Annotated in this window: 57 protein-coding genes (2 of these 57 running past the window's edge); 29 read left to right on the forward strand and 28 right to left on the reverse strand. The window is 66.6% G+C overall.

Annotated features, from left to right (window positions below):
• The 9 genes from A5681_RS19365 to A5681_RS19405 form a co-directional block, all read left to right on the forward strand.
• Nucleotides 1-653 carry the 3' portion of an ABC transporter permease gene (locus A5681_RS19365; RefSeq protein WP_067278674.1) on the forward strand. Its footprint begins 217 nt before the window's first position, so only the last 653 of its 870 coding nucleotides appear in the window; its start codon lies beyond the left edge, outside the window; its stop codon occupies nt 651-653.
• A 6-nt stretch (nt 654-659) separates the two neighbouring features.
• The gene (locus A5681_RS19370) at nt 660-1,967 is read left to right on the forward strand and encodes an MCE family protein (protein WP_067278678.1); all 1,308 of its coding nucleotides are present in this window, start codon (nt 660-662) and stop codon (nt 1,965-1,967) included.
• Nucleotides 1,964-3,004 (forward strand): virulence factor Mce family protein, encoded by a 1,041-nt coding sequence (locus A5681_RS19375; RefSeq protein ID WP_067278681.1) that lies wholly within the window; start codon nt 1,964-1,966, stop codon nt 3,002-3,004. The genes A5681_RS19370 and A5681_RS19375 overlap by 4 nt, the downstream gene beginning before the upstream one ends.
• Nucleotides 3,001-4,560 carry a virulence factor Mce family protein gene (locus A5681_RS19380; protein WP_067278685.1) on the forward strand — a complete coding sequence of 520 codons (1,560 nt, stop codon included), beginning with the start codon at nt 3,001-3,003 and terminating at the stop codon, nt 4,558-4,560. Before A5681_RS19375 ends, A5681_RS19380 begins: the two co-directional genes overlap by 4 nt.
• The gene (locus A5681_RS19385; RefSeq protein WP_067278688.1) at nt 4,557-6,110 is read left to right on the forward strand and encodes a virulence factor Mce family protein; all 1,554 of its coding nucleotides are present in this window, start codon (nt 4,557-4,559) and stop codon (nt 6,108-6,110) included. The genes A5681_RS19380 and A5681_RS19385 overlap by 4 nt, the downstream gene beginning before the upstream one ends.
• Complete coding sequence (locus tag A5681_RS19390; protein ID WP_067278691.1) at nt 6,107-7,276, forward strand: virulence factor Mce family protein; 1,170 nt, start codon at nt 6,107-6,109, stop codon at nt 7,274-7,276. Before A5681_RS19385 ends, A5681_RS19390 begins: the two co-directional genes overlap by 4 nt.
• Entirely contained in the window at nt 7,270-8,826 is a 1,557-nt protein-coding gene (locus A5681_RS19395; protein WP_067278694.1) for an MlaD family protein, read from the forward strand. The genes A5681_RS19390 and A5681_RS19395 overlap by 7 nt, the downstream gene beginning before the upstream one ends.
• Before the next feature lie 13 nt (nt 8,827-8,839).
• A complete protein-coding gene (locus tag A5681_RS19400) occupies nt 8,840-9,313 on the forward strand; it encodes a type II toxin-antitoxin system Phd/YefM family antitoxin (RefSeq protein ID WP_067278698.1) in 474 nt (157 codons plus the stop codon).
• A gap of 192 nt (nt 9,314-9,505) precedes the next feature.
• Nucleotides 9,506-10,363 (forward strand): pyridoxamine 5'-phosphate oxidase family protein, encoded by an 858-nt coding sequence (locus A5681_RS19405; protein WP_067278701.1) that lies wholly within the window; start codon nt 9,506-9,508, stop codon nt 10,361-10,363.
• Here A5681_RS19405 and A5681_RS19410 read toward each other — a convergent pair.
• Nucleotides 10,360-10,998, reverse strand: a complete 639-nt coding sequence (locus A5681_RS19410; RefSeq protein WP_067278705.1) for a TetR/AcrR family transcriptional regulator — start codon at nt 10,996-10,998, stop codon at nt 10,360-10,362. The genes A5681_RS19405 and A5681_RS19410 overlap by 4 nt on opposite strands.
• A gap of 103 nt (nt 10,999-11,101) precedes the next feature.
• On the opposite strand from A5681_RS19410, the gene A5681_RS19415 reads away from it, so the two are divergent.
• The 3 genes from A5681_RS19415 to A5681_RS19425 are packed head-to-tail and all read left to right on the forward strand — an operon-like array spanning nt 11,102 to nt 14,813.
• The gene (locus A5681_RS19415) at nt 11,102-12,232 is read left to right on the forward strand and encodes a VOC family protein (protein ID WP_082968444.1); all 1,131 of its coding nucleotides are present in this window, start codon (nt 11,102-11,104) and stop codon (nt 12,230-12,232) included.
• Nucleotides 12,229-13,179, forward strand: coding sequence for a fumarylacetoacetate hydrolase family protein (locus A5681_RS19420; RefSeq protein ID WP_067278711.1), 951 nt, complete (start codon nt 12,229-12,231; stop codon nt 13,177-13,179). The genes A5681_RS19415 and A5681_RS19420 overlap by 4 nt, the downstream gene beginning before the upstream one ends.
• Entirely contained in the window at nt 13,176-14,813 is a 1,638-nt protein-coding gene (locus tag A5681_RS19425; protein WP_231996364.1) for a bifunctional 3-(3-hydroxy-phenyl)propionate/3-hydroxycinnamic acid hydroxylase, read from the forward strand. Before A5681_RS19420 ends, A5681_RS19425 begins: the two co-directional genes overlap by 4 nt.
• Here the strand turns inward: A5681_RS19425 and A5681_RS19430 are convergent.
• From A5681_RS19430 to A5681_RS19475, 10 genes are all read right to left on the reverse strand, one after another.
• Nucleotides 14,705-15,595 (reverse strand): universal stress protein, encoded by an 891-nt coding sequence (locus A5681_RS19430; RefSeq protein WP_067278717.1) that lies wholly within the window; start codon nt 15,593-15,595, stop codon nt 14,705-14,707. The genes A5681_RS19425 and A5681_RS19430 overlap by 109 nt on opposite strands.
• Before the next feature lie 137 nt (nt 15,596-15,732).
• The gene (locus tag A5681_RS19435) at nt 15,733-16,644 is read right to left on the reverse strand and encodes a formate/nitrite transporter family protein (RefSeq protein ID WP_067278721.1); all 912 of its coding nucleotides are present in this window, start codon (nt 16,642-16,644) and stop codon (nt 15,733-15,735) included.
• The gene (locus A5681_RS19440) at nt 16,641-16,910 is read right to left on the reverse strand and encodes a hypothetical protein (protein WP_067278724.1); all 270 of its coding nucleotides are present in this window, start codon (nt 16,908-16,910) and stop codon (nt 16,641-16,643) included. The genes A5681_RS19435 and A5681_RS19440 overlap by 4 nt, the downstream gene beginning before the upstream one ends.
• The gene (locus A5681_RS19445) at nt 16,907-17,527 is read right to left on the reverse strand and encodes an RNA polymerase sigma factor (RefSeq protein WP_067278727.1); all 621 of its coding nucleotides are present in this window, start codon (nt 17,525-17,527) and stop codon (nt 16,907-16,909) included. Before A5681_RS19445 ends, A5681_RS19440 begins: the two co-directional genes overlap by 4 nt.
• 10 nt (nt 17,528-17,537) lie before the next feature.
• Nucleotides 17,538-18,605 (reverse strand): acyl-CoA dehydrogenase family protein, encoded by a 1,068-nt coding sequence (locus tag A5681_RS19450; RefSeq protein WP_067278731.1) that lies wholly within the window; start codon nt 18,603-18,605, stop codon nt 17,538-17,540.
• Nucleotides 18,602-19,075, reverse strand: coding sequence for a cyanase (gene cynS, locus A5681_RS19455; protein WP_067278735.1), 474 nt, complete (start codon nt 19,073-19,075; stop codon nt 18,602-18,604). The genes A5681_RS19450 and cynS overlap by 4 nt, the downstream gene beginning before the upstream one ends.
• 21 nt (nt 19,076-19,096) lie before the next feature.
• On the reverse strand, nt 19,097-19,621 hold the full coding sequence (locus tag A5681_RS19460; protein ID WP_067278739.1) for an OsmC family protein: 525 nt from the start codon (nt 19,619-19,621) through the stop codon (nt 19,097-19,099).
• Between the two features lie 161 nt (nt 19,622-19,782).
• Nucleotides 19,783-21,069 carry an iron uptake transporter deferrochelatase/peroxidase subunit gene (gene efeB, locus A5681_RS19465; protein WP_067278743.1) on the reverse strand — a complete coding sequence of 429 codons (1,287 nt, stop codon included), beginning with the start codon at nt 21,067-21,069 and terminating at the stop codon, nt 19,783-19,785.
• A gap of 2 nt (nt 21,070-21,071) precedes the next feature.
• On the reverse strand, nt 21,072-22,208 hold the full coding sequence (gene efeO / locus A5681_RS19470; RefSeq protein WP_231996365.1) for an iron uptake system protein EfeO: 1,137 nt from the start codon (nt 22,206-22,208) through the stop codon (nt 21,072-21,074).
• Nucleotides 22,209-22,312: 104 nt separating this feature from the next.
• Complete coding sequence (locus tag A5681_RS19475; RefSeq protein WP_067278934.1) at nt 22,313-23,146, reverse strand: DUF3097 domain-containing protein; 834 nt, start codon at nt 23,144-23,146, stop codon at nt 22,313-22,315.
• A 216-nt stretch (nt 23,147-23,362) separates the two neighbouring features.
• Between A5681_RS19475 and A5681_RS19480 the strand changes: the two genes are divergently transcribed.
• Nucleotides 23,363-23,650, forward strand: coding sequence for a DUF3349 domain-containing protein (locus A5681_RS19480; protein WP_067278938.1), 288 nt, complete (start codon nt 23,363-23,365; stop codon nt 23,648-23,650).
• 3 nt (nt 23,651-23,653) lie between these two features.
• Here A5681_RS19480 and A5681_RS19485 read toward each other — a convergent pair whose 3' ends face one another.
• Genes A5681_RS19485 through A5681_RS19510 form a run of 6 tightly spaced genes read right to left on the reverse strand, consistent with a single transcriptional unit; the run spans nt 23,654 to nt 29,816 of the window.
• Complete coding sequence (locus tag A5681_RS19485; protein WP_067278746.1) at nt 23,654-24,649, reverse strand: patatin-like phospholipase family protein; 996 nt, start codon at nt 24,647-24,649, stop codon at nt 23,654-23,656.
• A 12-nt stretch (nt 24,650-24,661) separates the two neighbouring features.
• Nucleotides 24,662-25,732, reverse strand: a complete 1,071-nt coding sequence (locus A5681_RS19490; protein ID WP_067278749.1) for an ABC transporter ATP-binding protein — start codon at nt 25,730-25,732, stop codon at nt 24,662-24,664.
• A gap of 3 nt (nt 25,733-25,735) precedes the next feature.
• Nucleotides 25,736-26,578 carry a carbohydrate ABC transporter permease gene (locus A5681_RS19495; RefSeq protein ID WP_067278753.1) on the reverse strand — a complete coding sequence of 281 codons (843 nt, stop codon included), beginning with the start codon at nt 26,576-26,578 and terminating at the stop codon, nt 25,736-25,738.
• The gene (locus A5681_RS19500) at nt 26,565-27,512 is read right to left on the reverse strand and encodes a carbohydrate ABC transporter permease (RefSeq protein ID WP_067278757.1); all 948 of its coding nucleotides are present in this window, start codon (nt 27,510-27,512) and stop codon (nt 26,565-26,567) included. The genes A5681_RS19495 and A5681_RS19500 overlap by 14 nt, the downstream gene beginning before the upstream one ends.
• Nucleotides 27,509-28,831 (reverse strand): ABC transporter substrate-binding protein, encoded by a 1,323-nt coding sequence (locus tag A5681_RS19505; protein ID WP_067278760.1) that lies wholly within the window; start codon nt 28,829-28,831, stop codon nt 27,509-27,511. Before A5681_RS19505 ends, A5681_RS19500 begins: the two co-directional genes overlap by 4 nt.
• Nucleotides 28,821-29,816, reverse strand: a complete 996-nt coding sequence (locus tag A5681_RS19510) for a sigma-70 family RNA polymerase sigma factor (protein ID WP_067278763.1) — start codon at nt 29,814-29,816, stop codon at nt 28,821-28,823. Before A5681_RS19510 ends, A5681_RS19505 begins: the two co-directional genes overlap by 11 nt.
• A gap of 165 nt (nt 29,817-29,981) precedes the next feature.
• On the opposite strand from A5681_RS19510, the gene A5681_RS19515 reads away from it, so the two are divergent.
• A complete protein-coding gene (locus A5681_RS19515) occupies nt 29,982-30,332 on the forward strand; it encodes a DoxX family protein (protein WP_067278766.1) in 351 nt (116 codons plus the stop codon).
• A gap of 11 nt (nt 30,333-30,343) precedes the next feature.
• On the opposite strand, the gene A5681_RS19520 is transcribed toward A5681_RS19515, so the two are convergent.
• A complete protein-coding gene (locus A5681_RS19520; protein ID WP_067278768.1) occupies nt 30,344-31,138 on the reverse strand; it encodes a nuclear transport factor 2 family protein in 795 nt (264 codons plus the stop codon).
• Nucleotides 31,138-31,698, reverse strand: coding sequence for a pyrazinamidase PncA (gene pncA, locus A5681_RS19525; RefSeq protein ID WP_156738063.1), 561 nt, complete (start codon nt 31,696-31,698; stop codon nt 31,138-31,140). The genes A5681_RS19520 and pncA overlap by 1 nt, the downstream gene beginning before the upstream one ends.
• 95 nt (nt 31,699-31,793) lie before the next feature.
• Here pncA and A5681_RS19530 point away from each other — a divergent pair, with 95 nt between their 5' ends.
• On the forward strand, nt 31,794-32,756 hold the full coding sequence (locus tag A5681_RS19530) for a DoxX family protein (protein WP_067278775.1): 963 nt from the start codon (nt 31,794-31,796) through the stop codon (nt 32,754-32,756).
• 6 nt (nt 32,757-32,762) lie between these two features.
• On the opposite strand, the gene A5681_RS19535 is transcribed toward A5681_RS19530, so the two are convergent.
• The 3 genes from A5681_RS19535 to A5681_RS19545 are packed head-to-tail and all read right to left on the reverse strand — an operon-like array spanning nt 32,763 to nt 36,790.
• A complete protein-coding gene (locus tag A5681_RS19535; RefSeq protein ID WP_067278777.1) occupies nt 32,763-33,257 on the reverse strand; it encodes a gluconokinase in 495 nt (164 codons plus the stop codon).
• Nucleotides 33,254-35,266 (reverse strand): phosphotransferase, encoded by a 2,013-nt coding sequence (locus A5681_RS19540; RefSeq protein WP_067278780.1) that lies wholly within the window; start codon nt 35,264-35,266, stop codon nt 33,254-33,256. The genes A5681_RS19535 and A5681_RS19540 overlap by 4 nt, the downstream gene beginning before the upstream one ends.
• Before the next feature lie 18 nt (nt 35,267-35,284).
• The gene (locus A5681_RS19545; protein WP_067278784.1) at nt 35,285-36,790 is read right to left on the reverse strand and encodes a carboxylesterase/lipase family protein; all 1,506 of its coding nucleotides are present in this window, start codon (nt 36,788-36,790) and stop codon (nt 35,285-35,287) included.
• Nucleotides 36,791-36,869: 79 nt separating this feature from the next.
• On the opposite strand from A5681_RS19545, the gene A5681_RS19550 reads away from it, so the two are divergent.
• Nucleotides 36,870-37,538 carry a hypothetical protein gene (locus A5681_RS19550; RefSeq protein ID WP_067278787.1) on the forward strand — a complete coding sequence of 223 codons (669 nt, stop codon included), beginning with the start codon at nt 36,870-36,872 and terminating at the stop codon, nt 37,536-37,538.
• A 51-nt stretch (nt 37,539-37,589) separates the two neighbouring features.
• Here A5681_RS19550 and A5681_RS19555 read toward each other — a convergent pair whose 3' ends face one another.
• The 3 genes from A5681_RS19555 to A5681_RS19565 all read right to left on the reverse strand — a co-directional run bounded on the left by A5681_RS19555 (nt 37,590) and on the right by A5681_RS19565 (nt 40,865).
• Nucleotides 37,590-38,813, reverse strand: coding sequence for a cytochrome P450 (locus tag A5681_RS19555; RefSeq protein WP_067278789.1), 1,224 nt, complete (start codon nt 38,811-38,813; stop codon nt 37,590-37,592).
• A 118-nt stretch (nt 38,814-38,931) separates the two neighbouring features.
• Nucleotides 38,932-40,014 carry a dihydrodipicolinate reductase gene (locus A5681_RS19560; RefSeq protein ID WP_067278792.1) on the reverse strand — a complete coding sequence of 361 codons (1,083 nt, stop codon included), beginning with the start codon at nt 40,012-40,014 and terminating at the stop codon, nt 38,932-38,934.
• Between the two features lie 62 nt (nt 40,015-40,076).
• Nucleotides 40,077-40,865 (reverse strand): SDR family NAD(P)-dependent oxidoreductase, encoded by a 789-nt coding sequence (locus A5681_RS19565; protein WP_067278794.1) that lies wholly within the window; start codon nt 40,863-40,865, stop codon nt 40,077-40,079.
• 212 nt (nt 40,866-41,077) lie between these two features.
• On the opposite strand from A5681_RS19565, the gene A5681_RS19570 reads away from it, so the two are divergent.
• Nucleotides 41,078-41,677, forward strand: coding sequence for a TetR/AcrR family transcriptional regulator (locus A5681_RS19570; protein ID WP_067278800.1), 600 nt, complete (start codon nt 41,078-41,080; stop codon nt 41,675-41,677).
• Between the two features lie 4 nt (nt 41,678-41,681).
• On the opposite strand, the gene A5681_RS19575 is transcribed toward A5681_RS19570, so the two are convergent.
• Nucleotides 41,682-42,809 (reverse strand): dihydrodipicolinate reductase, encoded by a 1,128-nt coding sequence (locus tag A5681_RS19575; protein WP_067278804.1) that lies wholly within the window; start codon nt 42,807-42,809, stop codon nt 41,682-41,684.
• A gap of 417 nt (nt 42,810-43,226) precedes the next feature.
• On the opposite strand from A5681_RS19575, the gene A5681_RS19580 reads away from it, so the two are divergent.
• The 9 genes from A5681_RS19580 to A5681_RS19615 all read left to right on the forward strand — a co-directional run bounded on the left by A5681_RS19580 (nt 43,227) and on the right by A5681_RS19615 (nt 50,400).
• The gene (locus A5681_RS19580) at nt 43,227-43,874 is read left to right on the forward strand and encodes a hypothetical protein (protein ID WP_067311754.1); all 648 of its coding nucleotides are present in this window, start codon (nt 43,227-43,229) and stop codon (nt 43,872-43,874) included.
• A gap of 188 nt (nt 43,875-44,062) precedes the next feature.
• Nucleotides 44,063-45,586, forward strand: coding sequence for a nitric oxide reductase activation protein NorD (locus tag A5681_RS19585; RefSeq protein ID WP_067278808.1), 1,524 nt, complete (start codon nt 44,063-44,065; stop codon nt 45,584-45,586).
• The gene (locus A5681_RS19590; RefSeq protein WP_067278810.1) at nt 45,583-46,386 is read left to right on the forward strand and encodes a CbbQ/NirQ/NorQ/GpvN family protein; all 804 of its coding nucleotides are present in this window, start codon (nt 45,583-45,585) and stop codon (nt 46,384-46,386) included. Before A5681_RS19585 ends, A5681_RS19590 begins: the two co-directional genes overlap by 4 nt.
• A gap of 16 nt (nt 46,387-46,402) precedes the next feature.
• On the forward strand, nt 46,403-46,531 hold the full coding sequence (locus tag A5681_RS27990) for a hypothetical protein (RefSeq protein WP_269454968.1): 129 nt from the start codon (nt 46,403-46,405) through the stop codon (nt 46,529-46,531).
• Between the two features lie 89 nt (nt 46,532-46,620).
• Nucleotides 46,621-47,226, forward strand: coding sequence for a hypothetical protein (locus A5681_RS19595; RefSeq protein WP_231996371.1), 606 nt, complete (start codon nt 46,621-46,623; stop codon nt 47,224-47,226).
• Nucleotides 47,227-47,316: 90 nt separating this feature from the next.
• Complete coding sequence (locus A5681_RS19600) at nt 47,317-47,670, forward strand: hypothetical protein (RefSeq protein WP_231996372.1); 354 nt, start codon at nt 47,317-47,319, stop codon at nt 47,668-47,670.
• Nucleotides 47,667-48,719: a dihydrodipicolinate reductase gene (locus A5681_RS19605; RefSeq protein ID WP_067278816.1), complete on the forward strand. Its 1,053-nt coding sequence runs from the start codon at nt 47,667-47,669 to the stop codon at nt 48,717-48,719. The genes A5681_RS19600 and A5681_RS19605 overlap by 4 nt, the downstream gene beginning before the upstream one ends.
• A 15-nt stretch (nt 48,720-48,734) precedes the next feature.
• Nucleotides 48,735-49,157, forward strand: a complete 423-nt coding sequence (locus A5681_RS19610) for a hypothetical protein (RefSeq protein WP_067278818.1) — start codon at nt 48,735-48,737, stop codon at nt 49,155-49,157.
• Between the two features lie 13 nt (nt 49,158-49,170).
• The gene (locus tag A5681_RS19615) at nt 49,171-50,400 is read left to right on the forward strand and encodes a cytochrome P450 (protein ID WP_067278820.1); all 1,230 of its coding nucleotides are present in this window, start codon (nt 49,171-49,173) and stop codon (nt 50,398-50,400) included.
• A 28-nt stretch (nt 50,401-50,428) separates the two neighbouring features.
• Here A5681_RS19615 and A5681_RS19620 read toward each other — a convergent pair whose 3' ends face one another.
• Nucleotides 50,429-51,025 carry a TetR/AcrR family transcriptional regulator gene (locus A5681_RS19620; protein WP_067278822.1) on the reverse strand — a complete coding sequence of 199 codons (597 nt, stop codon included), beginning with the start codon at nt 51,023-51,025 and terminating at the stop codon, nt 50,429-50,431.
• A 136-nt stretch (nt 51,026-51,161) separates the two neighbouring features.
• On the opposite strand from A5681_RS19620, the gene A5681_RS19625 reads away from it, so the two are divergent.
• The 3 genes from A5681_RS19625 to A5681_RS19635 all read left to right on the forward strand — a co-directional run bounded on the left by A5681_RS19625 (nt 51,162) and on the right by A5681_RS19635 (nt 53,666).
• On the forward strand, nt 51,162-52,007 hold the full coding sequence (locus A5681_RS19625) for an SDR family oxidoreductase (RefSeq protein WP_067278824.1): 846 nt from the start codon (nt 51,162-51,164) through the stop codon (nt 52,005-52,007).
• A gap of 31 nt (nt 52,008-52,038) precedes the next feature.
• Nucleotides 52,039-52,359, forward strand: coding sequence for a hypothetical protein (locus A5681_RS19630; RefSeq protein ID WP_067278826.1), 321 nt, complete (start codon nt 52,039-52,041; stop codon nt 52,357-52,359).
• Between the two features lie 74 nt (nt 52,360-52,433).
• A complete protein-coding gene (locus tag A5681_RS19635; RefSeq protein WP_082968447.1) occupies nt 52,434-53,666 on the forward strand; it encodes a cytochrome P450 in 1,233 nt (410 codons plus the stop codon).
• Between the two features lie 38 nt (nt 53,667-53,704).
• Here the strand turns inward: A5681_RS19635 and A5681_RS19640 are convergent, their stop codons facing one another.
• Nucleotides 53,705-56,295, reverse strand: the 3' portion of a protein-coding gene (locus tag A5681_RS19640) for a sugar epimerase family protein (RefSeq protein WP_067278832.1). The gene runs 1 nt beyond the window's last position; 2,591 of the gene's 2,592 nt are visible here — the last part of the coding sequence; its start codon straddles the right edge of the window (only 2 of its three bases are visible, at nt 56,294-56,295); its stop codon occupies nt 53,705-53,707.

Genomic DNA, 56,295 nt, shown 5'->3' on the forward strand with positions numbered 1-56,295 from the left:
TGGTCGGTGGCACCGCCGCCATCGTCGGTTTCATCACCCTGTCCGCGGGCTCGCTGGTCGCCATTCAGGGGTACGCGACGCTGGGCAACATCGGTGTCGAGGCATTCACCGGCTTCCTGGCCGCACTGGTGAATGTGCGGTTCGTGGCGCCGGTGGCCGCGGGTCAGGCGCTCGCCGCCACGGTCGGCGCGGGCGCCACGGCCGAATTGGGCGCCATGCGCATCAGCGAGGAAATCGACGCGCTCGAGGTGATGAGCATTCGATCGGTCCCCTTCCTGGCGTCCACCCGGGTGGTGGCCGGACTGATCGTCATCGTCCCGCTCTACGGGTTGGCGATGACCATGGCGTTCTTGTCCCAGCAGGTCACCACCGTCTTGTTGTACGGGCAGTCCATCGGCACGTACAACCACTACTTCCACACGTTCCTGCGCCTCAACGACGTCGGCTGGTCGTTCGCCGAGGTGATCCTGGTCGCGGTGGTCGTGATGACCACCCACTGTTACTACGGCTACACCGCCACCGGCGGGCCGGTCGGCGTCGGCGAAGCGGTCGGCCGGTCGATGCGCCTGTCGTTGATCACGATCGTCGTGGTGGTCGTACTGACCGCGATGGCGGTCTACGGCAAGACCCCGAACTTCAACCTCACCGTGTAGCCGCCCATGACGACCCCGGTGAAAGAGAACCCGCAACGCATTCCGCCGTACCGGACGACGGCGCTGATCTTTTTGATCGTGTCGGCGGTGGTGTTGGGATTCGTGTGGTTGCAGTTTCGGGGCCAGCTCACGCCGACGACACGGTTGACGATGTTGGCGCCCCGGGCCGGCTTGGTGATGGATCCGGGTTCGAAGGTCACCTATAACGGCGTGGAAATCGGCCGGGTGGCCAGCATTTCGGAGATCGAGCGTGACGGCATACCGGCCGCCCAGTTCGTCTTGAACGTGAATCCGAAGTGGATCGACCTGATCCCGGCCAATGTGGACGCCAATATCAAGGCGACCACCGTCTTCGGTAACAAGTACGTGTCGCTGACCTCGCCGAAAAAGCCTACGCCGCAACGCATCACCCCACAGCATGTGATCGATGCGAGGTCGGTGACAACGGAGTTCAATACCCTGTTCGAAACGCTCACCTCGATCACCGAGAAGCTTGATCCGGTCAAGGTCAACCTGACACTGGCCGCGGCCGCGCAGGCGTTGACCGGGCTGGGCGACAAATTCGGGCAATCGATCGTCAACGCCAACGCCATCCTCGACGACATCAATCCGCAAATGCCGCAGATCCGGCATGACATCCAACAGCTCGCGGCGCTGGGCGACGTCTATGCAAACGCCGCGCCGGATCTGCTCAACGCGCTGAACAACTCCGTGGTTACGGCGCGCACCCTGCACCGGCAGGAAGCCGACCTGGATTCCGCGTTGTTGTCGGCGGCGGGGTTGGGCAACACCGGCGAAGACATTTTCAAGCGTGGTGGGCCCTACCTGCAGCGCGGCGCCGCCGATCTGGTGCCCACCGCCCAGTTGTTCGACACCTACAGCCCCGAGATCTTCTGCACCATCCGTAATTACTACGACGAAGAACCGGCGGCCTATGCGACCACCGGCGGCGGCAACGGTTATGCGTTGAGGACCATGACCGAGCTGACGTCGGGGTTGGGCGGCATGCTGACGCTTCCCGGGCTGGCCGGCACCGCGGCCACCATGGGCCTCCTGACCCTAGCCGGGCTGGTCGGCGGGGCGCCGAATCCCTTTGTGTACCCGGACAATCTGCCGCGTGTCAACGCGCGCGGCGGGCCCGGCGGCGCGCCCGGTTGCTGGCAGGCGATCACCCATGACCTGTGGCCGGCGCCGAGTCTGGTGGTCGACACCGGGGCCAGCCTCGCGCCCTACAACCATCTGGAAACCGGCTCACCGTACGCCATCGAGTACGTCTGGGGCCGCCAAGTCGGGGACAACACGATCAACCCATGAAAATCACCGGCTCCGCTATCAAGCTCGGCATCGTTTCGCTGGTGCTGCTACTGATCACCGTGTCGATCGTCGTGGTGTTCGCCCAGATGCGCTTCAACAGCACCAACAGCTATTCCGCGGAGTTCAAGAACGCCACCGGGCTCAAGAACGGCCAGTTCGTGCGCGCCGCCGGAGTGGAGATCGGCAAGGTCAAAGCGGTGCGGCTGATCGACGGCGGCCAGCGCGTAATGGTGGACTTCAATGTCGACCGCTCGATACCGCTCTACCAGTCGACGACCGCGCAGATCCGCTACCTCAATCTGTTCGCCGACCGCTACCTGGAGCTCAAGCGCGGCGAGGGCGACGGCAGCGACAAGGTGCTGCCGCCGGGCGGATTCATCCCGCTGTCCCGAACGGCGCCCGCGCTCGATCTCGACGCCCTGATCGGTGGATTCAAGCCACTGTTTCGGGCGCTCGATCCGGAAAAGGTCAACACCATCGCGTCGGCCATCATCACCGTCTTTCAGGGCCAGGGCGGCACCATCAACGACATCCTGGATCAGACCGCCCAGCTGACCTCACACATCGCCGAGCGCGACCAGGCGATCGGCGAGGTGATCAAGAACCTGAATGTTGTGCTCGACACCACGGTCAGGCATCGCAAGGAATTCGACCAGACCGTCGACAACTTCGAGAGACTGATCACCGGCCTGCAAAACCACGCGGACCCGCTGGCGGCCGGGACCGCGAACATCAGCAACGCCGCCGGAACGGTGGCCGACCTCCTCGCGGACAACCGCGCGCTGCTGCACAAGGCCATCAATTACCTACAGGCTCTGCAACAGCCGCTCGTCGACCAACGCGATCAACTCGGCGATCTGATCCACAAGACGCCGACCGCCCTCAACCTGATCGGGCGCAGCATCGGCCTCTACGGAGACTGGGTCAACTTCTACCTGTGCGACCTCAGCATCAGGTGGAACGGGTTGCAGCCCGGCGGCCCGGTCCGCACGGTCCGGATCTGGCAGCAGCCCACCGGTAGGTGCACGCCGCAATGAGAACGCTGACGGAGTTCAACCGCAACCGGGTCGGGCTGATGGGGATCACCGTGCTGGTGCTCGTCGTCGCCGTCGGCCAAAGCTTCACCAGCATCCCGATGATGTTCGCCAGCCCCAGCTATTACGGGCAGTTCACCGACACCGGTCAACTCAACAAGGGCGACAAGGTGCGTATCTCCGGCGTGAATGTCGGCAAGGTGGAGGCGTTCGAGATCGACGGAGACCACGTCCGGATCAAATTCAACATCGGCGCCAACACCATTGGCAGCGACAGCCGGCTCGCGATCAAGACCGACACCATCCTCGGCAAGAAGGTGCTCGAGATCGAGCCGCGGGGAACGCAGACGTTGCGACCGGGTGCCGTGCTACCGCTGGGCCAAAGCACTACCCCCTATCAGCTCTACGACGCCGCCTTCGATGTCACCAAGGCCGCCACCGGTTGGGACATCGACACGGTCAAGCAGTCGCTGAATGTTCTGTCGCAGACGATCGATCAGACCTATCCGCACCTGAGTGCCACGCTCGACGGTCTAACCAGGTTCTCCGACACCATCGGTAAACGCGACGAGCAGATCAAGCACCTGCTCGCCCAGGCTCATCAAGTGGCCAGCGTGCTCGGGGACCGCAGTGAACAGATCAACCGGCTGCTGGTCAACGCGAAGACGCTGCTGGTCGCGTTCAACGAACGTAGCCACGCGATCGGCACGCTACTGCAGAACATCTCCGCCTTCTCGGCCCAGGTGCAGGGATTCATCAACGACAACCCGAACCTCAATCCGGTTTTGGAGCAGTTACGCGCCATCAGCGACGTACTGGTGGCGCGCAAGGACGATCTGGCTCAAACCCTCACGTACGTCAGCCAATTCGCGGCGTCGTTAGGCGAATCGGTCGCGTCGGGGCCGTACTTCAAGATTGTCCTGTCCAATCTGCTGCCGTACTGGATCTTGCAACCGTTCGTCGACGCGGCCTTCAAGAAGCGCGGTATCGATCCGGAGGACTTCTGGCGCAGCGCGGGGCTCCCCGAATTCCGCTGGCCCGATCCCAACGGCACCCGGTTCCCCAACGGAGCACCGCCGCCCGCGCCCCCGGTGCTGGAAGGAACCCCTGATCATCCGGGGCCGGCGGTGCCGCCGGGAACGGCGTGCTCGTACACGCCACCGGCTGACGCGCTGCCGCGACCGTGGAACCCGTTGCCCTGCGCGGGCGTCGACGTCGGCGCCTTCGGCGGCAGTTTCTCGGCCCCGATCGACGTCGCGACGTCACCACCGAACCCGAACGGCCTGCCGCCGACGCCGGGCATCCCGATCGCCGCGCGGCCGGGCGAGTCGCCTCCCGACGTCCCGGGCGTACCGGTGCCACTGCCCATCCAGGCACCGCCGGGGGCGCGCACCGAGAACCTGCAACCCGCGGGCCCCACCCCACCGCCGTCGGCGTTCGCTCCCGTACTCCCGCCCGGGCCGCAGGCGCCGCCGGGACCCGGACAGCAGTTGCCGGCGCCGCTCATCAACCCCGGCGGCACGGGGGGCAGCGGTATCACGGGAGGTAACCAGAATTGAGCAGCGTCTTGCAGATCCGCAAACCGCAGCGCCGGACCGTCGTCGGGGCGCTGGTGGTGCTGCTGGCCCTCGTCGCCGGAATCGTCGGCTGGCGGCTCTACCAGAAATTGACCACCAACACCGTAATCGCTTACCTCCCAACGGCGAACGCGCTGTATTCCGGAGACAAGGTCCAGATCATGGGCGTGCGCGTGGGTTCGGTCGACAAGATCGAGCCGGCCGGCGACAAGATGAAGGTGACGTTTCACTACGACAACAAGTACAAGGTGCCCGCCAACGCGTCCGCGGTGGTCGTCAACCCAACCCTGGTGGCGTCGCGGAGCATTCAGCTGGAGCCGCCCTACAAGGGCGGGCCGGTGATGGGCAACAACGCGGTGATTCCGATTGAGCGTACGCAGATGCCGACGGAGTGGGACGAACTGCGCGAAAGCGTCGCCAACATCATCTCCAAACTCGGCCCGACGCCCGAGCAACCCAAGGGCCCGTTCGGTGAGGCCATCGAGTCGTTCGCGGACGGATTGTCCGGCAAGGGCCAGCAAATCAACACCACACTGAACAGCCTGTCGCGGTCGCTCACCGCGCTGAACGAGGGCCGCGGCGACTTCTTCGCGGTGGTGCGCAGCCTGGCGCAGTTCGTCAACGCCCTGCACAAAGACGACCAGCAATTCGTCGCGCTGAACAAAAACCTGGCCCAGTTCACCGACAAGTTGACCGGGTCCGACCGCGACCTCTCCAATGCGATCCAGCAGTTCGACAGCCTGCTCTCCACGCTGCGCCCGTTCTTGGACAAGAACCGCGAGGTGCTCGCCCACGACATCGACAACCTCGCCAACCTGACCACCACGCTGGTCCAGCCCGACCCGCTGAACGGCTTGGAGACCGCCCTGCACGTCCTGCCGACGCTCGAGACGAATCTCAGCCAGATCTACCACCCGTCACACGGCGCCGTCATGTCCATCCCGGCGATCCCCAACTTCGCCAACCCAATGCAGTTCATGTGCAGCATGATTCAGGCCGGCAGCCGGCTGGGCTACCAGGAATCCGCCGAATTGTGCGCGCAATACCTGGCGCCGATCCTCGATGCGATCAAGTTCAACTACTTGCCGTTCGGGCTGAACCTGTTCAGCACCGCCGAGGCATTGCCCAAGGAAATCGCCTACTCCGAACCCCGGCTGCAACCGCCCAACGGGTACAAAGACACGACGGTGCCCGGGATCTGGGTGCCCGACACCCCGTTCTCGCACCGCAACACCCAGCCCGGCTGGGTCGCCGCCCCGGGCATGCAAGGCACCCAGGTGGGGCCGGTGACGGGGGGCCTGATGACCCCCGAATCTCTGGCCGAACTGATGGGCGGCCCTGACGCCGCGCCCCCGCCCCCGGGCCTGCAAACCCCGCCGGGGCCGCCGAACGCCTACGACGAGAACCCGGTGGTGCCGCCGATCGGCCTGCGGGCGCCGCAGGTGCCGATCCCGCCGCCGCCGCCGGGGCCGGGAGTGGTGCCGGGCCCGGTCGCGCCGACGCCGGCCGCCGCTGCGGGGGCGGGATCATGATGCGCGCCTTGGCTATTCGTGTCCGGCACCTGACCTGGAAGGGGCTCGCCGTGTTGAGCGCCGCGGCGGTGCTGACGTCGTGCGCGAAGTGGCATGGGATCGCGAATGTGCCGATGCCCGGCGGTCCGGGCTCTGGACCGGGCTCCTACACCGTCTACGTCCAGATGCCCGACACGCTGGCCCTCAACGACAACAGCCGGGTGCGAGTGGCCGACGTCTTCGTCGGCACGGTCCGCGCGATCGAGCTCAAGAACTGGGTCGCGACGCTGACGCTGCGGCTGGGCAAGAACGTCAAGCTACCCAGGAACGCCACCGCCAAGATCGGTCAGACCAGCCTCCTGGGTTCCCAGCACGTTGAGCTGGCGGCGCCGCCCAACCCCTCCCCGGAGCCGCTGCGGGACGGCGACACCATTCCCCTGAAGAATGCGTCCACCTACCCCACCACCGAGCAGACGCTGGCGAGTCTTGCCATCGTGCTGCACGGGGGCGGCATCCCCAACCTCGAAGTGCTGCAGAACGAGGTCTACAACATCGTCAACGGCCGGGCAGACCAGATCCGCGCCTTCCTCGGCAAGTTGGACACCTTCACCGCCCGGCTCGACGAGCAGCGCGCCGACATCACCCGGGCCATCGATTCGACCAACCGGCTGCTCGCGTACGTGGGCCCCCGCTCGGACGTCTTGGATCGCGTCCTCACCGAATTCCCGCCCCTGCTCAAGCATTTCGCCGACAAACAGAATCTTCTGATCAACGCGGTCGACGCGACGGGGCGGCTCGGTGGGGTTGCCGACCAATACCTGTCGGCCGCCCGGGGCGACATCCACCAGGACCTGCAGTCGCTGCAGTGCCCGCTGCGGGAACTCGGCCGGGCCGCGCCCTACCTGATTCGCGCCCTCAAGCTGATCCTCGTCCGGCCGTTCGACATCGACGCCGTGCCCAAGGCATTCCGCGGCGACTACTTCAACCTGTCGCTGACGCTCGACCTGACCATGAGCGCCGTCGACAACGCGGTCCTCACCGGGACCGGGTTCTCCGGAGCGCTGCGCGCGCTCGAACAATCGTGGGGCCGCGACCCCGAAACGATGATCCCCGATGTCCGGTACACGCCGAACCCCAATGACGTTCCGGGCGGCCCGCTGGTCGAAAGGGCCGACAGGCAATGCTGACCCGCTTCATCAAACGCCAGCTGGTCGCGTTCGCCATCCTGACCGCGATCACGGCGGTCGCGCTGGGCTGGTACTACTTACAGATCCCCAGCGCGGTTGGCATCGGGCAGTACACGCTGAAGGCGGACCTACCCGCCTCGGGCGGGCTGTACAAGACCTCCAACGTGACCTATCGCGGTGAGACCATCGGCACGGTCACCGCGGTGGACCCGACCGCGACGGGCGCGCGGGTGACCATGAGCATCGGCGACCGCTACCGGATCCCGATCGACGCGTCGGCGAACGTGCATTCGGTGTCGGCGGTCGGTGAGCAGTATCTGGACCTGGTGTCGGTCGGTAACCCGGGCCAATACTTCTCGCCCGGTCAGACCATCACGAAGGGGACCATACCCACCGAGATCGGGCCGGCGCTGGACGCGGCCAACCGTGGGCTGGCCGTGCTGCCGAAGGACAAGATCGCCTCGCTGCTCGACGAAACAGCCCAAGCCGTCGGCGGATTGGGCCCCGCGCTGCAACGCCTGGTCGACGCGACGCAGGCCATCGCAGGCGACTTCAAGACCAACCTCTCCGATATCAACGACATCGTCCAAAATTCCGGGCCGGTCATCGACAGCCAGGTCAACTCCGGTGACTCGATCGAGCGCTGGTCACACAACTTGGACACCCTGGCCGCCCAGAGCGCCGAAAACGATCAGCACGTGCAGAGCATCCTGACCCAGGCGGCGCCGACCGCCGATCAGGTCAACGAGGTGTTCGGCGACATCCGCGAGTCGCTGCCGCAGACGCTGGCGAATCTCGAGATCGTGCTGGACATGCTCAAGCGGTACCACAAGGGCGTCGAGCAACTCCTGGTCGCCTACCCGCAGGGCGCCTCCGAGGGCCAGACCGTCACGTCCGCCTTCCCGGGCTACGCATCACTGGGCACCTCGCTGACGATCAACCAGCCCCCGCCGTGTTTGACCGGGTTTCTCCCGGCAGCCGAGTGGCGGTCTCCCGCGGACACCAGCCTCGCGCCGATGCCGTCCGGAACCTATTGCAAGATCCCGCAGGACACTCCCTCCAACGCCGTGCGCGGCGCGCGCAACCTGCCATGCGTCGACGTCCCGGGTAAACGCGCCGCGACGCCACGGGAGTGCCGGGACCCCAAACCGTACGTCCCGTTGGGAACCAACCCGTGGTACGGCGACCCCAACCAGATTGTGACCTGCCCGGCGCCGGCGGCGCGCTGCGACCAGCCCGTGAAACCGGGGCTGGTGATGCCCGCGCCATCGGTGAACAACGGCCTCAATCCAGCGCCCGCCGACAGGGTCGCGGGGACGCCCCCGCCGACCAGCGATCCGCTGAAACGGCCGGGATCGGGCACCGTCGAATGCAATGGGCAGCAACCGAATCCGTGCGTCTACACGCCCGGCGGCCCTCCCCCGGCGGTTTACCTCCCGCAGAGCGGCGAACTGGTGGGGCCCGACGGGGTCAAGTACGCGGTGGAGAACTCGAGCAAGACCGGAGACGACGGCTGGAAGGACATGCTGGCGCCGTCGACCGGCCGGTAGAGATGGGAGCGACATGCCGGAATCCATTGGCCTTGGCCAACTTCGAAGTGACGCCTGCACGTATCTCGAGCGGGTCGCCGGCGGCGAGACGATCGGCGTCGTCCGTCGGGGCAAGCTGGTGGCGCGGATCCTGCCCGTCGGTGACTGGCGGGTGGCCCCGATCCCGGCGCGTTCGGTGAAGCTCGCTGCGCCGGACAGGGGTGGCTGGGTGAGTCTCGACGAACTGCGCACCCGCGCCGGCCGGTGCTTCGACCGGGTGGCGGCCGGGGAAACGCTGAGCGTCGTGCGGGGTGGCAGGTTGTTGGCGCAGATCGTCTCCGCCGGTGACGCGACGAGCAGCCCCGCTCCGGCGGCCACCCAAGGCGGGATCGAGCTCGACGAGCTACGTAAGCGCGCGGGGCGCTACTTCGATGAGGTCGCGGCGGGGCAGACGATCGAGGTCATCCGCGGCGGCAAGCTGGTAGCCCGGATCGTGTCGGTCGCCTAGGCAACCACCCCTGCCGCGGATTCCCGCGCGACGCGCTGCCGTGGCGGGTCGAGTGTGCTGCCAGTCGCACACTCCGCGCCCGCTGTGCGGCTGGGCGCGCACTCGGCGGAAGACGCCCCGCGGCTAGAGCAGCTCGGGCAAGCGCCCACGGATTTCCGGAAGCTTTCCGCTGGTCACGTTGTTATCCCACGCATGACCCTGACGGGCTTCCACGAAGGCGAGACCGCAACACAGCGCCGCGCGGGTGTCGAGGCCGAGGCCAGGCGGCTCGCGGGCATGCTCGACCCGTCGGGCCTGTCCGGCGGCGCAGCGACCTTTCTCGCGTCGCAGCGATTCGCCGCCCTGACCGGACGCGACCATGAGGGCGTCCTGTGGGTCTCGCCGCTGACCGCTCCGCCGGGGTTCCTGCGCGGCCAGGATGACGTCTTGCACGTGTCGGCCTCGCCCCGCGACGGTGACCCGCTGCACCGGCTCCCGGCCGGCCAAGAAATCGGCCTGATCGCCATCGACTTCCTCACCCGCCGCCGGCTACGGGTGAACGGCGAGCTCGTCGGCTCGGACCACGCGGGCTTGACCGTGCGCGTCGACCAGGCATACGGCAACTGCCCCAAGTACATTCACCGCCATGCCATCGACACCGCCACCCTCGCCGCGCCCGCTTCACTGTGCGCGAGGCGCGCGACGCTGGACCCGTCCGCTCACGCGATGATCGCGCGGTCCGACACGTTCTTTCTGGGCACGAGCCATCCGACCCGGGGTAGCGACGCGTCACACCGGGGCGGGCCACCGGGATTCGTCAGAGTCGACTCCCCCGACCGGCTGTGGTGGCCGGACTTCCCGGGCAACAACATGTTCAACAGCTATGGCAATCTGGCCGTCGACGACGAGGCCGCCTTGTTGTTCCTGGATTTCGGTACGGGCGCCAGCTTGCACGTCACCGGGACCGCGCACGTGCGGTGGACGACGCCCGGCGCCCCCGGCGATGACGGCGGTGTGGGCAGGAACGTCGCGTTCTCGGTCGGCTCCGTGATCACGTTGCGGAACCGCTAATCGTCGAGGAGTGCGACGTCGGGAAGCGGGCGTTGGCAGATCGCGTGCGCCTCGTCGGCGGCAAGACCGAATAGCCGCAACACGTTCTCGGTGACGATGTCGGCGGCGCGCGCGTCGTCTCGATCGGGGTTGCCTCGCAACAGGTTTCCGAGCCCCAGCAGCGCGCCGCCGGCCATGGCGAGGGCCAACTCGGGATCCTCCACGTCGAATCGGCCGGCCGCGACGCCGGCTTGAATGTCACGCAGGGCGCGCGGCGCTAATCCGCGTTCCGACGACAACAACTCCAGCCCGTTGGCCAACAGGATCCGGCTCTCCTGGGGGCGGCGACGGAACAGCCGGCCGGTCAGCCGAAAGCTGGTGGCGAAGATCTCGGCCGGGTCATCGAGGGACTCGGTGAGCTGGTCAAGCATCGCCCCATAGGTGTCGAGCACGTCGGCGACCGCGGCTTCGAACAGCTGCTCCTTGCTGTCGAAGTGGTTGTAGAAGGACCCCATGCCGACGTCGGCCGCCTGGGTGATCTCCAAGACCGGCACGTTCACCTTGCCCTCGGCGATCAGTCCCTGCGCGGCCTTCACCAAAGCCGCACGGGTGCGCCGCTTGCGCCGCTCCAGCCGGTTGGCCGGCTCCACCGTCATGCTCACCCTCGCAGTATGCATCAGTCATGAAGATTTCGTCAGCCTCTTGACTGAACGTTCTCTCGTATGTGACGATTTCGTCAGTTAGTTTGGGGAGATGGCGATGGATTTGACCGAAAACGCACGTCCGGACGTGCACAGCGAGCAGGGCGCGCTGCGCGGGGAGCACCCCGGCCGGTCCCGCAACCCCGTCATCAAGGTCGCCGACATCGCGTGGCTGGAGTTCGAGCGGCCCGACCTCACGCGCGCCGAGGCGTTTGCGCAGGCATTCGGCTTCCACACCGCCCAGCACGGCCCCGACGAAGTGCACTTGCGCGGCACCCGGGCGGGTTCGCCCTGCGTGATTTTGCGTCGCGGCCGGCGCAGCCGGTTCACCGGCGCGGCGTTTCGGGCCTGCGACGAAGCGGACGTCCTCCGGCTGGCGGGTAACTGCGGCGCACCGATGCGACGGCTGCCGGAGGCCATCGGCGGGGTGTCGGTCGACTTGACCGACCCGAGCGGCATGTTGGTCCGGGTCGTCGCCGGCACGCACGAGCTCCCGGACCTGCCCGGCCAACAGGTCCACGTCTTCAACTTCGGCCCCGAGGTGCGGCGCACCAACGCCGGCCAGCGCCCCCCGCGCGTGCCCGCCCGGGTGGAGCGCCTGGGCCACCTGGTGGTGCAGTCGACCAAGTACCTCGAGACCCTGAACTGGTACCTCGACAACCTGGGCCTGATCGTCAGTGACTTTCTGTACTTCCCCGGCCAGCGCCACCGCGGTCCGGCCATGAGTTTCATCCGCTGCGACCGCGGGTCGATACCGGCCGACCATCACACCCTGGCGATGGCGTTGGGACCGGCCAACCGGTACGTCCACTCGGCGTATCAGGTCAGCGACCTCGACGCCCTGGCCGCCGGCGGCGAATACCTCGGCGCGCACGGCTATACCCGGTCATGGGGAATCGGCAGGCACATCCAGGGCAGTCAGATCTTCGACTACTGGCGCGACCCCGACGGCGACTTGTTCGAACACTTCACCGATGGCGACCTGTTCGACAACACGCTGGACCCGGGCTGGGCGCCCTTCACGGCATCCGGGTTGGCCCAGTGGGGGCCGCCGGCAAGCAGAGATTTCCTCGGAACCCACCCCAAATCGGCTCGCCGCGAGGTGGTTTCGATGATCAGCGCCCTCCGCGCGCACAACGAATTCGATTTCAACCGCCTGGTTGGCCTACTGAAAGTTCCCACCTCATGACCCTTTCCGTCCTGCACACCGTTTCCGAAACCGGCCACGCCTGGTGGCTCAAAACCGCCGACGGGGCCGCCAAGATCGACACCACCGCGACCAGCACCGCCGCGCTGCTGGCCGACCGCCCCGCCATCGAAGGCGCGGCCGCCAAGACCGAAGCCGTCCCCCTCGACACGCTCGCCTTGGTCTCACCGGTGACCCGGCCGTGCCGAGTGATAGCTCAGATGACCAACTACGAGTCGCACGTCAAAGACGCGGGCATGGATCCGGCGTCCATCCCCCTCACCTTCTTCCGCAAGGCGTCCGCCTCCATCACCGGGCCTTTCGACGAAATCGTCAAGCCCGCCCACGTGAGGCTGCTCGACTACGAGGTCGAGATCGGCCTGGTGATTGGCCGTGCCGTGCCGATCGGCACCACCATCACCGACGCCAACCTGGGTGATTTCGTCGCCGGGCTGGTCGTCACCAACGACGTCTCCGCGCGCGACATCCAACTCCCGCAAACCCAGTTCTACGAGGCCAAGTCGTACCCGACGTTCACACCGGTCGGCCCCGAACTGGTGCTACTCACCGCCGACGAGCTCAAGCGCTTCGGCGACCTGCGACTGCGGCTGAGCGTCAATGGCCAGGAACGCCAGAACGCCCTCGTCGAGGGCGACATGCTCTACCGGCCTCTGCAGGCGCTGCAGTCGCTCACCCAGTTCCAAGAACTCGCCCCCGGTGACCTGGTGCTCACCGGCACCCCGGCCGGCACCGCGCTGAGCGCCCCGCCGAAGCCGGTGCAATTCGTCGGAAACCTGTTGCCGCCGGCCCTCAAATGGAAGATGTTCTTCTCGCGGCAGGCCGCCAACCGCAACTACCTGCACGACGGCGACGTCGTGGAAGCCTCGGTGGCCACCGACGACGGGGCCATCGACCTCGGAATGCAGCGCAACACCGTGCGATTCACGTGACGACCCCAGCTACGCGCCGGGTGCCCGTCGTCATCGTCGGCGCCGGACCGACCGGCGTCACCGCGGCCACGCGGCTGGCGCAGTACGGCGTGGATTGCCTGGTGCTCGACCGCTGGACCGACGTCTACCCGCAGCCTCGAGCCGTGCACCTGGATGACGAGATCTATCGCATCATCGCCCGCCTCGGGCTGGCCGACGAGTTCGCCGCCATCTCGCGTCCGACGCTGGGTTTGCGGTTGGTGGACAGCCGATTACGCACCCTGGCGGAGTTCAACCGCGACCCCGAGCACAGTGCGCACGGGTTCCCGCAGGCCAACATGTTCGACCAGCCGGAGCTGGAAACTCTGCTGCGGGCCAACCTCGTGCGCCATCCCCACGCCCAACTACGGGGGAACGCCGAAGTCACCGATGTCGTGGCCGACGGAACGCGCATCCGCGTCACGTTCACCGACCGCTCCGACGGTGGGATTGACCAGGTCGACGCCGACTACCTGCTGGGCTGCGACGGCGCCAACAGCCTGGTGCGTGCGCGGATCGGTTCGACCATGCGGGACTTGCACTTTCAGCAACGCTGGCTGGTCGTCGACATCGCCAGCGACGCGAATCTTGGCCAGTGGGACGGCGTCCACCAGGTGTGCGACCCGGTACGCGCCGGGACCTACATGCGAATCGGGCCGGCCCGCTACCGGTGGGAGTTCCAGTTGCTCGCCGGTGAGACGGCGAACGACTTCGACACCCTGGACAAATTGCGTCCGTTGATCAGCCCGTGGACCAGCACCGTGCCCGTCGGCGAGCTGACACTGGTGCGCGTCGCCGAGTACACGTTCCGCGCGCAGGTCGCCGACCGCTGGCGCCGTGGGAACGTCTTCATCCTCGGCGACGCGGCGCACCTCACTCCCCCGTTCATCGGCCAGGGCATGGGGGCGGGGCTGCGCGACGCGGACAATCTCGCGTGGAAGATCGCCGCGGTACACCACGGCACCCTGGCGCCGGACGTTCTGGAAAGCTATGAGCGGGAACGCAAACCGCATACGCGATCCATGATCCGGCTCGCGCTGGGCGTCGGTTGGGCGATGACCGGCGGCGGCCGGCTGGGCAATGTGGCGCGCCGGGCGGTGCTGCCGAGACTGCGGCTCATCCCCGGCCTGCGCGACAAGGTGGTCGACTCCAGGACGCCGGCGCTGCGCCGTTCGGCGTTGGTTTGCACATCCCTGCTTTCGCGCGGGCTCGGCGGCACGCTCTGCCCGAATGCGCCGCTGGGCCAAGGCCGCCGGGTGGACGACGTCCTGGGCGCCGGTTTCGCGTTGATCGCCGCCACTCGCCCCAGTGCGGCCGACGAGGCCGCACTGCGGCGGCGCGGCGTCGCCGTGCTGGTCGCCGAACCCGGCGGGGCACTAGGGGCGTGGCTGCGAGGCGGGCGCGTCACCGCCGCGCTGGTGCGCCCCGACCGGACGGTGGCGCGCGCGGGACGCGACGTCGCCGCCCTTTGCGCGTGGACTGCTGCCGTCCTGTCGGCGGGTCGAAGTCAGGCGGAGGCGGACGGCCGGGCGACGATGACGGGGATCCGCACCGAGTGCAGCACCGCGTTGCTGACCGATCCCAAGAGGATGCCCGAGAGGCCGCCTCGGCCGTGACTGCCCACGACGAGAAGCTGGGCGAATTGCGACTTCTCGGTGAGCTGCCGGGCCGGCCCGTCACGTTCGACCAGCCGCTGCACCGTCACATCGGGGTAGCGCTCCTGCCAACCCGCCAGGTTCTCGGCGAGGCTGCGCTGCGCCTCCTGTTCCAAGGACGACCAATCCGCTTCGGGGAGTTCGCTGATAGCGATGTCGCTCCAGGCGTGCAAAGCCATCAGGTCGACGCCGCGGCGGGAAGCCTCGTCGAACGCGACAGCGGTCGCCAGCTCGGAGGCGCGCGAGCCGTCGATGCCCACCAGGACGGGAGCGTCGTGCTTGTCGGGCAGATCGTCGCCATGGATGACGGCGACGGGACAGTTCGCGTGCCGCACCACCGTCGCGCTGACCGAGCCCAGCACGCCGCGGGCCAGCAATCCCCGCCCGGCCGTGCCCACCACAACCATCTCCGCGTCGTCCGACATCTTGATCAGGGCCGGCGCGGGGCTGGAATACAGGAGCTTCCTGTTGATGCTCACCTCACGCCCCGCCGGGAGCGCCTCCTCGGCGAGCTTGATCGCGTGCATGATCGCCTTCTTGCCCTCGTCTTCCAGCCGCACCGCCAGGGAGTCGGGGTAGGGCACCGGCGGCCAGGTGGCGGTCGGCGTCGTCACCGCATGGACGACGGTCAGTGGAACTTTTCGCATGGCCGCCTCGTGGGCGGCCCAACTTGCCGCGGCATTCGATGCCGGCGAGCCGTCCACCGCGACGACGATGCCGCGCTGCTGATCAGGTGCTGACATTTCGTTCTCCCTCCATCACGAACGACGCTATAAACAGGCGGCGCCATCGGTCGTGAGGCTTAAGTCCCTAACCAACGGGACGGAGGGCTATTACCCGCGCGCGTTAAGGCGCCGGTAACGCTGTCTTCACTCGCCGGCTAGACGCGGCGGCGCTGCAACTGCGCGATGACCCAAAACGGCAACGCCACAAACAATGTGCCGCCGATCAGATTGCCCACGGTGGTGACGCCGAGGTTGGTGAGCAAGCCGTGGTTGCCGAATCCCCAACCGATCGCGCCGCGGGGCGCGCTCGGGTGAAACAGGTTGAGCAGCAAGGGAAGACCCAGGAAGCCAACGTTGGCGATCACGTGCTGGGTGCCGCCGATGACAAACGCGAACGGGCCGTAGAACGCGAATGTCATTCTGGCGACATCGCTGCGCGCCTTGAAGAACATGCACATCGAGGTCTGCAGGAACCAGGTGCAGACGACCGCGAGGAGGAGTGCGGTCCAGAACGGCTGGCCGGCCTTCTGGCTACCTACGGTCGCCGCCCGCTCGGCGAAGGCGCCCAGATACGGGCCGCCCGCGGCGCCGCAGACGGTGACGAACAGCAGCGCGCCCAGCACGTTGCCGATGAGTCCGACGACAACCAGGAAGCCATAGCTACCGATGCTCATGCGGCGATTGAGGACGGCGAGAAATCCCGCCGCCATGTCGGCGGTGATCAAGGACATGCCGGACACCAGGATCAGGACGAACGACATGCCGAACGCCAGGCCCATCAACAAACTCGCGACACCCGGTGTCTTCACCCCGGTGCTCACCATCAGTGCCAGCAGCGCTCCGAACGCAACCATCACGCCGCCGACCAGGGAACGCATCAGGAACGCCCACGGGTGCGTCGCCTTTTCGACCGCCATGGCGGCCACCCGGTCAACCATGGCGCCCACGCTGAGTGGCTCGAACGGGTCGTCAGGGACCTTCGGCGTGGTGCCAGAGGGGAAGCCGTCGAACAACTTCGGTGGTGACGCTTCGCCATCCAGTTGCGGCGCGGGTGCGTTGATCGTCATCGGTGTTCGCCTTTCCGTAGCGCACTGATCGCGTTGATGACCCCGGAGATGTGCTCCTCGCTGAGCCGCTCCCCCTCGAAGACATGGCTGAGCAGAATCTTCAGATCGAGCATCTGTTGGAGGTAAACCAGGCATGGGGGGCACTCGTCGAGGTGCTTGGCGACGACGGGGCCCCACTGTTGGGGATCGGAATCGACAAGTTCATCGACCAATCGGACGAAGTCGACGCAGTCGATGGCGGGAACTGTGCTGTCGTGGACGGTCATCGGCGATACCGCTTTTCCAATTCGTTGCGAAGATTTCCCCGGGCGCGGTAAAGCAGCGCGCGCTGCCCCTCGGCGGTCAATTCGAGAAGTTCGGCCGCCTCTTCGGCCGAAGTACCGACGATGTCCCGCAGGATGACCAGTTGGCGTTGCCGCTCCGGCAGCGCGTCCAGCGCCGTACGGACGTAACCGACGAGCTCGTTCTCCACGGTGCGGTCCTCCGGCAGGAAGCGCCCGGACGGTGGAAGGCTCCAGTGTCCGGCGTCGGGATGGCCGGCCGGGTGCATGCGGTCCGCCAAGGGGTCGACATCGTCCGCGGACAGCACCTCGTGGTCGCGGATGCGGGATTCCCGGCGCCGATGCCGCGAGGCGGTGTTCTTGACGATCCCGAACAGCCACGTCCCGACCGACGAGCGGCCCTCGAAGGAATCCGCGGACTGCAGGACCTGCACCCACGCCTCTTGCACGGCCTCTTCCGCGACCGTCGGCGAATCCACCATGGTGCGAGCGAAATTGACCATCGGCCGGTGAAAGTCACGCACCAGACTGGCCAGCGGAATGCCGCCGACCACCCGTTCGGCTTCGGTGCCCCCCGGCGGCACCGCCACCGGGGTCACCATCGACTCGCACTCAGCCGCATGCGGCCAGCTCCCAGCGCAGCTGCCCTTCGGACGGCGACTGGACGGGGATGAACGCGGCCTCCCGGTAGCGGCGACTGGCCGACGTCCTGCTCGCATACCCCTTGCCTCCGGCGGTGCGGATCTCGAGATCCGCACTGGCGCTCGACAGTTCGGCCGCGGCGAGACGCAGGGACAACAGTTCCCTCTTGGCGGGCGACTCATCCCCGCCCACCGCCGCGGCCAGATCCGCCAGCCTGGCCTCCGCGGTGGCGAGCTTTTCGGCGACGTGGTCGACTTGGGCGCTGAACACCGAGTTGACGCCGCTGAGGCCGGCTTTGGCCTGCTCCACCGCGGTCCTGGTGAGACCCAGGCACATGGCCGACTGCAGGACGAGGAACGTTGGCCGGACCGCCTCTAGGAAACCGCCGAAATCGCTCGACAACACCTGGGCCGAGGGGACGTAAGCGTCGGTCAGGTTGAGGTATGACGACGCGGTGCTACCCATTGCCAGCAGCTCGAAGTGGTCGCCCAGCACCACGCCTGGCGTGTTCAGCGGCAGGGCCACGATAAGTCGCTCACCCGCATCGGTGCGCACCGCGGTCACCATGGTCGAGTCGGGGTACAGGTTGCTCGCCCACCTGATCGGACCGGACACCCGGTAGCCGCCGTCGACCGCCGTGGCCGTCAGCTCGATGTTGCCGCAACCGGCCGCTTCCTTGAACGCCGACGCCATCCCGGTCACCCCCAGCGTGGCGCCGGCGAGGAGCGGCTCGGCGGCGCCGGTGCTGAAAGACGTTGCCGCGGTGAGTAAGTATTCCACCGCCATCCGGTGGGCCCATAACGAGAACCCGGTGCTCATGCATTCCGCGGAGATCAGCCGGATGACATCGGCCATCTCGGGAAGCCTGCCGTCGGTGTTGGCGGGTGCGCCCACCCCGAGCAAACCGGCCGCGCCCAGCGCGGTGAAGCAACGGCGGGACTGATGCTCGCCGCGGTCCAGCGCCCCCGCATGGGCCCGGATATCCTCTAGCAGTCCGACATTCAACTGGCCGGCGGCCGGGTTCATCGTCGCAGTCATGAGACCTCCTGGGGCGAGTGCTTCCACGCGTAGTCGAGGAACTTGCCGTCGAACGTGACGACCACTCTGTCGCCTTCGGGGTGCGGGCGCCGCCGCACGCTCAGCTGAAAATTGATCGCGCTCATGATGCCGTCACCGAATTCCTCATGGATGAGTTCCTTGATCGCGGGGCCGTAGACGGCCAGCGCCTCATGGAATCGGTAGATCGTCGGGTCTGTCACCGTGGTGGCCTGCGCACCCCGATACGGCATCAGCTGCAAGACCTCGACCGCCTCGTCGTCGAGGCCGAGGAGCGATCCGACCGTTGACGCGTCGCCGGCCGTCAGCGGGTGCTGACCGAGGAGCGCCGCGACGGTCCATACCGGATCCTTGCCGATAGACTCGGCGATTTTCGCCCAGCTCAACCCACGCTTGGCGCGGGCCCGCCTGACGACTTCGGCGAGGTCAGTCTTCGTCAATGCAGTTGCCACAGCAGCCTTCCCGTCCCCGGCCTATTCGGCGGACAGCGTCGAGTCGACGGTGACCGGGTTGCGGAACGTGTTCACCACGGGTGACCAGGCGATGGCGTTGTCGTGGATCTCCTTGAGCGTCGCCTCGTCGGCGTCTCCCGCCAGCGTCACCCTGCAGCGGACCGCGCTGAAGCCGAGGCGTTTTCCGTCCGGGGTGTCCCCCACACCCCACACCGCGGAGATGTCGATGTCACCTTCCATCTCGACCTCGATCTTGGTCAGGGTCACCCCGCGATGCGTCGCATTCGCCAGCAACCCCACCGAGACGCACGAACCCAGCGCAGCCAGGGCGGTCTCCGAAGGGTTGGGCGCGGAATCGTCACCGAGCAGGGCGGGCGGCTCACCCACCAGCATCGGCGCCAGGTCGCGGACGTAGGTCATGTTGCGGAACCCGGTCTCGCAGACCGTCTTGGCTTTCAAAGTCTTCTTGCCGGTCTCCGGGTTGGCCCTGGCGTTACACGACAGTTTGTCGAGGCCTTCGGCGTCGATGACTAACGCGTCGGTCATGCGATCCCTCCGTTCTTGCTGATCTTGCGGCTTCACGGAGTTAGTGCTCGGCGACGGCCGATCTGTGACGGTGGATGGTCTTGATTTACCTGACCGACACGATTCCTCACACGGCCGAAACGCGGCCCCACGAACGGCCGCCGGCGCTCGGCGGGATTTGCTTAGTCGAAAAGGCTTTGCCCGATGTAATGGCCTTCGGCGGGCGCGGGCGGCACCGCGAAGATTGCTGAGCCGATGTGGCGGACGTATTCGTTGAGAAGATCGTGGGCGCCCAACCGGTTCTGCAGGCGAATAAAATCTTGCGGATCTTTTTGATACGAAACGAACAGCAGCCCGGCGTTGAGTTGACCGTTGGCGTCGAGGCCGTCGGTGTAGTTGTAGGACCGGCGCCGAATCATGATGCCGTCGTTGTTCTCGCGGGCGACGAGGGCGACATGAGACATCGGATCGATCAGCGGGCCGCCGTCGGCGCCCTTCGCGGCGAAGTCGGGGGCGTCGAATTCGCCCCCTCCGCTCAGGGGTGCGCCCTCTTCTTTGGTGCGGCCAAAGATCCGCTGCTGATTGCCGATGCGGTCGACGTCCCAAGTCTCGAGGAGCATCCGGATCTTACGCACCACCTGATACGTTCCGCCGGTCATCCACGGCTGGTCGCTGTCGCGGACCCAGACGAATCGGTCGTACTCGGCGTCCGTGGTGACATTACGGGTTCCGTCCTTGAATCCCAGCAGGTTTCGCGGGGTGTGCTGGCCCGGGCCGGCTGAGGCCCGTCCGAATCCCAGCACCGCCCAGGACGGTGAGACGATGTCGCGGCCCAGGCGGGCCAGGTTTCGCACGGCGTGGTAGCAGACCTGCGGGTCGTCGGCGCACGCCTGCACGGACAGATCGCCGCCGCGCAGGCGGGGGTCAAGGTTGTCTCCGTTGAGCGGCGGCAGGTCGGTGAATACGGCGGGCCGCCGCCGGGCGAGCCCGAACCGGTCGCCGAAGATCGACGGTCCTAAGCCGATGGTGACGGTCAGCCCGGCGGGACTCAGTCCGAATGCCTCCCCGGTATCGACGGGTGGCTGCACGTCCACCCGTGGCTGCACGGTGCCGACGGGTTTTCCTTGCTGCAGGATCGCGGCCGCCGCCGACCAGCGCGCCAGCAGCGTTTGCAAATCCGTGCGCCACACGCCGGCGGCCAGCGAAAAGGACATGAACATGGCGTACCGCTGTGGCGGCGTGGCGATTCCGCCCTGATGCGGCTGGCCGTAGAAGGGGTAGCTACGGCGCAAGTCGACGTCGTCATCACCGCCACCGACCGCGCCGCCGCCATCGCGTCCGGCGGCCAGCGCGTAACCGGCCAGCCCCGCGCCAGCCGCACCGGTGAGCCCGGCCAACGCGGCGCCACCGAGCACGCGGCGGCGCGAAACCGGCGCGGTTTCATCGGTTTTGGCCGTTCCCTCGCTCACGGCTAGCTCGCCGACACCACTTTGGGCGCGATCGTCGACAGGCTCTGATGCAACGGCTGGACGACCGCGGTCAGCTTGGCGGCGTCGGCGGCTTGCAGCGCCGGGGTGTAGGTTCGGAAGCCGCCCAATGCGGACGGATCCCGATATTCGTCCAAAGCGGCCAGCACCGTGTGGAATTGGCGGTCGATCTGGACGACGAGATTGCCGTCGATCTTCTCCAGGCCCGGCCGCAGCGAGGCGTAGGCCTGCCGGGCGCCTTCGACGTTGGCGGAGAAGTCGACGAGGTCGATGTGGCTGAAGGCCTCCTCCTCTCCGGTGATCTTGGTGTTCTGGATCTCCTCGACGAGGTCGCTGGCGCCGTTGGCCAAGTCCTCCGGCTTGTACTGCAGCAGGGCGACGATGGCGGTCAACTTGCCCACGTTGCCGACAAGTTCGGAGCTGAGATCCTTCGTGCCGGGCGTGATCGCTCCGCCCTGCCACAGGTCGCGTTCGATCGCGTGGAAACCCTTCCAGCCGACCTTCGCGTCGACGGGAGTCGACTCCCGCATGTCGATCAGATAGTCGAGGCGGCCCGCATTGTCGCCGACCGCGAATCCCACCAGGATGAAGCCCTCGACGGCGGACTCCGAACGTTCCCAAAAGACGCGCGCTTTGGCGTAAGCGGCCTTCGCGGCGTCGACGTCACCGGCCCGCACGGCCGCGTCGAGTGCCTTGACCCCGTCGCCGAGTTGACCGATCTGCTGGACCACGTATGCGGCGTAGTCCTTGGTGCCCCCGTTGAGGGTGTCCGCGACGCCGCCGGTTGGCCCGACCGCCGCCTGGCCGGTGACCGTCAACGGCTGGTATTCGTTACTCGCGCCGGGGCAATACAGCTGATACGAGCCGCCGCCGAGAGTCACGGTGAACGAAACGGGGTCGAGCCCGGGAGCGAGGTCCTCCTTCTCGCCGACGATCCGCTCGCCCCTGAGTAACTCGACTTCGCTGATGCCGGGTGCGTTCGTGTTGGCGACCGTGAACGTCACCGGGCCGGCGGCGACGTTCGTATTGTCCAGCGCGCAGGCGTCTTTGCCGCCTTGGTTGGCCAGGGTCACCCGCACCGTGTTCGGGCGGCCGGATTTTGCCGCTTCCGCGCGGCTCACGTCGCTACCGGACGGACCGCAGGCGGTCGCCGCGGCGACGACCAAGGCCGCTGCCGCCGGCGGTAATCCACGACGGCGTGGCCTGCCGGCCGGACGCCGATACGTCACGGGGCCGGCTGCGTCACGAAGTCGATCAGCTCCTCGACCCGGCCGATCAGCGCAGGCTCGAGGTCATTCCAATCGCGCACTCGGGAACGGATATGGCGCCAGGCCCTGGCGATGTCCGCCTGGTTCCCGTGCGGCAGGCCGAGCGCCTGACATGCGCCGCGCTTCCACTCGATGTGGCGCGGCACGTCCGGCCAGGCCGCCAGGCCCAGCCGCTCGGGCTTGACGGCCTGCCAGATGTCGACATAGGGATGCCCGACCACCAGGGTGTGCCTGCCACCCGGGCTCCGTCGCACGGCGTCGGCGATCCGCGCCTCCTTCGAACCCGCGACGAGGTGATCGACGAGCACACCAAGCCGGGAGCCCGGACCGGGCGCGAATTCCGCCACGATATCCACCAAATCGTCCACGCCGCCGAGGTGCTCGACGACGACCCCCTCGATCCGCAGGTCCTCGCCCCACACCTGCGCGACGAGTTCGGCGTCGTGGCGGCCCTCGACGTAGATCCGGCTGGCGCGGGCGACCCGGGCGCGCGCGCCCGGCACGGCCACCGAGCCCGACGCCGTTCGCGTGGGACTCGCGGGCGCCACACGGCGTGGCGCGGTGAGGATCACCGGCCGGCCCTCGAGCAAATAGCCAGGGCCCAAAGGGAAGCCACGCACGTGCCCGCGGCGGTCCTCCAGGTCGACCCGCCCGTACTCGACTCGCACCACCGCACCGACGTATCCCGTCTGTACGTCCTCGACCACCAGGCCGAGCTCGGCCGGGTGCTCGGTCGAGCGCGGCTTGCGCCGGCCCGCGGCAAGGACATCGGTTCCATAGCGATCAGCCACGCGGCCATAGTAGAAAGCCTTGCGGTCAAACGCCGCTACGGCACGCCCGCCGGAACGCATCGTGGCGAAGATCGCTCCCATCGCAGGGGTTCCGACGGCCGGTAAAAAGTGCGTTTTAACTGTGTGGCGTTACTCAGCTGATGACGTTACCGATGGTACGTTGCTAGTCGTAGGAACTGCCGCTCATTCTCAAGCGGCGGTGAGCGAGGTGGGATGATGGACCTGGCCCTTTGGGTGTCGAGCATCGTGGCTTTTGTGCGGGCCGGATACCCCGCCGGCATGCCGACGACCGGACATTCCCCCTTGGCGGCCCTGGCTCGCCGACGACTGTGCGATGACGAGATCCGCGCCATCGCAAGCAAACTCATGAGCCGCCAGTTCTGGCCGATCAACCCCGTTGATATCGGTGTGGAAATTACCCGCGTCACCAACCAGTTGCCGTTGCCTGCTGACGTGGAGCGGGTCGAACACCGCCTCAACGAGATCCGCTGCGCGCGCGGATAGCCCTCACCGCGAGATTTCGCCCTGTACGGGTGCGCCTTTCGCCGGGCCGCCGCACGTGGCCAGATAGTCCGGGTAGCTCCAGGTCCGCAGAAACTCCTGGCCCGCCAGCACTCCCCGTTGGTACAGCGCGTCGCGTTGCTCGGCGGTGATGTCGAAGTCGATCGGGCTGACCTCGTCGGCGGGAACGAAGATGGTGCGACGAACCGTGCACGGATCGTCGATGTAGGCGTTGTCCTGATTGCTCACCAGCGTCTCGATCGCCGCGATTCCCAACGAGACTGGACCGTGAACCGGATGGGTGGGTGGGATCCCCGGACGCGCGGAGAGCCGGATCCCGAATGTCGGCCATCGTGGCTCGGCTCCCGGGCGGTCGAACAACTCCACCGGGAAATCGGACAGCAAGCCGCCGTCGACCCAGGTGGCGCCGCCCACCCGGACGGGTTGGAAAACGTAGGGAATCGCCGACGAGGCATGTACGGCACGGGCCACCGAGAAACGGTCGGGGTCGATGCCGTAGGAACCGAGATCCCAGGGAATGCGCACCAGCCGGCGCCGGGACAGGTCACTGGCCGTCACCACGAGCGACCACGCGAACTGCTCCGGCTCTTCGCCCGTGCGCAAGTCGCCGAAGGTCCGCACGCCCAAGTCGGCAAGCAATCCCTCGAGCAACCGCTCCAGGTAGGCACCGCGGTACACGCCGTCGGACACCAGCAGCGACAGCGCGCCGCCGATCAGCGGTACGTGCCCGATCATGCTGCGATCCAGAAACTTCCGGTAGTCGATCGACCGCATCACTTCCGCGAGTCGGCTCAGCGGTTCGCCCGCGACCTGCAGCGCCGCCACCAGCGACGCGACGATCGAGCCCGCGCTGCTGCCCGCGACGCGCGGGAACCGGTAGCCCGCCTGAACCAGCGCGTCGACCGCGCCGACCAGCCCGATGCCCCGGACGCCGCCGCCTTCGCAGACCAGATCGGCGCGGGATGTGCTCGCTTCGGCCATAGCCGTGCCCCCTCAGCAGACCCGTCGACCGTCGACACCGAAGAAGTGCAGGTGCCCCGGTTCCGGATGCAGGCGCACGCGGCTGCCCTTTTCCGGAGGCCGGCGCCCGTCGGCGCGCGCCACGACGGGCTGGTCGATGACCTTGCCCGAGCCGGTGATTCGCCCGTACAGGTAGGCGTCGGCCCCCAGTTCCTCGACCACGTCGACCTCCATCTCGACGCCTTGACCACCCAGCTCGAAATGCTCGGGACGTACCCCCACGACGACCTCACTCGCGGTGTCGCTGAGCTCCCGCGGTATCGGAATATGCCAATCTCCCAGCGCCACAGCAGAATCGACGATCGGCAGCGTGAACAGATTCATCGCCGGCGATCCGATGAAGCCCGCGACGAAGACATTGACCGGGTTGCGGTACAGCTCGCGTGGGGCGGCGAACTGTTGCAGCACGCCATCGCGCAGCACCGCGACGCGGTCCCCCATGGTCATCGCCTCGACCTGGTCGTGGGTGACGTAGACGGTGGTGGTGCCCAGCCGCCGCTGCAGCGCCGCGATCTGGTTGCGGGTCTGTACGCGCAACTTGGCATCGAGATTCGACAGCGGCTCATCCATCAAAAAGACCTGCGGGCGGCGCACGATCGCGCGCCCCATCGCCACCCGCTGGCGTTGCCCACCGGACAGGTCCTTCGGTTTGCGGTCCAGATACGGCTGCAGGTCAAGCAGTTTGGCCGCGTCCAGGACGCGGGCCCGAATTTCGGCCTTCGGTGTCTTCGCAATCTTCAGGGCGAAGCCCATGTTCTGCGCGACGGTCATGTGCGGGTAGAGCGCATAATTCTGGAAGACCATCGCCACGTCACGGTCCTTGGGATCGACGGCGGTGACGTCGCGGTCGCCGATCCTGATGCGCCCGGAGTCCAGGGTTTCCAGCCCCGCCACCATCCGCAGCGAGGTGGTCTTGCCACACCCGGATGGGCCGACCAGGACCACGAATTCGCCGTCGTCGACCTCCAGATCGAGACTGTCCAGGGCCGGGCGTTCCGTTCCGGCGTAGCGCCGTGTCGCTTGCTCGAAAGTTACTGAGGCCATGCCTTATCCGTTGAGTCCCGTGACGGCGATGCCCCTGACGAAGGACCGCTGCGCGATGGCGTAGATGAGCACCAGCGGCAGCATGATCAGCATCGACGTCGCCATGATGATCGGCCAGCGCGCGACGTACTCGCCGCGCAGCCGTACCAGGCCGAGTGTGAGGGTGGCCAGGCTGTTGCGTTGCAGCATCAGCAGCGGCCACAGGAAGTCGTTCCAGACGTTGACCCAGGTGAGCACCGCAAGCACCATCACCGCGGGGCGGGCGTGGGGCAACAGGATTCGCCAGTAGATCTGCCACGGCGAACAACCGTCGAGTATCGCCGCCTCCTCCAGGTCGGTCGGGAGCGTCCGAAAGAACTGACGCATCAGGTAGGTGCCGAAAGCGCTGCCGAACAGGCCCGGCACGATCATCGACCACGGTGTGTCGACCCACCCCACGGTCCGCATCAGAATGAACTGCGGAATCACCGTCACGGTCAGCGGCACCATCAGCGTGCCGAGATACAGCACGAACAGCGTGTCACGTCCGCGAAACTCCAATCGTGCGAACGCGTACCCGGCCAACGAGCAGAAGAAGACCTGCCCGGCGGTCACACACCCGGCGTACAGCACGGTGTTGAAGAACATCCGCGCGAAGGGCATCAGCGAGAACACCTCGGTGTAGTTCGACCACCTCGGGTGCGCAGGCAACAACTTCGGCTCGGTGATCTCACCTTCCCTCTTCAACGAGCCGGACACCGCCCATGCGATCGGGAACAACCAGCACCAGGCGATGGCGATCAGCGCGGTGTAGACCAGCACTCCGCGGACGACGTTGCGCGTGAACAAGCGCTCAGCTGAGGCCACGAGAAGTCTCCCAGGACCGTTGCCGAGTGATCCGCAGCTGTACCACGGTCAGTACCAGCAAGATGGCGAACATCACCCAAGCCAGCGCGGACGCGTACCCGAATTCCAGGAAGGAGAACGCGTGCTGGAACAGCATGATGCCCAGGACATATGTGGCGGTCTCGGGCCCGCCATTCGCGCCGTTGAGGACGTACACCATGTCAAAAGCCTGGAACGCGTGGATGATCGAGATCACGCCGACAAACGAGATCGAACCACGAATCAGCGGCACAGTGATGGATATGAACTGCCGTATCTCGCCCGCCCCGTCGATTCGGGCCGCCTCGTAGACGGTCTCCGGAACCCCCTGCATCGCCGCGAGCAGGATGACGGTGGCGAATGGCACGCTGCGCCACACGCTGACGATGCACAGTGAGGCCATGGCCCATCGTGGTTCGACCAGCCACGGCACCGGACCGATCCCAACCCACCCCAGCATGATGTTGAGCAACCCGTTATCCGTATTGAAGACGAACTGCCACACGACCGCCATTACCACCGACGAGATGGCCAGCGGCAGAAAGACGATGGTGCGGAAAATGCCGATGCCCCTGACCTTGCGGTTGAGCACGCCGGCCACCACGAGGCTGACGCCGATCGTCGGCACGACAGTTCCGAGGGTGAAGATGACGGTGTTGCGGATGGCGATGAGGAAGAGCGGATCCGACGTGAACAGCTCCTGGAAGTTCTTCAAGCCCACGAACTTCGGCGGTCTGAAGACGTCCCAGCGCTGAAAGCTCATGTAGAGGGAGAACCCCAGCGGGAAAAGCATGAACACCGCGACGGCCGCCAGGTTCGGCGCCACGAAGAGGCGCCCGGCCCAGGCGCGCCGTCGCCAAGGTCCCGCGCCCTTGGCGGGTTTGCGCGCGGCGGGGCTGATGTCGACCGATGTCATGGGGTGCGCAACACCTCGTCGATGGCGGGTGAGAGGCCGGCCAGTGATGTCGCGGGACGTGATCCGCGCAGCACGGGCCCGAAGCTACGGTCCATCAAGGCGACGATTTTCTCCCACGCCGGGGTGACCGGCAACCCTTCGGAATAGGCCGGGCCTTGGGTCAGCACGTTGAGGTTGCCGACGTTACGGTGCGCGGCGGCGAATCCGGGCGAGTCGAGCGCGGATCGGAGGACCGGAACGAAGAGGCTGGATTCACCGATCAACGCCTGCCCGACGGGCCCGGTCGCGAATTTCACGAATTCCCATGCCTGTTCCTTACGTTGACTGCTCGCGGAGATGGCCAGTCCGGTGGAGCCGATGTTGGAGTGCGCGGGCTGACCCTGCCGTCGCGGCCCCACCGGCAACGAGGTGACATCGAAGTCCAGGCCCTCGGCCCGGATGAAGGTTTGGTATCGCCAGTGACCGCCCATCGCCATGGCCGCCCTGCCGGTCGCGAACAAGTCCGGCGTGGACATCGACTGCACCTCGGAAGCGTTGGGCGCGACCTTGTGCTTGTTGGCCAGGTCGGCGTAGAACTGCACCGCCTCCGCGAAGGCATCGTCACCGAAATTGAAGTGGGTCGGGTTCTTCAGCGGGGTGGACCACGGCACGCCGTTGTTCATGGCGAACAACCCGGCCGAGTAGAACGAAACGAACATGTTCACGAACCCCCACTGGGTGGCTCGCCCGGTTCCCGTTCGCTTGGTGAGCGCGGTGGCGGTGTTCAGAAAGTCGGTGAAACTCCACGGCCGTTGCCACGAACTGGGCGGCGCGGGCACTCCCGCCTCGGCGAACAGCCGCTTGTTGTAAAACAGGTAATTGCCGGACCATTGCTCCGGAAGCGCGTACTGGCCCCCGTTGAACGTGAATGTGTCGTACAGCGCCGCAATGCCATCGGACCTCAACTCGGCCGCGAAGGCCTGGTCGCGGGACAGCATCGTGTTGAGGTCCAGCAGCACGCCGCGGGCGGCCAACTCGGCGTAGCTCAGATCCCACGCCATCAAGACATCAGGGCACTTGCCGCCGGCGCAGAACGTCGACAGCTGCTGCATCACGCCCGGGGCCGAAAGCACCGGGCGCACCTTGATGTCGGGATGGCGCCGCGTGAACTCGTCGACGATGCGGATCCTGGCGTCGCGTTCGTCGGGGTTGGCCGCGAAGAAGAACGTCAACGCATCTTCTTCCGGAGCGCAGCCAGCCGCCCATGGCGCGATCGATGCCGCCGTGAGCGCGCCGGCGGCACGCAGCAGCCGGCGCCGCGCGAACGGCTTATCGAGCATGGTCCTTCCGTTCTCGCCCCGTTGCCGGCCGCCCGGCCGGCGGCGTCTGATGTCCTTGGTACCCGATGCGGCTGTGGTGTTGCTGGATTGGCCCACTCGGGAGCGCCAGCGCCGCCGCCCGAATCCGATCGGGGTCACCGGTGATGTCGATCGCGTGAATGCGGTCGTCGGTTCCGATGCTGATCAGCAGCAGCACCACGGCATGCCCGCGTGGCGCTATCACGATGCCCGGTTCGCCGTCAACGAGCATGACCACGCCCGCGCGGGCCCGGTCGGCGAATCGGCGGGTCTCCTCGGCGACCTGCCCGGCGCCGCGCAACTCGATCGGCACGTCGGGAGGCACCAGCGCGCGATCGACCCTGCGCACCACGTCCGGGGCGAGCAGCTCAAGCAGACCCGCGATGTCACCGCCGCGGGACGCGGCGAGAAACGCTTCGACGATCTCCACGTGCTTTGCCGCGCGCTGCGGTTCCCCGCCCGGGTCGCCCTGCAGCCGGCCGCGCGCCCGGCTCGCCAACTTCTTCGCCGCCGCCGGCGAGCGGTCCAGCAGGTCGGCGACCCTCTCGAACGGCAACGCGAACACGTCGTGCAACACGAACGCGGCGCGCTGCGCCGGCGAGAGCCGGTCGAGCACCACGAGCAGCGCGTTGCTCACCGAGTCGGTCACGAGGGTCTCCTCGTCCGCCGGCGCCGACGCCGTCGCTGTGAGCCGGTCCAGTTCCTCGGGCGTGCCGAGCGGTTGTTCGGCGCGCCTTTTGCGGGCGCGGAGCTGGTCGTAGGCCTCGCGGGCGGTGATCGTCGTGAACCAACCGGTGAGGTTGTCGACCGCGCCGTAATCCGCGCGGCTGGCCTTCAGCCACGCCGACTGGACCGCGTCCTCGGCGTCGGCCGCCGAACCCAGCAGCTGAAACGCGACCGACCTCAGGTGTCGCCGATCCGCGTCGAAGCGCTGCGCAAGATCGGCCAAATTTTCGTGCGAGCTCATAGGTCACCTTTTCCGCAGAGGAACCGTCAAGAAATTGACCGCGTCCATCGAGCCCTCTGTTGCGAAGGAGACCAGCATGACCTTATCGATTGTGCGCCGCGGCGCGTCCGGCGACCATTCGGCTCGCCGCCGCAGAATCGGCTGTCCGGCAAGGGTTTGCCACTCATGACCATCGCGTACTTCGTGATCACCCTGTTCACCGCCGCCATCACCGCCGGGATCGCCGTAGCCGACCTCGTCCCCGCCGGGTTCGTCCTGGCGAACTCCGCCGAGGTCGGGGTGCCGCGATCGTGGCTGCCGGCGCTGGGGACGGTCAAGTTGGCCGGGGCGGCCGGGCTGGTCGTGGGGGTCGCGGGCCTGCGCCCCTTGGGAATCGCGGCGGCTGCCGGTCTGGTGCTGTTCTTCGTCGGCGCGGTGGCGACACACCTGCGGGCCCACGTGCTGTACAACATCGCGTTTCCCGGGGCATACCTGTGCCTGTCGGCGGCGTCGCTGGTGTTCATGGTCCTGCGTTGACCGGATCGCGCTCAGGCCGGGAAGTAGCGGATCCGGTTGATGGCGTCCCCCCGCGTCTCGGCGAACATGATCCCGCGCCCGTGGCCGGTGTTGACCGACAGCGCCACGGTGGGTCCCGCGCTGTTCATCTTGGTCGGGCTGGCGCCGTCGAGTTGCTCGACGAGCTCAGCGAGGCCCAGTGGCTCGTGGTCACCGAGAGTTATTGCGGCGCCCGGGGATAACGCGCGTGCGGCGGAGGCCCGATCGCCGCGCGCGGCGGCGCCGAGAAACGTCCGCGTCAACTTCTGGTGCCGCGCACCGACCCGCCGGAATCCCGTCATGAACCCCACCGTGCCGCGCAGTCGCTGATTGCTCACCAAGCCCCGCGACAATTGCAACCCGGGCGACACCGCGCGCGGTCCGGACCGGAGGAATTGCCGCACCATGGCGGGCAGTTCCCAGTACGCCCGCAGTTCGCCAATGCGCCAGTCGCCGTTGGCCTCTCGCAGGTCGTAGCGCAAGAACGCGGGGATGTACATCGTGACGCCGGCGCCCATGGTGACCTCGAGCTCAAGGTCGCGCAGAACCGCGGTGCCGAAAACGATGTCGAGATCGCGGTGGAACGTGATATCGCGCGGACCGATGAAGGTGTCATAGAAACGGCCGATCTGTTCACGCCCGACGTGCGGCCGCGAGCCGACCGGGTCCTCGACGCGGCCGTCGTCGGTGAACAGCCCCACCCAGCCGGCGCGGTCGTGCGCGGCGGCCGCCCGCGGCGAGCGCTCGACGGCCGCAAGGAGATGTTCCCGCTCCGGTGCCACCCCCATCACTGCCCCCCGACCAGTTCGACGCCCGCGGACCGAAGCGCCGTCAGCGCTTGCGCGGCCGAATCCGCGGTCACGGCCGCGGTCAGGTCCACCAGCACCCTGGTGGACAGGCCCGCCCGGGCGGCGTCCTCGGCCGTCGCCCGCACGCACTGGTCGGTGGCGATGCCGGCCACGTCGACTTCGTCCACCCCGTGCCGCCGCAACCAGTCCAGCAGCGGGGTCCCGTTCTGGTCGACGCCCTCGAATCCGCTGTACGCCGCGCCGTAGGCGCCCTTACGGAAAACCGCCTCGATCCGGCTGGTGTCGAGGTCGGGCCGAAACTCCGCGCCCGGGCTGCCGGCGATGCAGTGCGGCGGCCACGTCGATGAGTAATTTGGCCGGTCGGAGAAGTGGTCGCCCGGCCGAACGTGGAAATCCTGGGTTGCTACGACATGCTGGTAGCCCGGCTCGCCGGTCAGATAGTCATTGATGGCGGCTGCCACGGCGTCGCCGCCGGGCACCGGCAGCGAGCCGCCCTCGCAGAAATCGTTTTGCACGTCGACGATGATCAACGCCCTCACGGGGTTCACCCTATCGGTGTGGGCCGGAAGGGCGTCCCAGCTGCGCGTATGGGCCGGGCGGTTTGTTCGCCAACCAGTCGGGTAATCCCCCGGCCATGGTGATCCGGAGAATCGCGCGCCCATTGCTGTCAGTTGCCTTCATCGGCCAAGGAGTCAATTCCCTACTCAACCCCAAGTCGGCGGCGGCGGCCGCTGCGCCGGCGGTGGATGGTTTGCAGGCGCTGCCGAATTCGGTGAGCGGCAGCATCCCCAGCGACCCCGAGACGTTCGCGCAAATCAACGCCGCCGTTCAGATCGGCGGGGGCCTGCTGCTGGCCACCGGCAAGCTGCCGCGCGTCGCGTCGGCGGCGCTCGCCATCACCGTGCTGCCCGCCAACCTCGGGGCGCACTCGTTCTGGAACGAGAGCGACCCGCAGGCCAAAGCGCAGAAACGCCAGCAGTTCCTCACCGACCTCAGCCTGGTGGGCGGGTTGTTGATCGCCTCGGCCGACACCGGCGGCAAGCCGTCACTGGGGTGGCGCGGCCGCCGCGCGGCCGAGCGGCTCTCCGAGCGGGTGTCGTCGGCGCTCCCCGGCTCCGACGACGGCTTCGACCCGGACTTCTCGGAGTTGGGCGAGAAGATCGTGCATGGCCTGCAGATCGGCGCCGAGCGCGGCCGCGAATTGGCGAGCACCGCCGCGGAACGCGGCGCGCCGTACGCCGAGGCCGCGCTCGAACGGGGCCGCGAATTGGCCAGCACTGCCGCCGATCGGAGCAAGCCGCTGGCCAAGAAGGCCCGCAAGCGCAGCGAAGAACTCGCCGACGAAGCCGCCGACTGGGCCGCGCCGCTAGCCAAGAAGGCGCGCAAGCGCAGCGAGAAGCTGGCCAAGAAGGCCCGCAAGCGCGGCGAAGACCTGGCCAGCACGGCCTTGGATCGCGGCGAGGACCTCGCCGACACGGCCCGCGCGCGCGGCGCCTACCTTGCCGAGACGGCGCGAGCGCGAGGCGGCTACCTGGCCGACACCGCGCGCGATCGGGTCGGCGAGCAGGTCAAGGCCGGGCGCCGCAAGCTGTCCTGACCGCGATCACCCGTCGCCGTGCAGGAAGCCGTCGATGATCGCGTCGACGGGCTGACCGACGTCCACGGTCACGCCGGCCTCGTCGGCGCCGAGCGGCTCCAGCGCGTCGAATTGCGAGCGCAGCAGAGCGGCCGGCATGAAGTGGCCGGTCCGCGCGGCGAGCCGGCCGCCGATGAGTGCGGGCGACCCGGCCAGGTGTAGGAAAACGACCTGCGGGCAGTGCTCGCGCAACTGGTCGCGATACTTGCGCTTCAACGCCGAGCAGCTGACCACGCCGCCGTCGCGGTGCCCGGCCAGCCACTCGCCGACCGCGTCGAGCCAGGGGCGGCGGTCGTCGTCGTCGAGCGGTTCGCCGGCCGCCATCTTGGCGATGTTGGCCGGCGGGTGCAGGGTGTCGGCGTCCACGAACGGGACCCGCAAGCGCTGTGCGAGCGCCGCTCCCACGGTCGACTTGCCCGATCCCGAGACGCCCATCACCACAACGGGACCCGGTCCGCTCACTCGGACCGTTCGTCGAGGTTGCGGTTCCACTCCACCCAGCCGACGCCGCGGCGGCCGTCTGCCGTCTCGACGGTGGCCCACGCCCGCGGGAACTGGCTCACCCGCCCGTCGGCGGCGGTCAGCCGCACCGGCGCGTGACCGCGGACCTCGACGTCCGCGGTGATGCCGCCGGGGTTGAGGGTCAGCGTGGCGTCGCGCGGTAATCCGTTCGCACCAAAGGACTCTCGCGACTCGACGGTTTGCACGTCCGTGACCGTTCCCTCGGCATCCTGGGCGTACCCGATGCTGAAGGCCGGTGCGCCGGGGATCCGGATGTTCACCCCGTGCAGATGCGTGCCGTCGTCAAGGTGCAGGGCGCTCCACAGCCAGTCCATGCTCCACCAGTCGCGCACGCCCCAGGAATGGTCGCGCTGGCCGGGGACGGACTCGAGCTGGTAGCCGGCGTCGCCGATGGTGACCGTGCCCGAGACGCTGCAGGGGATCTCGTAACGCGTCGTCAAGCGGTATTTGTACGGGGTGCCGTCGGTGGCCCATACCAAGCTCATGGTCATCTCGACGGGGGCACCCGGGTCCCCGCGCAACAGCGCCGCCGGATCGGAATAGGCCTGGGCGCGCGCACGCAGGTCGACGCGGTATGCCTGCAGCGGCGTGGTGGCCCGGTGCCCGAGTTCCAAGGCGTCGGTGCGCAATTCCCACGGGTCCGGCGGCAGCGGCACTTGCGCGTCGACGGCGACGGTTGCCATGTCGGGGCCGCACAGCAGCGCGTGCACCCAGGCCTTCCCCTCGTTCGCGATCAGACCCAGGCGGAACCAGCCGCCCAATCCCTGTGCGACGTCGGCGAAGTCCGAATACCAGCTCTCGCTCCACAGCGGCTCGGCGGTCGGTGCGTGCGCGAGTTCGTCATCTTCGGCGGGCCGCAGGGGCTCAGGCGTCTGGGCGGGGGGCAGCGTCGCCAGCGCGTCGGTGTCCAGCACGTGGTCACAGTGCCGTTGCAGCATGGTCATGAACATCCGGTCGCCGCGCTCGGTGCGTTCCACGAGCATCGAGGAGACGATCGCCATCATCACGCCGAAAAAGCTTTGCCTGCGCACTCCTTCGGTGACGTCGGCGAGCGACAGCGGCGCCGCGGGACCCAGCGCCTGGTGGTAGGCCTGCAGCAGTGCGCCGTACTGCTCCCGCCGATCCTGCGTCGGCAGTGCGCAGCCGAGGAAGTACGACAGGTCGGTCAAAGCGGGGCCCCACGAAACCGTCTGCCAGTCAACGACCGTCAGCGGACGGTCCGCCCCGGCGGTGCCGAACAGCAGGTTGTCCAGCCGGTAATCGCCGTGCATCAGGCCCTGGATGCGGTCCGGCGCCCCTTCTTGGGCCAGGTATCCGTCGAAGGACGCCACCAGGCGTTCGCACACCATGCGATGCTCCGGCGCGATCTGCTCGCCATAGCGGTCGATGAAGCCCGCATAGAGCGGGGCGATCATCGCCTGGTTCAGCGGCGATTCTCGGTTGAGCCACGGCGCTTCGGCCAGCGTCGGGTCGCCGAGCAGCGGTCCGTGCAGGCGCCCCAGCTCGACGACGCCGAGGTAGGCCTGTTCGGCTGTGGCGCCGGCGATTTCGTCTCCGACGACCGCGGGCCCCGCATCGCCGAGCAAGAGATCGAAGGCACCCGTCGCGGTGTCGACGGCGGCGTGGTAGCACGGCGCTATCGGGCCGCCCAGGCGCGGCGCGATGTCGGCGTAGAAACGCACCTCCCGCTCGTAGAGGCCCAGCGCCAGCCCCGTTTGCCGACTCACCGGGTCGGTCGCCGCGACCTTGAGGACCACCGACTCGGGCCTGCCGGGTGTCGTGGCGTCGTCGGGATAGCTGAGCCGGACCCGGTAGCACTCGCTCATTTGTCCGGTGCCGATGCGTTCCACCGCGAAGTCGGCGATGGGCCCGGCGTCGATCGCCGATTCCAGCCATGCGGCGGTGAGGTCCCCGGGTCGGTCGATGACTTGCGCGGTGTCGGCCTGCATGAGGGTCAGCGTGCCAGGTCAGCGCGCCAGAGAGAAGCCGTCCCAGGCAATCCGGCGGTGCGGATGTGGATCGAACTCGACGCGGCTCTTGCGGTCGAACACCATGACGGCGCGGTCGGCGGTGCTGTAGGTGGGCCAGTCGTCGCCCGGGGCGCCCGTGTGGCTGAACGACCGCCAGCGCCGTTGCACCTGGTTACTGACCCGAAGGGCGGCGCGCCGGTCGGCGGCGGCGGTCAACAGGGCACCAAATCGGGTGCGATAGACGTCGAAGACGGCCAGCAGCTCGGTGGCATGGGTGGCGCCCAACCCCGACCAGCGCAGCGTGCGGGGGGCGTAGTCGTACCGGTAGAGGTAGGTGGGCGCGTGGGCACTGTGCGCCTCGGCAATCTGCCAGGCGGCCGACCCGAAGGCGAAGTCGCCGCCGAGCTGGATGCACGCCGCAGGTGCGGGGTAATCCGGATATGCGGCGGTAATGCGTTCGCGCGCAGCCGGTTCCGTGTCGGCCAGCAGCTCCTCGATCATGGCTTGATTGGTCGGCAACATTCTCAGGAAGCGGGTGAACAGGCGGCCCTCCTCCGCGTTGGTGCCGACGATGAGCGGCACCCGGTGCGCCCTGCCATCGCGCATCGCCTCCACCGGATCGGTGGGCACAACGTCGTCGCCGGCCACTGGGCCGATCGGAAAGGCGCCCAGCCTGTCCTCCATGCCCTGGTCGATCAGCCGGTGCTGGGCGTTCACCAGTTGCGCCGGGGACGCCTGCATCAGCACCTCGGCGGCGTTTTGCGGGCGCGCACCCAACAGCTCGGCGAAGCGGATCGCGAATTCCGCCGCGGTCTCGGGCGACCGAACCATGCCCGACGCCGGGCTTTCCGAAATGGCCCGGGCGAACAGCCCTTCCGCGGCCGGTACCGCCAGCAAAGTCGCGGTGATGTGCGCTCCGGCGCTCTCCCCGAAGATGGTGACGTTGTCCGGGTCGCCACCGAACGCCGAGATGTTGTCCTTCACCCAGCGCAAGGCCATCACCAGGTCGCGCAGGAACAAGTTGCTGTCGATGGTGATGTTCGGGGTCGAAAGGGACGACAGGTCCAGGCATCCCAACGCGCCCAGCCGATAGTTCACCGATACGTACACGCAACCGCGGCGCGCCAATGCGGCGCCGTCGTAAAGCGGCGTGGCCGAGCTGCCCAGGATGTAGCCGCCACCGTGAATGAAGACCATCACGGGCAGCGGCTCTTCGGCCGGGCCCTCGGGGGTGACGACGTTGAGGGTGAGGCAGTCCTCCCCCATCGGCTGGTAACGGCCGACACCGAGCATGGTGTAGCGGCGCTGCTGGGGCGCGCAGTTGGCGAAGCCGTGGCAGTGCCGCACACCCGACCACGGTTGCGCCGGGCGGGGCGCACGCAGTCGCAGCGATCCGACCGGCGGCCGGGCGTACGGGATGGATCGCCAGCGGTGAACGCCGTCGCGGGTGAAGCCTTCCACGGTGCCGATGGTCGTGCGTGCGCGGACGGTGCGCTGATGCATAACCCGACGTTAGCCGACATGGCGGGCGTAACGCGCGCGCAGCGCCTTATTTGCGGGCACGGCGGTTTAGCCTGACTGGATGCGGATCGTCGCGCTGCTGGCAGCGTCGTTACTGATCGTCGGCTGCTCTCACACGGTCGGCGGCCAGTCCCAGCAAACTCAGACGTCGGGAAGCGCCGCCTCCTCCCCGTCCGGGAGCAAACCGCCGGCCCCCTCGGCGGCGCCGGCGGCTGGGGCTTCGATCTCCGACGTAATCGCGTGGATAGAAGCCGGCCATCCCGCGGACCCCGGTCGCTATCACAACTCGATTCGCGACGGTGCGACCACGCCGCTCGGCAATGACATCGCGTTCACGGCCGTCGCCGGCAAAGCATCCTGTCTCACCGATTCCACCCACACGGGGTCCGCCCTGCTGTGTCTGGTGAGCCTGACGAATCCGCCGCACGCGCCCGCGACGTCCTACGGCGATTGGCAGGGCGGCTGGGTGACCTTCGACGGGGTAAACCTGCAGGTGGGTGCGTCGCGGGCCGATCCGGGTCCGTTCATCAACGGCAACGGTGCGGAGCTGGCGAACGGTGATTCGCTGTCGTTCGGCGACGATCGCTGCCGGGCCGATCCGAGCGGGCTGTACTGCGTCAACTACGCCCACCAGTCCGCCGCGCGGCTGAGTTCCGCGGGCATCGAACCGTTCGGCTGCCTGAAGCCGGCGCCGCCGCCGGACGGCATCGGCACGGCGTTCAGTTGCTAATCCCCTGGGAGGCGATGGCGGCGAACAGCCCGTCGAATCGCAGCTCGTTCGTCACCAGCTCACCGGAAGTTCTTTCATGCCGTAGATGTTGGCGTCTTTGAACCTCAGTTGCTCCGGCGGCACCGCCAGTTTGAGCCCGGGCAAGCGACGGGTCAGCGTGGCGAACGCGACCTGCATCTCGACGCGGGCCAGGTTCGCTCCGATGCACTGATGCACCCCGTACCCGAAACCCAAGTGTCCGCGGGTGTTTCGGTCTACATCCAAGGTTTCGGGATGGTCGACGAAGTCGGCGTCCCAGTTCCCGGCGAGCAGGCTCATCATGACGTGCTCCCCCGCGCGGATCAGTTGACCGCCGATCACCAGGTCTTCGGTCGCCACGCGATCGACCTGGCTGTGCACGATGCTGAGGTAACGCATGAGCTCTTCGACGGTGTTCGCGATGACCGCCGGGTCCTCCGTGCGCCCGAGTCGCTCGAACACTGCGGGATGTTCCAGCAGCGCAACCGTTCCCAACGAGATCATGTTGGCGGTGGTTTCATGGCCGGCCTGCATCATGATCACGCTGTTCATGGCCGTGGTCGTGTGGTCGAGTTGGCCCGTCGCGACGTAGTCGGTGAGCAGGCGGCTGATCAGGTCGTCGCCGGGTTCGCGCGCTTTGCGTTCCACCAACTCCTCGATGTAGGCGTACATGGCCCCGAATGCCTGGCCCTTTTCCTCATCGGTGGACTTCTGATCAAGCCCCTTCGTGGTGTTGTGCTGGAAAAGGTCGAGATCTTCGGGCGGAACCCCCAGCAGCAGCGCGATCACCATGGACGGCACCGGCAAGGCGAATTCGCGCACCAGATCGGCGGGCGGGCCGTGGTCGACCATCCGACCGAGATAGTGGTCGACCATTTCCTGAATGTGCGGCCGCATCGATTCGCAACGTCGAAAGGTGAAGTTGCTGGTCATCATCCGCCGCAACCGGTGATGCTCGGGATCGTCGATGCGCGCGAACATCACCGCGACGTTGTTGTCGGCGTCCTTCGGCAGGATCGAGTCCGGGATGGTCTTCGCGGACAACCGCGGATCGACCAGCGCCGTCCTGATGTCCTGGTAGCGGCTCACCACCCATACGGGGTTGCCCTGGAAAATCGCCCGCCGCAGTCCGGGCTGGTCGCGCCACTCCGCGAATTCGAGCGGGGCGGCGAGCGGGCAATGCGTCGGCCGGGGAACGGGCAGCACTGGGAGCTCTGCGTCGGAACGGGATTCGGAAGACTCGAAAGATATTGACATGGACCATGTTTCTGATTAAGTGTCAGCTGTCTGTCAGTTGTAGAGCGTAAAGCCGCGGGCGGCGCCGGTGATCGGAAAGCGTTTACCGGCAACGCCTCCCGGATGCTCGGTCATCCGGCTACCGCTCGGTCCACATCAGGCCGCGCATCGCCGAGGACAGCGGGATGTCCTCCACGGCGATCAGCCCTTGGGGCGCTCGGCATACCCAGTCGATCGCGTTGACGACACGCGCGGCGGTCGAGATGCAGCCCGCGTCGGTGGAATCCAGCACAGGGTGGGAAACGTGGGTGTTGATCTCCACTCGGGGCTCGCCCGCGACCACGACGCGGTGGACTCCGGTGTGCCCCTCAGGGGGGAACTCCCAGTCCGGCGCGGCGGCCTGGGTGAGCCTGGTGACATGCTCGAGCGTGATGACCGGCTTTCCGTCGCGCACTCCCTCGGTGGCGAAACGGACCGCCGCCATCTGCCCCGGTTCCACAGTCATCATCGTGCATTCGATTCGTTCCGGGGTATACCACGGTTCGACGCGCTGGCGTACGTCGTCCAGTTTGATGTCGAGGTTTTCCGCCAGACTGCGAACCTGACCGCCCCACATCGACACGATCACTCCCGGCAGGAACATCATCGGCGAATCGTCGTCTTCGGTCGTTCCGAATCCCATTGCGGCACCCGTAAATTCGGCATCGTCATAATTTCCGTAGTCGAAGATCTCCTGCACGGTGATCGACTCGACCCGTGTCGTGAGGCTGACAGCCGCATGGACCAGCGTGTCGCCGGAGAATCCCGGGTCGATACCGTTGACGTAGAGCGACGAGTTGCCGGCCGCGCAGGCACGCTCCAAAGGTTCGCGCAACCAGTCGTCCGCATGGCGGGGCGTCACCAACCAGACCATCGAGGTACCGACGACGTTGATGCCCGCCGCAAGGAACTTGGCCATCTGTTCGATGGCTTCCATCGGCCGGGTCTCGCCCTGAGAGGTGTACACCACACAGTCGGCGCCGAGCGCCACGAGGGCGTCGATGTCGTCGGTGGCGATGATCCCGGTCGGTTCGTCCAGCCCACACAGCCGCGCCGCGTCCTGCCCGACCTTCCCGGCGCTCGCGGCATGCACACCGACCAGCTCGAGATCCGGCCTGCCGATGATGGCCCGCAACGAGTGCCGGCCGACGTTCCCGGTGGAGAATTGGATGACTCTGCGCACGGTGCCTTAATCCTTCCAGCGGTGCCGACGCCCCATCATGACGCGTTCGATCGCAACGCCGGTCAGTAATCGGGAATCGGCAAGGGTGAATTGTTCGAGTCGATGCCGCCGTCGACGTGAAAGATCGCGTTCGTCGCATAACAATCGCGCGTGCACAGATACACCGAAAGGCGTCCGAGGTCCTCGACGTCGCCCAACCTGTGTAGCGGTGTGGCCTCTTGCATCTTCTCCAGCGAGCCTGGCATCAGGTCCAGGCTGCCCTTCAGGCCGTCGGTGGCGAACGAACCGAGGGCGATCGCATTGACGCGAATCTTCGGGGCGAGCTCCTGCGCCATGGCGCGGGTTAGCGCTTCGAGGCCCCCCTTCGCAACGCAGTACGCGGTCAGCGCCCGGATGCCGAAGCGCGCCGAGCCCGACGAGATGTTGATGATGGAACCGCGTCCGGCACTGAGCATGTGCGGCGCCGCGAGCTGGCTCATGATGAAGGCCGACGTCACACACCAGTCGAAGGTGTGCCGGAAGTCCTCATCGGTGATGTCGAGAAATCTCGCGTACGTGGAGCCGCCGACGTTGTTGACGAGAATGTCGATGCGGCCGAAACGCTCCATGGCGGTGCCGACGACCCGTTCCCCGTCAGGGCGACTCATCGCGTCGGCGACCAGAGCCAGCCCCTTGCCTCCGGCGGCTTCGATACCCTCAATCGTGCCAACGATATCCGCCTCGGTGCGCGCCGTGCCCACGACCGTGGCGCCGGCCTCCGCCAACACCCGGGCGATGCCCGCCCCGACGCCCTTCCCGGCACCGGTGACGATCGCCACCTGCCCGTCCAACCGGAATTGCTCCAATGCCATGCTGGGCTCCTTCGGCGCCGGGTCACAGGTGCGCAGTTCAATCTATGAATCCTGCTGACTAAAGTCAATTACTTTGCGGGCCCGGAATTGGATGCGTGCGCGTGTGACCAGATAATGACTAACTAATACAAGCCTTTTTGAGCGGAACACGGCATACTGGTCAGGGGCGCCGTGAACTCATGCATGAGTCAGGTCAACGGGTAAGGATCGAAATGGCTGTCACAGACCGGTTGTCGGCGCGAGAGGCAAAGCGCCTGCAGACGAGGGAGCGTTTGATGGGCGCCGCGATCGCCGAGTTCGCCCGCGCCGGCATGGCCGAGGCCGACGTGAGCGCCATCGTGGCCGCCGCCGGAGTTGCACATGGGACGTTCTTCTTTCACTTCCCCACCAAGGAGCACGTGCTGCTGGAGCTGGAGCGCCGGGAAGAGGACCGCATCGCCAAGCAGTTCGCACAATTCTTGAAGACCAAGCACGACCTCGCGTCCGCACTGAACGAGGCGGTCCGCCTCGTGATCGGACTGGAACGCCGGCTTGGCGATCTGCTCTTCAACGACTTTCTGGCGCTGCATTTCTCCCAAACTCGTCCGCCTACTGAAGACGGTAGGGATCATCCCTTGATCGTCTTGGTCGCCCAGGAGATCGCGCAGGCACAAGAACGCGGCGAGGTCGACCCCGACGTCAGCCCCATGAACAGTGCGGTGTTCTTCTTGCTCGGCCTCTACTCCCTGTTGATCACGACCAATCATTGGCCGACGGGCCGCGCATTGTTGGAAGATTACGTCGCGTGGGCGTTACGGAGCATGCGACCCTGACCCGTCAGGGCCGGATCACCCCGCGTAGTGGCATCAGCCCAAGTTCGTTGTGGGACATGAAACCCGGCGGGGCATCGCAGACGGCGGGAATGGCGTTCGCCGGGCCCATCGCGGTCCAGGTATACCCGGGCAGCGCATAGCCGCCGTCCGGGTCCTGCGCCCCTTGCAAGATCAGCTCCGTGGACGAGTCACCCTCAATCACGATGCGGTAATGGTAGTGTTGCGGCCAATCCTCTTGGGGCTCAATGGCATCGTAGGTATCCATTGTGTAGATCTCGTGGAACACGACGAGGGGCCGCCCCTCCACCCACGCCGTCCACTTGTGATGCTGGCGGGCAACGGTGCCCGCCTTGATCACTCCCCTGAAGCCGGGCATGTCGCTGGTTTCCCCGCCCTCGAAGGGAATGTCGCGCGTCGCGACACCGAGTTCAACCTCCGTGGTGTACCTTTCGACCGTCTTGCCCAGATTCTCGACGATCATCGCCATCGACTGTGCGAACAGCGGCCAGGCTTGCCCCAGCAGGTTCGGGCCGTCCTCGAAGCCGGCGGGATCGCTCCCCATGCCCATTTCGAACAGGTACTTCAGGGTGTCCCTGCCGAAATTCACCACTTCGTAGATATGGATGGTGTCGATCTGGCTCACGATCCGCGCCAGTGTCAGGACAAGGAGGTCGCCCGCGAAACCGGGATTGACACCACCCGCGTGGAACGAGGTACCGCCCTCTAGGCAGGCGGCGTGGATCTTGTCGATGTCCGCCCGGCTGTGCTCGGTGCGATACCACCACGCGCCGCCCGACGCGACCACGTTCTTGCCGCCGCGCAGCAGGCGGCACACCTCGTCGGGATCGGACCACAGCGGCGCATAGAACACACAGTCGGCCTCCAGCGCCTCGATGGCCGCCTTGTCGTCGGTGGCCAGCACCCCGGTAGGTGGCTTGCCGCAGAGCTCGCCGGCGTCTTTCCCGACCTTCTCCGGCCGATTGCAGAGCACCCCGACCAGTTCGTAGGCAGGGTTATGGGCGAAATGGCGGAGCGCCACCGTCCCGACATTGCCGACGCCCCATTGGATTACGCGATACTTCCGCTCGGCCGATGACTGTCGAGCCCCGGCGTCCTCCCGGGTGAGCGTCATTGCTACTCCTTTGCATGCACCGATGGCGCGATGAGCAGGCGTGGCCTCGCCGACGGCGCACCTGGCTTGGACGGCGGAGGCGCGCGCTGAGCGTAGGCACCGGCCGATCGGTGTGTCAACGACTAGCGTCCTGACTCGCGTCAGTTTCATGACCCGCTAGGCCCTGACCGATACCCGTCCACTGCTCTCATGGGTCGAATTATTCGGATCTGTTGCTTCTTTTCGCGACCGGGACCTGTGCGCTTTGACCGCTCGCGGAGACCATGTCGCGTACTTATGCTGACTACAGTCAGCCTGTTATAGTGCAGACGCCGATCCAATCAGCGTCGATGACGGGGAGGGTACGTGAATCCGCCGAAGTTGGACCAGCGCGGCCGCTCCACCGACCATGCGTCCGGTCTGACCATTGACGAGCACATGGAACGGTCGCAACTGGCGCAGCGTCGAGCCGACAAATGGCTCATCTCCGGCAGTCTCCTGATCGGTACCGCGGCGCTCGGGGTCTTCGGGTTGCCGCTGTTTCTCTGGGGAGTCCGATTGCTGCGCCGGGCTCAGCGAGATGGCCTCTCGGTGCGGCCGATGTTGGTCACGTTGCTCGGCTATCTGGTCATCATCGACGCCGCCATCAACACCGTCGGGTGGGCGCTCGACCTGGTCGCGAACCACACGCTGCTGGCCCGCGTGCTGCTCAACGGCTGGGGCAACATGTTCGATGCCGGATATTTCTGGCACTACAACGAGCTGTGGGTCGGGGGGGCCGCCGGTCCGGGCGAAAAGGCCTGGGAGGTAGGGCTCATCCTGACCGTGTTCACGATGCGCATCGCCGCCGCCATCGGGTTCCTGCAGATGAAACGCTGGGGCCACCAGTGGATGGTCGTCACCTGCTGGATGGGCGTGGTGATCTGGATCGGCTACGTCTTCAACATGACCATGTTCGCCGACGTCCGCTTCGCCGGTGTCGTGCTGCCCGTCGTCGGCTGGTGGCTCTACGACATCTTCTACATCACCCCGTTCCTTGCCATCCCGTATCTACACACCGTCAACCGAGAACTCTTCTCCGACTGATCGGAAGCTCGGCATGCACCGGCTGACGATGTCACCAAGGAGGTCCAATCGTGGCTTATCTGTGGGAGATCCTGCGCTATGTCGCCGCGTGGGGCGGCACCGGACTGATCATCTGGTTCTGGTATTGGCTGTTCTCCAACATCGGCACATTCTGAGCGCTGTGGACCGCCGAAACTCGGATCGGGCCAATGCCTGACGACTCCCACGCCATGGCGCTGGAACGGACTTGCTCGGTGACCGCGGTCGCGCTCAGCGAGCGACGTCGTGAGGGCGTCCGGCTGGTCACCGGTGACCGGCGCCGGTTCGGCTTGAACGCAACGTTGACCTTCGTTCACGTCCCCTACCCGCCACTGTGTGATTGGACACGCAGAGCCCTGACATGCGGTGTGGCCCTGCAATGTTCACCGTCCAAAGAGCGGATCACCGAATATCGGCTCAACGAGTTGTCCGCTCGGGAAATGTGCGCCCTCACCGTGGTCGAAGCCGGCGTCGCCCTCGGCTGGATGGCCTCGCGTTGGCCCGGTCTGATCCCCGAGGCGCAACGACTGCTACCGGACCTGCACACCGAAGCCGGCGACATGACCGCCCTGGAAATGCTCAACCGGGCGATCGCGTTGGCCGCCACGGGTCAGCCGTTGGCGGTGGATCCGCTGTTGGGCCGCTTGCCGTTGGCGTTCACGGCGCCGAAGGGCTTGGCCGACCGGTTGCGCAGGAGCTTCGGCAGGATGCCCTGGACCACAGTGCAAAAGCGACTGCCACGGCCGTACTCGGTGCCCGTCGGCGGCGACGGTGGGGTGCGTAACCCCAACCTGCCGCCGCCAAGTCGGCCGCAGGACAACGATTTCGACTCGACCCCCGAGCACCGGCCGGGCATTCCCTACCCGGAATGGAACATGTGGACCAAGCAATTCATGCGCGACCACGTCGCCGTGATCGAGTATGCGGACGCCCACCGCGCACCTGTTCAGGTGCCCGTGGCAGTTGACGTTCGCAAGTGGTTCGAGGAACACACCCACCGTGGGATGGCGGACCGCCTCGAGGACGGCTCGGACCTCGACGTCGACCAATATGTCAGCCACTACATCGACCTGACCACCGGCGAGGCCGGGGAGCCGAGGATATTCCGCGAGCTGCTCCCGGTTGGTCGCGACGTCACCACGGCGCTGCTGCTTGACGGCAGTTCATCGCTGGGGGTGCACGGCGGGCGGATCTTCCAACTCGAATTGGCCTGCGCCGACGCGCTTTCGCGCGCTATGACGCTTGCCCGGGAGCGACACGGCGTCTTCGCCTTCACCGGCAACACCCGGCACCGCGTCGAAGTCCATTGCCTGAAGGATTTCGAAGACCGCCGGCTGGTGGCTCCCAGCGGGCTCGGCCTGTCGACCCGCGGGTACACCAGGCTCGGTGCGCCGCTGCGCCATTTGACCAGCCGGCTGCTGGCGCAGGGATCCGAGCGGCGGCTGATGATCGTCATCGGTGACGGTCTGCTCTCCGATGAAGGTTATGAAGGCCGGTATGCCTGGGCGGATGCCGCGCACGCCGTCGAAGAGGCCAACGATGCGGGGGTATCGATCTATTACCTCGGCGTGGGACCGACCCGGGTCGATCCGCTACCGGAGGTCTTCGGGCCCCGCCGATCACAACGCATCCGACGCGTAGAGGAGCTGCCGCGAGTGTTGGCCCATGTCCATCGTGAACTGGTCGCCGCATGACCACCGAAACCTATTTCGCGAACGGCAACGAAGTCCAGCTGTTCGAGCAGGCCTTCCGTCAGCGCATGCCGGTAATGCTCACGGGCCCGACCGGATGCGGCAAGACGCGTTTCGTCGAGCACATGGGCGAGTTGTTGCAACGCCCCGTCGTCACGATCAGTTGCCACGACGACCTCACCAGCTCCGATCTGGTCGGCCGCTTCCTGGTGACCGGCGGCGACGTGGTCTGGACGGATGGCCCGCTGACCCGGTCCGTCAAGGCCGGCGCGATCTGCTACCTCGACGAAGTCGTCGAAGCCCGCCACGACTCGTTGGCCATCCTGCACTCGCTCACCGACCATCGACGATCGCTCTACCTGGATCGAGCCGGTGAAGTCGTGACCGCGCCGGATTCCTTCATGCTGGTGTGTTCGTACAACCCGGCATATCGCAGCTCGCTGAAGGAGCTGAAACCCTCGTTCCGCCAGCGATTCGTCACACTCGCGATGAGGTACCTGCCACCCGAGCGCGAGGCCGAGGTGATCGTCGCCGAAACCGGGATCCCTGCCGCCACGGCGCGTCGATTGGTCGCATGCGCGGTCGCGATCCGCACCGCCGACGACGCCTTCCACTTCGAGCCACCGTCGACCAGGGTGTTGGTCACCGCTGCGCACCTGATCGCCTCCGGCGCAAACGAATTAGATGCGGCGGAGGCTTGCATCCTCGCACCGCTGAGCCTCGACGGCGCGGTCACCGACGGTCTACGTGAAGTCGCGGCGGCAAGCCTGGCCACCACGGACGCCCCGAGTGCACACCCCTAGGAAAGGAGCCGACGGCATGGACAACCAGGAGAGGAAGCGCAAGAGGGCGCTCATCGTGTTCCAGCTATTCATCTACGGGTACCTGCTGGTGATGTTCGGCATCCAGATGTACATGTCTTTCGCTCGCGGCTGGTGGAACTTGTGAAACCTGTTGTCGCGCAGCCGGCGAGCTCGGTCAACCTGGACGATCACCACGACGCGTCCCGCCAGGCGCAGCGCCGCGCCGACAAGTGGATGATCATCGGCGCCGCGTTGATGGGCATGTGGGCGCCCGGCCTGATCGGCTTTCCCATCTTCATGCGGGGCGTGTGGCTGCAACGCCAAGCCCTGCGTTCCGGCCTGTCGGTACGGCCGATGATCGTAACCCTGATCGGCTATCTGACCCTGATCGACGGCATGCTCAACAGCCTGGGCTGGGCCCTGGACCTGGTCGCCAACCACACCCTGATCAACCGTGTGCTGATGGTGGGCTGGGGCAACATGTTCGACGCCGGCTACTTCTGGCACTACAACGAGCTCTGGGTCGGGGGCGCCGCGGGGCCGGGCGAAAAAGCCTACGTGGCAGGCTTGATCATGACGGTCTTCTCGATGCGGGTGGCCGCCGCCATCGGCTTCCTGCAGATGAAGCGCTGGGGTCATCAGTGGATGGTCGTCACCTGCTGGATGGGCGTGGTGATCTGGTCCGCCTACGTCTTCAACATGACCATGTTCGCCGACGTGCGTTATGCCGGTGTCGTTTTCCCGGTCATCGGCTGGTGGCTCTACGACATTTTCTACATCACCCCCTTCCTCGGCATCCCCTACCTGCACACCGTCAACCGAGAAATCTTCACCGACTAAAGGAGCGAAGCAGTGGCTGCACCGTCGACCACCGAAGACAAAGAGCCGGCAACCGATCTCGAGCCCGGGACCACGCCGTACTACGCGCGGATGCACAAATGGATCAAGCGGGCCGTTTTGGTCTGCCTCGTGGCGCTGGTGCTCGAAGGTGCGTTCACGTTGCCGTTCATGGCGGTCTACTACGGCTACCCCACGCTCAGCCTTACTCAGATCTGCAGCGAATTGCTCAAGATTCGCTACTCCAACGACACCTTGGAGTGCAAGTACCCGTACCCGCCGTTCGGGCCGCCGGAGGGCGCCGAAGGCAAGGCGACAGCGCAGGACGTGTGGGGCATCCAGCCGATACCGAAGTACCACCGGCTTGGCTTCCGCGAACTCGTCAAGATCCACAATGACCGGCTCGCTCGCCAGGCCGCCCAACAGCACGCAGGGTCACACCCTTGACGTACCGCGTCGTCCAGTGGACGACGGGAAACGTCGGCAAGAGTTCGGTGCGGGCGATAGCCGCCAATCCCGCACTGGAGCTCGTCGGGTGTTACGCCTGGTCGCCGGAGAAGGCCGGGCGCGATGTCGGCGAGCTGTGCGGGATCGAATCCCTCGGCGTGAAGGCCACCAACGACGTCGAGGCACTGCTCGCGCTGAAGCCGGATTGCGTTGTCTACAACCCGATGTTCGCCAATGTGGACGAGCTGGTTCGCATCCTCGAAGCGGGTATCAACGTGGTGGGCACGGCCGGGTTCGTCACCGGCCATTTCCTCGGTGAGGGCCGCGAGCGAATCGCGCGGGCTTGCGAAGCGGGCGGATCTAGCATCTTCGGCACCGGCATCAACCCCGGCTTCGTCCAACTGTTGACCATCGTGTCGGCGGGGCTCTCCGACCGGGTGGACAAGGTGTCGGTGCTGGAATCCTTTGACACCACGATCTACAACTCTCCGGCGACGGAGATACCCATGGGCTTCGGGTATCCGATCGATCAGCAGGATCTACCGGCAGTCACCGAGAAAGGATCCGGCGTCTTTCGCGACGGCGTGTTACTGCTCGCCGACGCCCTCGGCGTCGAACTCGACGAGGTCCGTTGTCAAGCCGAGTACGCCCAGACCACGGAGGATCTGCACCTGCCCGGAGACTGGACCATCGCAAAGGGTTGCGTCGCCGGCGTCCACGTTCGCTGGACAGGGATGTTGGCCGGTCGAGAGGTCATCGAAATCGGCGGCCAATGGCGAAAAGGACAGGCGCTGGAACCGGATTGGCCGCTGGACATGGGTTACACCGTCGAGGTGCAGGGCCGTCCGACGATCAAGACCACGCTGAGCTTCCTGCCACCGCCGGACTTCGACGGTACGACGTTGGACGACTACATCATGCTGGGCCTCACCATCACCGCGATGCCGGCGATCACCGCGATACCCGCCGTCATCGCCGCTCCGCCCGGCATCGCCACCTACACAGACCTACCGCTGCTGCTTCCGCGCGGAGTCTTGAAAACCAGTTGAACAGAAAGCCGGGCCATGACCGCAAAGCAAGAACCGTCGCTGCATCACGTCGTCTTCGCCGTGGCCCCGGAACGACATGCTGAGGCGACGCAGATGTTCAGTGACCTGGGATTCGTTTTCCAGCCCCTTCAGCTGACCGAGCTCGGCTTGGACATCCACCTCGACTGGAGCCGGGGTATCGAGCTGGTCAGCCCGATAACCGGGTCGACCGGGGAAGTAGCCGGCTCGGTGACCGACTTTCTCGAACGTCACGGCGACGGCGTGTACACCGTGGTCATCGGGGTGCCGGACGCTTGTTCTGCTGACGTCGTCGCCGAGCGCTACCGCGCGACAACGCGATTCCGGCAGCATTTCGAGGGCGAGGGCTCCTATCTCGACGAAAATGACGTATCGATCCTGGGTCTGCCCCTGACGTTCCTGGCGACCAACATTCCATGATTGGAGCGGCACCGTGACCGTCGACACCGCAGCACCAAGCGTCTTCGACGCCGACCTACCGATACTGAACTACGACATCACCGACACGCCTCAAGAGGTCTATCCACAATTTCGGGCCGCCCAACAGGTGGCACCGATCGCACTGGGTCCCGTGGGCCCAGAGGTGCTCTCCTACGAACTCGCCCGCACCGTCCTGGGCGACCCGAAGTTCGTGATTCCTCCAGGCATCCACCTCACCGCTCACGGCGTGACATCAGGCGAGCTTTGGGATCGCGTCGTTGCCAGCATCCTGTGTATGAACGGCGCCGCTCATCGTCGGTTGCGCAGCCTGGTGTCGAGGGCATTCACACCCCGGGCAACCGCACGCATGGACGAGACAATCCATGCGGTCATCAATGAGCTCACCGATGCTGTTGTCGCGGAGGGAAGTTGCGAGTTCGTCGAACAGATCGCGCGCCCATATCCGATTCCAGTCATATGCGCTCTCCTGGGTGCGCCTCGGGAAGATTGGCAGCTGTTCTCGAAATGGGCAGAGGACATCTTCAAAGTGGTCAGCTTCGACTGCAATCTCGCCGAGGAGGAGCCGAAGGTCCTGAAGGCCTGGGACGCTTTCGATGAATACATCGACGGGATGATCGCCGATCGGCGCAAAGCGCTGACCCACGACCTGCTCTCGGAACTAATCCGGGCGGAAGATCAAGGCGACCGCCTCGATGCCGGCGAAGTCAAGATGCTGGCGTTCAGCATCCTGCTGGCCGGAACCGACACCACCCGTACGCAATTAGCAGCCTCGATGGAAGTCTTCTGCGAACATCCCGACCAGTGGGCGCGACTTCGTGACCGTCCCGAGCTCGGAATGAGAGCCGTCGAAGAAACCATGCGGCACTCGCCGTCGATGTGCAGCACCCTGCGCAGTGTCACCGACGACGTCACAGTCGGTGACTACACTTTCCCGGCCGGCACCTTCATCATCGTCAACACCTATGCGGCCAATCGAGATCCGGCTATTTACGACGACCCCGCGCGTTTCGACATCACCCGCAACGATCCGCCGCCCATTTTGACCTTCGGCGGTGGGGCTCACTACTGCCTGGGCGCAAACCTGGCGAGGCGTGAACTTTCCGAAGCGCTCACGATTCTTTCCCGCCGCCTACCGAATGCCCGGTGCGTGGAAAGCCCTTCGTGGCGGCCACTTCTCGGCATGAGTGGGCCGACCCGCCTACCGCTTGAGTTCAATACCTGAGACGCGTGATAGCTGCAGTGCCAGAAGCTCAGCTGTGCGGCGAGATGCCACACATCAGCGTGTCTATCAGTCCGAAGTAGCGTTCGGTCGTTTCCTGCACCGATGTCGTAACGCTGAGCATGCGGTAGAGCGTGGCTCCGATCAGCGCGTCGGCGGCGGCTTCGACGTCGGCATCCGGCCGGATCTGACCCTTTGAGATTCCCACGCGTAACCGGTCTGCCACCGCGTCGTGAAAGCGGCTGGTGAGTTGGCGGTACAGCGCGTCGCGGTCGCTCAGGTCTTCAGCAGCCGCGGCGGCGAGAGCGCGGATGAGTGCGACATTCTCGGCAGCCGAACCGATTTCGGCGTACGCGCGCAGCCAGGTTCTCAAGTCCTCGACCGTGTCTCCCGTGTCCGGAAGCGGGAAGTCGGTCTGGTCGTAGGCCTGCATGACTGCCTCGGCCACCAGGGGGCCTTTAGACGGCCACCGTCGATAGACCGTTTGGGTACCCACGCCGGCGATCGCGGCGACCTTGTCCATCGAGACTCCGCGGTAGCCCGCATCGACGAGGAGCGCGCGGGTGGCGTCCAGGATTGCCTGGTGCACAGCCGCGCTCCGCGGTCGTCCCCGCCGAGATTGGCCCACACGAAGAACCTAGGCAATGGCGGGACCTCGCGCCTAGTCAACGACGCCACGATGTGTCACGATAAACGAGAAAATTTATCTCGTAATTGTTACTGGTCGTCGCCGACGGGCGTGCGTTGGTCGTGAAGGTGGATACATGCGCGAGCTGTGCGTCATCACCGGAGGCGCGGGTGGCGTGGGAATGGCCACGGCCAAGATCGTCGGGCAAGACCGGCTGGTCCTCGTGAGCGACGTCAGCCCGAGCCGGCTGGAGGTGGCGTCAGCCGAATTGCAGCGCCTCGGCATCGACTGCGTGGCGGTCGAGTGCGACGTAACCAACCGCGCCTCGGTCGCCGAGCTGATCGCCACCTCGACGTCGTTGGGCTCGGTGACCTCGGTGATCCACACGGCGGGTGTCAGTCCGAGCATGGGCGATGCCGAGCGCATCCTGCGCATCAACGCGTTGGGCACGGTCCATGTCAACGAGGCGTTCCTCCCGCTGGCGCGTGAGGGGTTCGCGATCGTCAATGTCGCGTCCATGGCCGCGCACGTGTTCCCCCGGTTGTTCATCCCCAAGCGACGGTTCAGGGAAGCGCTGCGCAACGAGGACCGCTTCATGGCGAAGGTGACCTCTGCCTGCAACATCGTGCCGACCGGGGTGCGCCCCGGTTTGGCGTACTCCATCAGCAAGAACTTCGTGACGTGGTACTGCGCATCTCAAGCGGCCCGATTCGGCAGCCGTGGTGCCCGCATCGTCTCGGTGTCTCCAGGCAGCATCGACACCGAGATGGGCAGGTTGGAGGAGCAAGCCGGATCGGGCGCGATGGTGAAACTGGCCGCGTTGAAGCGCTTTGGGAAGCCCGAGGAAGTCGCCGCAGTGCTGGCTTTTTGCGCTTCGACCAAAGCCGGCTACCTCACCGGTGTGGACATCGCCTGCGACGGCGGCGTTCTGGCGGCGTTCACGCTCAAAAACATGCTGCCGCTGGCAGCACGCAACACCTAGCCCTGCGTTCCCCGAAGGAGGACGACACGCGATGACGGACGACGACACTCGCGGCGAACCCGCACGCCGAGCGCTCGGTCTACTGACCAGCTCAATAGGTGTGGCGCACTTCCTCGCTCCGCGGATCTTCGATCCCTTCAATCGCCTCGGTTTCCCCAACCACGCGCGCATTTTCACCTACGTCAACGGCGCGATCGAAACGGCGCTCGGGGTCCTGACGCTGCGCGCGGGAACGCGTCGACCAACGGCGGTCTTGTCCGCTTGCTACATCACCTACCTGACGATCAGCATCCTTCGGGCCCAACTCTGCGTGCCACGCGGCGACGGTCGCCGAGTTCAGCGATCAGGATAGGAACGACTGTGTCGATCGCAGAGACCGCCCAGAAGGCGACCGAATCCCTCAGGCCAGTCGCCGGCCTCGTGCGGATGAATGTCGCCGGCGCCGTCCGGACCCGCCGACGCGGCTACAACGGTTGGATCGGCGCGATCAACACCGACTACGACCCGCAGGACCCTGCCACCGCCGCGGACCCGTTCGACGCGTACCGCGCCCTGCACCGAAGCGGCCGCGTGCACTACAACCCCAGGCGGGCCACCTTCATCCTCAGCCGCCTCGACGACGTGCGGGCCGCGTTGCGCGACACCGACCAGGTCACCAGCACCCAAGGGGTAACGCGCCTGCGGATGTCCGGCTCATTGGCGGTGCTCACCGACGGCGAGGAACACACGCGGCTGCGCAAGCAAGTCCAGCCCGGATTCAGCACAGGCGCCATGAAGTCCTGGCAGGAGATGACCGAGAGGCTAGCCACCGAACTGGTCACCGACGTGCTGAACGACCCCGGCTGCGATGTCGTGCAGCGCTTGGCCATACCGATGCCGATACGCCTGATCGCCCAGATCCTGGGCGTGCCCGACACCGACGTCGGCGACTTTCGTCATTGGTCCGAACGCGCCGTGGGAGTCATGGAGCTCAAGCCCACGCTCTCCGGTGTCGTCGACGCGGCCAAGTCGATGTCAGCCATGGTGGCGTTACAGCGTTATTTCACAAGCCAATTCGCCGCCGGTGGACTCAAGGGATCCAGCACCGTGCTCGGCCGTCTCATCGAGCACAACACCGACGGCAGCCTCACCGATAATCAGCTTCTGCTGATCGCCATCCACCTGCTGATCGCCGGCAACGAGACCACCACCAACCTGCTCGGCGGCATGTTCGACACCCTGGCCCACCGGCCCGAGCAGTACGACCTGATTCGGGCCAACCCCGACCTCATCCCCCTCGCCGTCGAAGAGCAGCTCCGCTTCACCACACCCATCCAGAACCTTTACCGCTACACCCGGGCCGACTACCGAATCGGCGACGTCACCATCCCCACCGGATCACGTGTGCTGCTGTCCTTCGGCGCGGCCAACCGCGACCCCACCGCGTTCGACGATCCCGACGAGTACCGCGCCGACCGCAACCCGCGGATGCACGTCGCCTTCGGGTACGGCCCACACATGTGCCTCGGGGCACCGCTGGCCCGCATGGAAGCCCAAGCAATACTGCGGCAACTCGTCACCCGCGTCGCCCGAATCACTCCCGCGGGTCCGACGCGGTGGTCGAGCCACAGCTCGCTACGCGGACCCACCCGCTTGCCGATCCGCCTCAGCCCCGCCTGACGTAGACCATTGCTGGTGCGCCGAGGAGACCCAGCCTTCTATGCGGTCACTTCGAGGACTTGTATTTCGCCGGTCGTGCCGTCGACCTCGACAAGCGCGCCCGGCGGCAAAGTCTTGGTGGCGCCCGCAACGTCCACCACACACGGGAATCCGAACTCGCGGGCCACCACCGCCGCGTGCGACATCGGACCACCCAACTCGGTCACCACGGCCGCGGCATAACAGAATGCGGCGGTGTAGCCGACATCGGTGACCTCGGCGACGAGGATCTCGCCGGGCTGCAGGTCGTCGATCGTTTCGGGCCGCACGATCCGAACGCGGCCGCGCACCCTGCCTCCGCAGACACCAACCCCGTGCAGGGTCTCCCCGCTGGTGAGCGCCGCCGACGTCGTCGTAATCGGTTGCCAGGTCCCGCTGAAAACCGTCGGTGGAACCACCGCGGCCAGTCGGCGTTGTTCGGCACGGCGTCGGGCCACCAGCGCCCCGACATCCGCGGGCAGCGCATCGAGCTCGTCGACGAGCAGGTAGAAGACATCATCGGCGGTGTCGACGATTCCGGCATCGACCAACCTGCGCCCGTATTCGCGCATCAGCTTACGCAGCACCCAGTTGGCCCGCACCACCTTGTCGCGACGGACTTCGCGGTCGCGGAGCTGATGTGCCGCCAACTGGGCAACGGGCTTGGCGTGCAGGGGAATACGGGGTCGCTGCGGTTGAGGCGTCGCAGCGGCGTTCATCGCTCTCGTCACCATCCGGACGAGCAACTCCGGGTCATCGGAGTAGCTGATCGACAGCATCTCGAGTTCGGCGGGGCCGCGGTGCCCGATCAGCGCCAGCTCGGCCAGGACGGCGGCGTGAAACTCCGGCGCCTCGACGGCCAGCTTGCCCAGCCGCTCCCCCGGCTCGGCCAGCAGCGCCGTCACTTTCGGGTCGCGCTGTGCGGCAACCACCAACCGCTGCATCGCCTCGACCGATCGCGCACTGACGAGTTCCGGTCCCGCCGGCGCGGCGGTGTCTCGTCCACACAAACCGCGCAGCAGCACGTTGAACGCCGCGCACAGCATGAACGATGCCGATGCCAGCACCCAGCCATGCACCACCTCGTCGCGGGCCAAGGTGATCAGGCTGAGCAGCCGGCGATCGTCCAGCCGGGTGACGTCGTCGGCCAGGCGTTCGAGCCGATCGACATCGGCGACGAATTCGTGGGTGTCCTTGGACGAGCCCGCCGACAGACCGATCAGGTTGACACCGAAGACCCCGATGTTGCGAATTGTCCTCAGTTGCTTGCGCAGCCGGCCGGTTTCGGAGCGCGGGCGCTCCGCTCCGAAGATCGGCAACGACGCCATGCTGGGCCCGAAAAAGCCGCTGTTGCTGACGATCGTCGTGGGCTTGGCAAACGGTACGGTCTCGGCCATGTAATGCGCGGACGTGATAGCCCCATAGAGGCGGTGGGCGAACACGGCGACGGTGCGCGTGGCGATTTCGCGCTGGACGATGCCGCCGGGGCGCAGCCGTTCGGCGATGGCCACCCCGCCGGCGCGCAACCCGCGCACGGTTGCCGAGGCTGACGCCGGCGAGAACGGTCCGGGCAGCGCCTCCGACAGGTTGGTGGCCAGGAAAGTTGGAAAGCGCGGATCGATCGGGGTGTCGAACTCCCCGTTGTCACCGGCTGGGCCAGCCCAATTGGGTTTCACCCCGTCCTCGGTCGGCGCATCGACGGACGGTAGGTCACCGATGGTGGCCATCCGCCACGGTAGCGACACCACCCGCTTGCCCACGGTGACCCGGCCGCGGACCGCAAGCGCGAAATCTTCGACGCATTCGCCGGAGTTCCACGCCGGTGAGAATCCCCACTGCTCACGTAACCGCGCGGTGTCCATGAACGCGCCGCCGTGCACCAGTTGCAGCTCGGCCAGTTCAAACCCCATCCGCACAACGGGGCGTCCGAGCGCGGTGGCGATCCGCCGAAAGGTCAGCTCGCCAGGGGCGGCGAGATTGACAGGGCCGCTGCCGATTTCGGTGTCAAGCATCGCCCGGTTGAACAGCCGAAGGACGTCGTCGGAGTGGACGACCTGCATGAGACGGTCGGCCGATCCGTCTGGGAATACCGGCAACGCCAGCAGCCGGCGTACCCAGTTATCGACGCCTCGGCCGAGGATCAGCGCGGAGCGAATCGCGACCCATTCCAGGTCCGAGCGCTCGAGCATCTGCTCGACCAGGGCCTGGTATCGACCTTCGGCGCTGACCGGCGTTCTCGGGTCGTGTTCGGTCCTCGGCGCGTCCCCGCCACCATAGACATGCGCCGAGGACACGAAGACGATCCTTCTGGCCCCGGTCTCAGTCATCGCTTCGAGCACATTGCGGGTGCCGTCGAGGTTGACCTGCCGGCTGACCCGATCCTCGTGCCCCGGATTTGTTCTCCACGCACAGTGCGCCACAGCCTCGGTGCCCGCCAGGGCGCGCTTGACCGCGTCGGAGTCCCGGACGTCGGCCACGACGAATTCGGCCGCGCTGGGCCAGCTTTCGGGCCGGTGCCGGGCGATTCCGATGACGTCGTGCCCCTGGCTGAGCAAGCGGGCGGTCAGGCCCCGGCCCAGCACACCGCTGGCCCCGGTGACGGCGATTCTCA

Source organism: Mycobacterium scrofulaceum (genome assembly GCF_001667885.1).
GTDB lineage: Bacteria > Actinomycetota > Actinomycetes > Mycobacteriales > Mycobacteriaceae > Mycobacterium > Mycobacterium scrofulaceum_C.

Excerpts from the sequence above, each read along its gene's own strand:
- A5681_RS19370 (WP_067278678.1), top strand. The coding sequence starts at position 660 with ATGACGACCCCGGTGAAAGAGAACCCGCAACGCATTCCGCCGTACCGG.
- A5681_RS19375 (WP_067278681.1), top strand. The coding sequence starts at position 1,964 with ATGAAAATCACCGGCTCCGCTATCAAGCTCGGCATCGTTTCGCTGGTG.
- A5681_RS19380 (WP_067278685.1), top strand. The coding sequence starts at position 3,001 with ATGAGAACGCTGACGGAGTTCAACCGCAACCGGGTCGGGCTGATGGGG.
- A5681_RS19390 (WP_067278691.1), top strand. The coding sequence starts at position 6,107 with ATGATGCGCGCCTTGGCTATTCGTGTCCGGCACCTGACCTGGAAGGGG.
- A5681_RS19395 (WP_067278694.1), top strand. The coding sequence starts at position 7,270 with ATGCTGACCCGCTTCATCAAACGCCAGCTGGTCGCGTTCGCCATCCTG.
- A5681_RS19400 (WP_067278698.1), top strand. The coding sequence starts at position 8,840 with ATGCCGGAATCCATTGGCCTTGGCCAACTTCGAAGTGACGCCTGCACG.
- A5681_RS19405 (WP_067278701.1), top strand. The coding sequence starts at position 9,506 with ATGACCCTGACGGGCTTCCACGAAGGCGAGACCGCAACACAGCGCCGC.
- A5681_RS19410 (WP_067278705.1), bottom strand. The coding sequence starts at position 10,998 with ATGACGGTGGAGCCGGCCAACCGGCTGGAGCGGCGCAAGCGGCGCACC.
- A5681_RS19415 (WP_082968444.1), top strand. The coding sequence starts at position 11,102 with ATGGATTTGACCGAAAACGCACGTCCGGACGTGCACAGCGAGCAGGGC.
- A5681_RS19420 (WP_067278711.1), top strand. The coding sequence starts at position 12,229 with ATGACCCTTTCCGTCCTGCACACCGTTTCCGAAACCGGCCACGCCTGG.
- A5681_RS19430 (WP_067278717.1), bottom strand. The coding sequence starts at position 15,595 with ATGTCAGCACCTGATCAGCAGCGCGGCATCGTCGTCGCGGTGGACGGC.
- A5681_RS19435 (WP_067278721.1), bottom strand. The coding sequence starts at position 16,644 with ATGACGATCAACGCACCCGCGCCGCAACTGGATGGCGAAGCGTCACCA.
- A5681_RS19440 (WP_067278724.1), bottom strand. The coding sequence starts at position 16,910 with ATGACCGTCCACGACAGCACAGTTCCCGCCATCGACTGCGTCGACTTC.
- A5681_RS19445 (WP_067278727.1), bottom strand. The coding sequence starts at position 17,527 with ATGGTGACCCCGGTGGCGGTGCCGCCGGGGGGCACCGAAGCCGAACGG.
- A5681_RS19450 (WP_067278731.1), bottom strand. The coding sequence starts at position 18,605 with ATGACTGCGACGATGAACCCGGCCGCCGGCCAGTTGAATGTCGGACTG.
- A5681_RS19460 (WP_067278739.1), bottom strand. The coding sequence starts at position 19,621 with ATGACCGACGCGTTAGTCATCGACGCCGAAGGCCTCGACAAACTGTCG.
- A5681_RS19480 (WP_067278938.1), top strand. The coding sequence starts at position 23,363 with ATGGACCTGGCCCTTTGGGTGTCGAGCATCGTGGCTTTTGTGCGGGCC.
- A5681_RS19485 (WP_067278746.1), bottom strand. The coding sequence starts at position 24,649 with ATGGCCGAAGCGAGCACATCCCGCGCCGATCTGGTCTGCGAAGGCGGC.
- A5681_RS19490 (WP_067278749.1), bottom strand. The coding sequence starts at position 25,732 with ATGGCCTCAGTAACTTTCGAGCAAGCGACACGGCGCTACGCCGGAACG.
- A5681_RS19500 (WP_067278757.1), bottom strand. The coding sequence starts at position 27,512 with ATGACATCGGTCGACATCAGCCCCGCCGCGCGCAAACCCGCCAAGGGC.
- A5681_RS19505 (WP_067278760.1), bottom strand. The coding sequence starts at position 28,831 with ATGCTCGATAAGCCGTTCGCGCGGCGCCGGCTGCTGCGTGCCGCCGGC.
- A5681_RS19510 (WP_067278763.1), bottom strand. The coding sequence starts at position 29,816 with ATGAGCTCGCACGAAAATTTGGCCGATCTTGCGCAGCGCTTCGACGCG.
- A5681_RS19515 (WP_067278766.1), top strand. The coding sequence starts at position 29,982 with ATGACCATCGCGTACTTCGTGATCACCCTGTTCACCGCCGCCATCACC.
- A5681_RS19520 (WP_067278768.1), bottom strand. The coding sequence starts at position 31,138 with ATGGGGGTGGCACCGGAGCGGGAACATCTCCTTGCGGCCGTCGAGCGC.
- A5681_RS19530 (WP_067278775.1), top strand. The coding sequence starts at position 31,794 with ATGGTGATCCGGAGAATCGCGCGCCCATTGCTGTCAGTTGCCTTCATC.
- A5681_RS19540 (WP_067278780.1), bottom strand. The coding sequence starts at position 35,266 with ATGCAGGCCGACACCGCGCAAGTCATCGACCGACCCGGGGACCTCACC.
- A5681_RS19545 (WP_067278784.1), bottom strand. The coding sequence starts at position 36,790 with ATGCATCAGCGCACCGTCCGCGCACGCACGACCATCGGCACCGTGGAA.
- A5681_RS19550 (WP_067278787.1), top strand. The coding sequence starts at position 36,870 with ATGCGGATCGTCGCGCTGCTGGCAGCGTCGTTACTGATCGTCGGCTGC.
- A5681_RS19555 (WP_067278789.1), bottom strand. The coding sequence starts at position 38,813 with ATGTCAATATCTTTCGAGTCTTCCGAATCCCGTTCCGACGCAGAGCTC.
- A5681_RS19565 (WP_067278794.1), bottom strand. The coding sequence starts at position 40,865 with ATGGCATTGGAGCAATTCCGGTTGGACGGGCAGGTGGCGATCGTCACC.
- A5681_RS19570 (WP_067278800.1), top strand. The coding sequence starts at position 41,078 with ATGGCTGTCACAGACCGGTTGTCGGCGCGAGAGGCAAAGCGCCTGCAG.
- A5681_RS19575 (WP_067278804.1), bottom strand. The coding sequence starts at position 42,809 with ATGACGCTCACCCGGGAGGACGCCGGGGCTCGACAGTCATCGGCCGAG.
- A5681_RS19580 (WP_067311754.1), top strand. The coding sequence starts at position 43,227 with ATGGAACGGTCGCAACTGGCGCAGCGTCGAGCCGACAAATGGCTCATC.
- A5681_RS19585 (WP_067278808.1), top strand. The coding sequence starts at position 44,063 with ATGCCTGACGACTCCCACGCCATGGCGCTGGAACGGACTTGCTCGGTG.
- A5681_RS19590 (WP_067278810.1), top strand. The coding sequence starts at position 45,583 with ATGACCACCGAAACCTATTTCGCGAACGGCAACGAAGTCCAGCTGTTC.
- A5681_RS27990 (WP_269454968.1), top strand. The coding sequence starts at position 46,403 with ATGGACAACCAGGAGAGGAAGCGCAAGAGGGCGCTCATCGTGTTCCAG.
- A5681_RS19595 (WP_231996371.1), top strand. The coding sequence starts at position 46,621 with ATGATCATCGGCGCCGCGTTGATGGGCATGTGGGCGCCCGGCCTGATC.
- A5681_RS19600 (WP_231996372.1), top strand. The coding sequence starts at position 47,317 with ATGCACAAATGGATCAAGCGGGCCGTTTTGGTCTGCCTCGTGGCGCTG.
- A5681_RS19610 (WP_067278818.1), top strand. The coding sequence starts at position 48,735 with ATGACCGCAAAGCAAGAACCGTCGCTGCATCACGTCGTCTTCGCCGTG.
- A5681_RS19625 (WP_067278824.1), top strand. The coding sequence starts at position 51,162 with ATGCGCGAGCTGTGCGTCATCACCGGAGGCGCGGGTGGCGTGGGAATG.
- A5681_RS19630 (WP_067278826.1), top strand. The coding sequence starts at position 52,039 with ATGACGGACGACGACACTCGCGGCGAACCCGCACGCCGAGCGCTCGGT.
- A5681_RS19635 (WP_082968447.1), top strand. The coding sequence starts at position 52,434 with ATGAATGTCGCCGGCGCCGTCCGGACCCGCCGACGCGGCTACAACGGT.